Source organism: Streptomyces sp. col6, assembly GCF_008042035.1.
Lineage (GTDB): Bacteria > Actinomycetota > Actinomycetes > Streptomycetales > Streptomycetaceae > Streptomyces.
In genome coordinates, this window is the sequence record NZ_RDBL01000006.1 from 674,238 (window position 1) to 729,526 (window position 55,289).

Sequence of the window (55,289 nt, forward strand, 5' to 3'; positions counted from 1 at the left end):
CCCCAGCGACTCCCCGAACCCCACCGCCAGCGGCATCCGCAAGCCCAGCGGCGGCGGGGCCGCCAGGGCGTCCGTGACCGGGCGGGCGTACGCGTGGCCGAACAGGGCGCCCCGGACGAAGTCGGCGGCCAGGGCCGTGACTTCCGCGCGGTGCTGCCGAAACCCGTGCCCGTCCGAGTGGACCTCGAAGCGGCAGGTGTCGCGGTTGGCCTTCTTGGCGCGTTCGGCCAGGCGGAAGGACAACTCCGGGTCGCAGCGTGTGTCGTTGGTGCCGTGGGCCAGCAGGACCGGGCGGCCGACCAGGTGTTTGACCGGTTCGGGGTCCGCCGACGGGTCGGCCGGGAGCCAGGGTGCCAGGGCCAGGACCGCGCCGACCGACGGGTGGCCGCCGGCGCGCAGGGCCGCGCGGGCGCCCATGCCGTGGCCGGCCAGGCAGACGGGGACGTCGCCGTAGCGGCGTACCGCCTCGTCCACCGCCCACTCCGCGTCCGCCGCGAGGTGGGCGTCGTCCTCGTTCCAGCCGCGGCAGCGGTAGCGCACGACGTGGGCGGCCAGGCCGTCGGTGCGGGCCGCGTGCGTCAGGGCGCGGGCCAGCGGGAGCAGGCGGGCGTGGGAGAGGGAGGAGGGGCGGCGCTGGGAATGGGGTTCGCCGTCCGGGAGCAGCAGGACCACGCCGCCGACCGTTGTTGTTCCGGCCGCCGCTCCGACGGTCCGTCCCAGCCGTGCCGCCGGCTGGGGGAGTGCGCGCTGTGCCATGACGTAACAGTGTCAGACGTGTGCGTGTACGCCACCCCTGTTCGCGGTGTCTGTTACGTGCTGCCGCCGAGCGCGGTACGGGAGAAGAATGGGCCGTTCCGTTATGTAACGACAAGCGCGCTCTACGCGCGTAGGCGTTAGAGTGCGTGGATGATGAGCCCCACCCTCAATGTGCCCGGCCCGGACCAGATCCGGCGTGCTCCCAAGGTCCTTCTGCACGACCACCTCGACGGCGGGCTGCGGCCCGGCACGATCGTCGAACTCGCCGCCGCGAGCGGTTACGACGCCCTTCCCGAGACCGAGCCGGACAAACTCGGTATCTGGTTCCGGGAGGCCGCCGACTCCGGTTCGCTGGAGCGGTATCTGGAGACGTTCGCCCACACGTGTGCGGTCATGCAGACCCGTGACGCGCTCGTCCGGGTCGCGGCCGAGTGCGCGGAGGACCTGGCCGCCGACGGTGTCGTGTACGCCGAGGTGCGGTACGCCCCCGAGCAGCACCTGGAGGCCGGGCTGACCCTCGAAGAGGTCGTCGAGGCCGTCAACGAGGGGTTCCGGGAGGGCGAGCGGCGGGCCCGGCGGGACGGGAACCGTATCCGGGTCGGCGCCCTGCTCACCGCGATGCGGCACGCCGCGCGGTCGCTGGAGATCGCGGAGCTGGCCAACCGCTACCGCGACCAGGGCGTCGCCGGCTTCGACATCGCGGGCGCCGAGGCCGGGTTCCCTCCCACCCGGCACCTGGACGCCTTCGAGTACCTCAAGCGCGAGAACAACCACTTCACGATCCACGCGGGCGAGGCGTTCGGCCTGCCGTCGATCTGGCAGGCGATCCAGTGGTGCGGCGCCGACCGGCTCGGCCACGGGGTCCGCATCATCGACGACATCGAGGTCGCCGAGGACGGCTCCGTGCAGCTGGGGCGGCTCGCCTCCTACGTACGGGACAAGCGCATCCCGCTGGAGATGTGCCCGACGTCCAACCTGCAGACGGGTGCCGCGTCCTCGTACGCCGAGCACCCCATCGGGCTGCTGCGCAAGCTCCACTTCCGGGCGACCGTGAACACGGACAACCGGCTGATGAGCGGTACGAGCATGAGCCAGGAATTCGAGAAGCTGACCGAGACCTTCGGATACACGCTCGACGACATGCAGTGGTTCACCGTCAATGCGATGAAATCAGCATTCATTCCTTTCGATGAACGTCTGGCGATGATCAATGACGTCATCAAGCCCGGATATGCCGAGCTGAAGTCCGAATGGCTTTTCGAACAGACCGCTGCGACCAGCGTGTCTTCCTCGGTGGCCGGCTGACGGACAGGTGCGGGGAACGGCCGGGGAAAGGTTTTCCCGGCCGTTTTTCGTGGTTGCGGATGTTTGCGGTCGGGGGTGGCAGCTGACTACGTTGCTAAGCCGCTCACATCCCCTTCCCCAAGGATGAATGTCATATGAAGCAGTCTGCTGCCAGGACTCTCGGTGTCGCCGCTCTCGGTGCCGCTTTCGCCGCTGCCGCCGCCGGTACGGCCTCGGCCTCCGCGCTGCCGCTGGAGACCGCGACCAGCGTCCTGCCCGTCGCCGGCGCCCTGGCCGACGCCACCTCGACGCTGCCGGTCCAGGACACCGCCGACCAGCTCCTCGGCACCAGCCAGACGAAGGTCCTGGGCGACGCCACCACCCCCGTCAAGGGCCTCCTCGGCGGCATGCCGGCCGGCGGCGTGACCGCCAACGGCCTGACCGCCAACGGTCTGCCGCTCGGCCGCTGAGCCGACGCCGGAACGCGCCTGTGGGCGGACACCACGACCGGGTGTCCGCCCACAGGCATGTGTACGGGGTCGTCACCAGGCGGCCGCCGAGGACGACGGCCTCTCCTGGGGCAGCAGCAGCCACAGCGCCAGGTAGAGCAGGAACTGCGGCCCCGGCAGCAGGCACGAGACCAGGAAGATGACACGCATGGTCGTCGCCGATGTGCCGAAGCGCCGCGCCAGCGCTGCGCACACTCCGCCGATCATGCGTCCGTCACGGGGGCGGGCAAGTGCGGCCATGGTGGGCTCCTTCGCGAACCGGTCCGGGAAGCGTTCCGTTGTGCTCCCGATACCTCCATGGTCGCGCGACGAACAGGGGCAAAGCGTCGCTCTACGGGGCCATCCCGACCCTGGAAATCGTCGGGGTCGAACCCTGAGCCACCTCGTGGCCCCTGCGCGACACCACCCGGGCCCCGGATCCGCCGCGCCGCCGCAGCCGCGCCCGGCAGGCCGGCACGATCAGGACGTGGGCCAGCGCGACGCCCGCCGTGTTCAGGAACAGCGAGTCGACATCGACGACCTGGCCCGGCACCCCGGTCTGCCCCAGCTCGATGGCCAGCGAGATCAGCGAACCGGCCGCGACCGTCCGGGCCAGCGACAGCCACGGGGACACGTACAGCCGTCCGCCGGCCATCGGGAGCAGCACGCCCAGCGGCGCGAGCAGCAGCAGCCCGCCGCCGATCCGGCGCAGCGCGGCGGCCGGACCCAGGGACAGGTCGGCCTTGATACCGGCGAACGGTGAGAGGTTGGCGGCGTTCATCCACGGCACGTCCAGCGGGCGCAGAGTGAGCCACCCGACGAGCAGCAGATGCGCGAGGAGCAGCGACACCCCGACCGCGCGGAAGCGGATGACGGCCTGGCCGTCCGTACCTTGACGCACGATGCCCTAGACGCGGGCAGCGGCAGGATCGGTTCCGCAAGGAACGGGGAGACCTGGCTCACGGCGGCGGGGGACGCGCTCCGTTCCCGCCCGCGCGGGCCCGTACGCCTCGGCGATCCCCTACGGAACCCCGATCGAACTCGGTACCGCCTTCGGGCTGGCCTTCGTCTCCGTCGTGCAGAGGTAACCGCGTGCCGGGTAGTTCCCCGGGCCGCCCAGCGTCACCGTGTCGCCGGTGGTCAGCGACTCGCTCTCGGTGAGGGTGCAGACGATCTGGGCCAGGGCCTCGGCCGGCAGGTCCTCCGGCTGTTCGCTGAGGCGCAGCGCGTCCTTCGTGTCGCCCGCGCGGGGGCCGGAGACCCGGAGTTTCTTCGGGACGTCGGTGGAGAAGCCCGCCTCCCGCTCGCCGGCCGTGGGCTGCTTGCGCAACTCGTCCAGGAGCGCGGTGGCGATCCGCAGCCGGTCGGACTTGGCCTCCTGGACCTGCACCGCCCGGTCCACGGTCACCAGCTGCGAGGCGCAGACCAGATAGACCTGTACGGGGATGCCCTGCTCGGCCTGGGACGCGACGTCCTCGGCCGGCATCGCGCACGGCACCCGGGACGGTGCGGCACCGGCGTCCACCGGCACCGACGTCGTACGGATGCCGCAGCCCGTCGCCAGCACGGCACAGAGTGCGGCACCTGCCAGGGCGGCGGCGGTTCGGTGTCCCCGGCGTTCGCTGCGCCTCACGTCGGGTCGTCCTCCTGGTGGTCCGGTATCGATGCGTCGGGATCGTCGGCCGTGCGGCTCAGCGCCTCGGCGTCGCGCGGCAGGCGCAGGACGAAGATCGCGCCGTCGCCGTCGGGCGAGTTCCGGGCGGTGATGTCGCCGTTGTGGATGTGGGCGTTCTCCATGGCGATGGAGAGCCCGAGCCCGCTGCCGTCCGAACGCGGCCGGGAGGCGCTGGCCTTGTAGAACCGGTCGAAGACATGCGGCAGCACGTCCTCCGGGATGCCGGGCCCGTGGTCGCGGACCTCGATGACCAGCTCCTCGCCCTCGATGCGCACCGCGACCCGGACCGGCGAACCGCCGTGCTTGAGCGCGTTGCCGATCAGGTTCGCGAGGATCACGTCGAGCCGGCGCGGATCGAGGCGGACCATCATGCCGCGCTCGGCGTCCAGTTCGACCGCGTCCAGCCACGCGCGGGCGTCGATGCAGGCGGTGACCTGGTCGGCGACGTCCACGTCGTCGAGCACCAGACGGGCGGTGCCCGCGTCGAAGCGGGTCACCTCCATCAGGTTCTCCACCAGGTCGTTGAGGCGCCGGGTCTCGCTGACCACCAGGTGCACGGCGGGCGCGATCATCGGGTCGAGGCTGTCCGCCTCCTCCTCCAGGACCTCCGCGACGGCCGTGATCGCTGTGAGGGGCGTACGCAGCTCGTGCGACATGTCGGCGACGAACCGGCGGCTGGCCTCCTCGCGGGCGCTCATGTCCGCGACCTTCTTCTCCAGCGAGCTGGCCGTCCGGTTGAACGTCCGGGAGAGATCGGCCAGTTCGTCGGTGCCGGACACCACGAGCCGGGTGTCGAGCTTGCCCTCGCCGAGCTTGCGGGCCGCGTCCCCGAGCCGCTGCACCGGCCGCAGCACGGTGGTGGCCGCCGCCTGCGCGAGCAGCGCGGAGCCGACCAGGGCGAGCGCCGTGGCGATCCCCAGCGACCAGGCGAGGGAGCTGAGGTCCTGGCGTTCCTGGTCGAGCGACTTCAGCATGTAGCCGGTCGGCCCGCCGCCGATGATCTTCGTACCAGCGACGAGGTACGGCGTACCGCGGATCGACGTGCGCTGCCAGAACAGGTGGTACTCGTACTTGTTGCCCGCCTTGACCGGCTGCTTGCGGTCGACCTGTTCCTGGAGCGACAGGGGGACGTTGCTGCGCGTGAAGGTGTCCAGGTCGGAGTTGCCGACGATGGGCTTGCCCGGGTCGCGCTCGTCGATCAGGAGCACGCTGTAGCCGGGGCTGCTGCTCGCCATCTGCACGGCGGCCGTCTGCAGGTCCTCCTTGGTGGGGCGCAGCGGCAGCGAGGCCGCCCGGGTCTGCATCTCCTGGCGGAAGTCCCCGAGCGCCGCGTCCTGCGTACGCGTCAGCACGGCCTCGCGGTTGAGCCAGTACGCGATGCCGGAGGCCGAGACCGCCGCGGTCAGCGCGACCAGGGCGAACACGATGACGAGCCGCAGCCGCAGGCTGGTCCAGCGGAGCCCGGCGAGCAGGCCCCGCCGTACAGCCGTGCTCACTGCGGCGAGTCCAGCCGGTAACCCACGCCCCGCACGGTACGGATCAGGGTCGGCGACGACGGTACGTCCTCGACCTTGGCGCGCAGGCGCTGGACACAGGCGTCCACCAGCCGGGAGTCACCGAGGTAGTCGTGTTCCCAGACCAGGCGCAGCAGTTGCTGCCGCGACAGGGCCTGGCCGGGCCGGCGGCTCAGTTCGAGCAGGAGTCGCAGCTCGGTCGGCGTGAGCTGCAGATCCTCGCCGTTCTTCGTGACGGTCATGGCGGAGCGGTCGATGACCACGTTCCCGAACGTCGCGGAGTCGGTCGACTCCCGTTCGCCGCGGCGCAGCACCGCGCGGATACGGGCGTCGAGCACCCGCCCCTGCACGGGCTTGACCACGTAGTCGTCGGCACCGGACTCCAGGCCCACCACGACGTCGATGTCGTCGCTGCGGGCGGTCAGCAGGATGATCGGCAGCTGGTCGGTGCGACGGATGCGCCGGCACACCTCGAATCCGTCGATCCCGGGCAGCATCACATCCAGCACGACCAGGTCCGGGCGCTGCTCGCGCAGCAGGTTGAGGCCGTCCTCTCCCGTCGCCGCGGTGGCCACACGGTGGCCCTGGCGTGACAGCGAGAGTTCGAGGGCCGTGCGGATGGCGTCGTCGTCCTCGATCAGCAACAGGAAAGGCACTTGGTCATTCTGACCCATGGGGCGCCCCAGTTCGACAGTTGGTCCCCCCTGATGCGTGCCCCATACGTCCCTCATGCATCAGGAAGCACGGGTTCGTGCCACCGCCAGGCCCTGTGACAGGCCTGTGACAGTCGGCGGACAGCGCCATGAAACTGCCCCGGCAAGCTCATTGGCACAAGGAACGGACGGACTTCCACCCGATGGGGGGCGCGAGATGAACGCAACTCACAGCATCAACGCAAGCGCAGTTGTCACGCGTCTCCACGATGTCGGGCGGAGCACCGAGAAGTCCGGCGCCGCAGTGAACGGACGGGGGTGCGTTCGAGGCGCCGGGCGTCAGCACACGTCATTCATGACGGTGGTTGACGCGGGTAGCGGGGGAAGCGCGTACGGGGAGGGCACGGGGGAGCGGAAGGCACCGGAACGGTCCGAGGACGCCGAAGCGGCGTTCACGGCCTACGTCCGGGAGCGCCGCGCCTCCCTGTACGCCACCGCCTACCACCTGACCGGTGACCGGTTCGAGGCCGAGGACCTGCTGCAGAGCGCCCTCTTCTCGACGTACCGGGCCTGGGACCGCATCAGCGACAAGGCCGCTGTCGGCGGTTATCTGCGCCGCACGATGACCAATCTGCACATCAGCGCGTGGCGCAGGCGCAAGCTGAACGAATACCCGACCGAGGAGCTGCCGGAGACGGCGGGCGACACGGACGCGATGCGCGGTACGGAGCTGCGCGCCGTGCTCTGGCAGGCGCTGGCGCGCCTGCCGGAACTGCAGCGCACGATGCTCGTCCTGCGGTACTACGAGGGCCGTACGGACCCGGAGATCGCGTCCATCCTCGACATCAGTGTCGGCACGGTGAAGTCGAGCATCTGGCGGTCGCTCCGCCGGCTGCGCGAGGACGAGGTCCTCAGCTTCGGCCGTGACGAGGAGGAGTCCTTCGGCGAGCTGGTGGCCTGAAGGCGGGGGGGGGGGGAACGGGGTATCGGGGGATACGGGGAAGCTGTGGGGTCGGACGGGCCGGGGGGTCCTGTCCGGCCCTTCGGCGCGTTTCGGGGGCTCTGCCGCTCCTCAGTCGCCGGAGGGGCTCGAGTGTGCGCGGGATGGGCTTGAGTGTGCCGGCATCCGGCACCGCCCCGCCGCGGCCGCGGCCAGGCGGCCCAGGGCCTCCTGTTTGGCGCAGGCGTGCGCGCCCAGTGCCACATGGCGGGCCACGATGCGGCGCTCGGTGCGCATGAGGCGCCAGCCGCGCCGCAGCAGGAACGGGACCGACTTGCGGCCCTCGCGCAGATCGCGCAGGAGACGGCGGCGGAACGTCGTCGAGGGGCGGCCGCGCAGGCAGAGCGCGTCGGCGAGCAGGTCCAGCGACCGGCAGCGGTCGATGATGTCCGCCGCGAAGATGCCCTCGGCCACGAAGAGCGGGGTGCGCCCGATGTGCAGGTCCTCGTGCCCGGTGCGGGAGCTGGTGGAGATGTCGTACACCGGGACGTCGGTGCGGCCGGTGCGGCAGAGTTCCCCGATCGCGGCGACCGCGGCCTCGGCGTCCCAGGAGTCCGGGGAGTCCCAGTCGATGTCCGTACTGCCTTCGACGAGCGGCAGGGTGGGGTCGCCGGCCTCCTTGTAGAAGTCGTCGAGCCGCAGGACCGGGAGGCCGGTGCGGGCGGCGAGGGACGACTTGCCGGAGCCGGAGGGGCCCGTCAACAGGACGACACGGGTCGAAAGCGCTTGGGAACTCACGGGACACCAGTGTGAGGCATTGACCCGAACAAGGGACCCCCCGGAGGTCCTGTTGGTATCGCGCATCACACCTCAACTACTCTGTGCATTCGGTTGATTACGAGACCGATGGTCCGATCGTCCCGATCAGGTGGGAAATCCATGGCACGTCACGCACTTTCCAAGTCCCGGCGCCGCACCCTGCTGCGCGCAGGCCTGACCGTCACCGCGGTGGGTGCCGCGTTCGGTGCGGGGGGTGCGGCGGCCCAGGCGGCCCCGCTGCCCGTCGTCCAGGAGACCGGCACCGACGCCGTCCTCGGGGAGGCCACCGGGGCGACCGGCAGTGCGGTCACCGGGGCGCTCGGTCAGGCCCTGGGGAACGGCATCGCGCCGGTGACCCAGCTGCGGCTCGACCCGCTGGCCGGCACCGGCACGGACCCGCTGAACAACGCGGTGGGCACTCAGGTCGCCGACTTCAAGCCGCTCTCCACGGCGCTGGTCACCGACCCGCTGACCAGCGGTGGCGCCCTGAAGGACCTGCCCCTGGCGGGCCCGGTCGTCGACGGGTTCGTGGGCGGGCTGCGCGGCTGACGACGCGACGGTCCGTTCCCCGGAGACGCCTCCGGGGAACGGACCGTGCCTGTTACGTGTGTCGCGTGGTCAGTACGAGGAGCCCGACGCGCCCAGCGCGCCCGTCGGGTGCCAGACCGTCTTGGTCTCCAGGAACGCCGTCAGGCGGTGCGTACCGGGACCGGCCGTCCAGTCGTCGCTCTCACTGTCCACAGTCTGTGGACGAGAAACGCGCTTCAGGTTGTCGGCCGCCGCGATCTCCAGCTCCTTCGCCAGCTCCGCGTCCGCGCCCGTGAGGTCGATGCCGTTCACGTCCTGGTGGGCGGCGAGCGGCGCCGCGATCTCCGCGGTCTTCCCCGACAGGATGTTGACCACACCGCCCGGCAGGTCCGAGGTGGCCAGCACCTCGCCCAACGACAGCGCGGGCAGCGGGGACTTCGCGGAGGCCACGACGACCACCGTGTTGCCGGCCGCGATCACCGGGGCCACCACCGAGACCAGGCCCAGGAACGACGACTCCTGCGGGGCGAGGACGGTGACCACGCCGGTCGGCTCGGGCGTCGAGAGGTTGAAGAAGGGGCCCGCCACCGGGTTCGCGCCGCCCACGATCTGGGCGATCTTGTCCGTCCAGCCCGCGTACCAGACCCAGCGGTCCACCGCCGCGTCCACGACGGCCGCCGCCTTGGACTTCGACAGGCCCTCCGCCTCGGCCACTTCGCGGACGAACTGCTCGCGGCGGCCCTCCAGCATCTCCGCGACGCGGTAGAGGATCTGGCCGCGGTTGTACGCGGTCGCGCCCGACCAGCCGCCGAACGCCTTGCGGGCGGCCACGACCGCGTCGCGCGCGTCCTTGCGGGAGGACTGGGGCGCGTTCGCCAGCCACTTGCCCTTCGAGTCCGTCACCTCGTACACCCGGCCGCTCTCGGAGCGGGGGAACTTGCCCCCGACGTACAGCTTGTAGGTCTTGAAGACGCTCAGACGGTTATCGGACATCGAGGTACGCCTCCAGGCCGTGGCGGCCGCCTTCGCGGCCGAAGCCCGACTCCTTGTAGCCGCCGAAGGGCGAGGTCGGGTCGAACTTGTTGAACGTGTTGGCCCAGACGACGCCCGCGCGGAGCTTGTTCGCCACCGCGAGGATGCGGGAGCCCTTCTCCGTCCAGATGCCGGCCGACAGCCCGTACTGGCTGTTGTTGGCCTTGGCGACCGCCTCGTCCGGCGTACGGAACGACAGCACGGAGAGCACCGGGCCGAAGATCTCGTCGCGGGCGATCGTGTGCGCCTGGGTGACGTTCGTGAAGAGCGTCGGGGCGAACCAGTAACCGGCCGAGGGCAGCTCGCACGGGGCGCTCCAGCGCTCCGCGCCCTCCGCCTCACCGGTCTCCACGAGCGCGGTGATCCGGGCCAACTGCTCCGAGGAGTTGATCGCGCCGATGTCGGTGTTCTTGTCCAGCGGGTCGCCGAGGCGCAGCGAGGACAGCCGGCGCTTGAGCGCGTCCAGCAGTTCGTCCTGGACCGACTCCTGCACCAGCAGCCGGGAGCCCGCGCAGCAGACCTGGCCCTGGTTGAAGAAGATGCCGGTGACGATGCCCTCGACGGCCTGGTCGATCGGGGCGTCGTCGAAGACGATGTTGGCGCCCTTGCCGCCCAGTTCGAGCGTGACCTTCTTGTCGGTCCCGGCGACGCTGCGGGCGATGGCCTTGCCGACGGCGGTCGAACCGGTGAAGGCGACCTTGTTGACGTCCCCGTGCTCCACGAGCGCCTGGCCCGCGTCGCCGTACCCCGTCAGGATGTTGACGACACCCTTGGGCAGGCCCGCCTGGCGGCAGATGTCAGCGAAGAACAGCGCCGACAGGGGCGTCGTCTCGGCGGGCTTCAGGACCACCGTGTTGCCCGTGGCGAGCGCCGGGGCGATCTTCCACGCGAGCATCAGGAGCGGGAAGTTCCACGGGATGACCTGGCCGGCCACGCCCAGCGGGCGCGGGTTCGGGCCGTAGCCCGCGTGGTCCAGTTTGTCGGCCCAGCCCGCGTAGTAGAAGAAGTGCGCGGCGACCAGCGGGAGGTCCGCGTCGCGGGTCTCCTTGATCGGCTTGCCGTTGTCCAGCGTCTCCAGGACGGCCAGCTCGCGGCTGCGCTCCTGGATGATCCGGGCGATCCGGAAGAGGTACTTGGCGCGCTCGGAGCCGGGCAGCGCCGACCACTTCTCGAACGCGCGGCGGGCCGCCTTCACAGCCCGGTCCACGTCATCGGCGCCGGCCCGCGCGACCTCGGACAGCACCTCCTCGCTGCTCGGCGAGACCGTCTTGAAGACCTTGCCGTCGGCCGCGTCGGTGAACTCACCGTCGATGAACAGGCCGTACGACGGGGCGATGTCGACGACGGAACGGGACTCCGGCGCCGGTGCGTACTCGAATGCGGATGCCATGGGTATCAGTCCACCGTCACGTAATCGGGGCCGGAGTAACGGCCGGTGCTGAGCTTCTGGCGCTGCATCAGCAGGTCGTTCAGCAGGCTGGAGGCGCCGAAGCGGAACCAGTGGTTGTCCAGCCAGTCCTCGCCCGCCGTCTCGTTCACCAGCACCAGGAACTTGATCGCGTCCTTGGAGGTGCGGATGCCGCCGGCCGGCTTCACGCCGATCTGGACGCCGGTCTCCGCGCGGAAGTCGCGCACCGCCTCCAGCATCAGCAGGGTGTTCGCGGGCGTGGCGTTCGTCGCCACCTTGCCGGTCGAGGTCTTGATGAAGTCCGCGCCCGCCAGCATCCCGAGCCAGGAGGCCCGCCGGATGTTGTCGTACGTGGACAGCTCGCCGGTCTCGAAGATCACCTTGAGGCGGGCGGACCCGCACTCCGCCTTCACGGCGAGGATCTCCTCGTACACCTTCAGATAGCGGCCGGCGAGGAACGCGCCCCGGTCGATCACCATGTCGATCTCGTCGGCACCGGCCGCCACGGCGTCCCGGACGTCCGCGAGCTTCACGTCGAGCGCGGCGCGCCCGGCGGGGAAGGCGGTCGCGACGGAGGCCACCTTCACGCCGGAGCCGGCCAGGGCCTCGGCGGCGGTGGCCGCCATGTCGGGGTAGACGCAGACCGCGGCGGTGCGCGGGGTCGTGCGGTCGGTGGGGTCGGGGTTGACGGCCTTGGCGGCGAGCGCCCGGACCTTGCCGGGGGTGTCCGCGCCTTCCAGCGTCGTCAGGTCGATCATCGAGATGGCGAGGTCGATGGCGTACGCCTTGGCCGTCGTCTTGATCGACCTGGTTCCGAGGGCGGCTGCGCGCGCTTCGAGGCCGACCGCGTCGACGCCGGGCAGCCCGTGCAGGAAGCGGCGCAGCGCACTGTCGGACGCCGTCGCGTCGGCGAATGCGGGGAGGGTGGTGGGCATGGTCACCACCTGAGCATATCTACGCGCGTAGCGACCTGTACAGGGGCCCAGGTCACCGGGGGATCCCCCGGCCCGCACCCGCCGCGGGTGCAGCCGCCACCGCGGCCCCGTGCCGCGTCAGGCACAATCGGGCTCATGACGAGCCCCACGCCTGCCGACGAGCCCACCTACGCCGACCGGACCTTCCGGTCGCCCGCCGGGCTGGCCGGAGGCGCCCTGCTCCTCGTGCTCGTCTGCTGGATCGGCGTCGACGCCGCCTTCCGGGGCGAGGGCCGGGCGCCGTGGATGGCGCTCGCCGGGCTGCTGACCGTCGTGCCGCTGATCGTCGCCTTCACGCTGCGCCCGGTGGTGGCCGCCAACGACCGGCGCATCCGCATCCGCAACCCGTTCCGCACGATCACGCTGCCGTGGACCGACGTCGCCGACGTACGGGCCGGGTACTCCACCGAGCTCTTCACCCAGGAGGGCACGAAGTACCAGCTGTGGGCCGTGCCCGTCTCGCTGCGCCAGCGCAAGAAGGCCGCCCGCCAGCAGTCCCGGCAGGCGATGGACGACCCCTACCGCCGTACGTCCACGACCGCCGACGTACGCGACAGCAAGGTCCGCACGGCCGCCGCCGACCAGACCGTGGCCGACCTGCGCGAGCTGTCCGAGCGCGCCGGTGACAAGCCCCTGCCCGACGCACCCGGCACCCCCCGCGCGTCGGTGCGCTGGGCGTACGAGATCATCGCCCCCGCCACCGTCGGCGCGGTGCTGCTCATCGTGCTGGGCGCGATCGGCTGACCGCCGGCGCGTTGCCGAGTGGTGCTCGGCGGGACAGGCTCCAGGGCGGCGGCGCCGTCACAGCCAGCCCTGGCGCTGTGCCTGCAGCGCCAGCTGGAAGCGGTTCGCCGCGCCGAGACCGGCCATCAGGATCTGCAGCCGCCGGAACAGCGTGCGGCGGCTGATCCCCAGCTCACGCGCGATGACCTCGTCGCTCGTGCCGCCCGCCAGGAGCCACAGCAGCCGCCGGTCCGCGGGCGCGAGACCGCCCGGGAGCGTGGTGCGGCCGCTGAACGGCAGGGCGCTCTGCCAGTACTGCTCGAACAGGGCGATGAGCGCCGACAGCAGACCGCACGGCTGCACCACCAGCATCGTGTTGTGCACATCGGCCTCCCTGATCGACAGCGAGACCAGCGCGGACGCGTCGTCGATGATCACCAGCTTCACCGGCACCGCCGGCGCCACCCTGGCCTGCTCGCCCGCCCGGACGCACGGCTCGATGACGTCCTTCAGATGCCCGGGGTGCTCCAGGGACTCCCGCGAGTACACGACGCGCTGCGTCACTCCACGGGCCAGCGTGGCCAGCGCGTCCTCCGTCGCCCCGGGATGCGGGACGTACGGCGGTGACTCCAGCTGCCGGATCTGCTCCCGCGCGCTCGCCCAGGCCCGCCGGATCCTCGGGCCGACCGCGTCACCGGTGACGGACTCGACGAGATCGTCGTTGTACGCGGCGAGCCGCTGCCGCCGGAACGCGTCGAACGCGCCCCCGACGGCGAGCCGGGACTCCTCGACCTCGCTCGCCCGCTGCCTGGCCAGGATCTCCAGACCGGCGGCCGGCGGGACCGGGGCGACCACGTCCTCGTCCGCCCCGGCGCCGCCGACCAGACCGGCGTCGGCCAGCTCCCCGTATGCCGCCGCGAGCGCCGCGGTGTCCAGACCGGTCGCCCGGCCGATCGCGGACAGGGGCGCGGGCGCCCGGTCGAGCAGCGCCAGATAGACCCGGCCGGCCGCTTCCCCCACCCCCAGGAGCCGGAGCGCCTCGGCCAGCTTCTCGTTCGTCATGTACGGCATTGTCCGCCGGGGGAGGGCCGCAGCGGTGGCCCCGCCGTCCCCTGCGCCGGGCTGCACGGCGAGGCGCGCTTGGCCGATCGGTGCCACTGGCACAGCCGTGCACCCGCGCGCCCGCCCCGGCGATAGCTTCCGGTTGCCGTCGGAGAGCACCCGGCGGTCCAACACGTCCAGAGAGGGAGCATGACGTGGCGAAAGGCCGGAAGAACGGGCTCTACACGGAGATCTCCGCGGAACTCTCCGCACTGATGCGGACCGGGTGGGCGGACACCGAACGGCACGACCTGCTACCCGACGAACAGGCCCCCCATGCCGCCGCCCGGCGCGCGAAGCTCTCCGCGCTCTTCCCCGGCGAACGCCTCGTCATACCCTCCGGGAACCTCAAGACCCGGTCGAACGACGACGACTATCCGTTCCGGCCCTACTCCGGTTACGTCCACATGACCGGCGACCAGGCCCGCGACGGCGCGCTCGTGCTCGAACCCCGGGACGGCGGCGGCCACGACGCGTACTGCTTCCAGCTGCCCCGGGACAGCAGGGACGACGACGTGTTCTGGACCGGCGCCACGGCCGAGCTGTGGACCGGCCGGCGACGTTCGCTCGCCGAGTCCGCCCGCGTCCTCGGCCTGCCCTGCCGCGACGTCCGTACGGCCGCCGACGAGCTGGCCGCGGCGCCCGGTGTGCCGACCCGGATCGTCCGGGGCATCGACCCCGCCCTGGAGCGGGCCGTCACCACCGACGAGGACCGCGACGAGGAACTGGCGGAGGCGCTGAGCGGCCTGCGCCTCGTCAAGGACGCGTGGGAACTCGGTGAGCTGCGCAAGGCCGTGGACTCCACCGTGCGCGGGTTCACCGACGCGATCGCCGACCTGTCCACAGCCGTGGCGACGTCCGAGCGGTGGATCGAGGGCACGTTCTTCCGGCGCGCCCGCCTGGAGGGCAACGCCGTCGGCTACGGCTCCATCTGCGCAGCCGGCGAGCACGCCACGATCATGCACTGGACCGACAACGACGGGCCGGTGCGCCCCGGCGACCTGCTCCTGTTCGACGCGGGTGTGGAGACGCGCACCCTCTACACCGCCGACGTCACGCGCACCCTTCCCATCAGCGGCATGTTCACACCGCTCCAGCGCAAGGTCTACGACGCGGTGTACGAGGCGCAGGAGGCGGGAATGGCCGCGGTGAAGCCGGGCGCCCACTACCGCGATTTCCACGAGGCCGCCCAGCGCCACCTCGCCGTCCGGCTCGTCGAGTGGGGCTTCATCGAGGGCCCGGCCGAGCGGGCGTACGCACTCGGCCTCCAGCGCCGCTTCACCATGGCCGGCACCGGTCACATGCTCGGCCTGGACGTCCACGACTGCGCCCGCGCGCGCAACGAGGAGTACGTCGACGGGGTGCTGGAGCCGGGCATGGTGCTGACCGTCGAGCCGGGCCTGTACTTCCAGCCGGACGACCTGACGGTCCCCGAGGAGTGGCGCGGCATCGGCGTGCGCATCGAGGACGACCTCGTCGTGACGGAGTCCGGCCACGAGAACCTGTCGGCGGGGCTGCCGCGCTCGGCGGACGAGGTCGAGGCGTGGATGGCGCGGGTGTCGGGCTGACGGTGCGTACGGGGAGGTCCGGGCGCCCGGACCTCCCCGTACGGGGACTCAGATACCGGCCGCGGCGGCCAGGTCGCGCTTGATGCCGTTCAGCAGCTCGGTGGCCCGTGCGCGGGCCGCCGACAGTCCGGCGGCGGAGGCGACCGGCACCACGACCTCCAGGTAGCACTTCAGCTTCGGCTCGGTGCCGCTCGGGCGGACGATCACCCGGGCGCCGTCGAGGTGGTAGCGCAGGCCGTCGGTGGGCGGCAGCATGTCCGTGCCGCGCGACAGGTCCTCGGCCGTGGCGACGGCCAGCCCCGCCAGGGCCGCGGGCGGCTGTTCGCGCAGCCGGCGCATGGCGTCCGCGATGACCGACAGGTCCTCCACCCGCACCGACAGCTGGTCGGTGGCGTGCAGCCCGTGCTCCACGGCGAGGTCGTCCAGCAGGTCCAGGAGCGTACGGCGCCGCTCCTTCAGTACGGAGGCGAGCTCGGCGACGAGCAGCGCGGCCGTGATGCCGTCCTTGTCGCGGACGCCCTCCGGGTCGACGCAGTAGCCGAGCGCCTCCTCGTACCCGTAGCGCAGCCCCTCCACGCGGGCGATCCACTTGAAGCCGGTCAGGGTCTCCTCGTAGCCCAGGCCCGCCTTTCCGGCGATCCGGCCCAGGAGCGAGGACGAGACGATCGACTCGGCGAAGACGCCGGTGGCGCCCCGGCGCACCAGGTGGGCGGCGAGCAGCGCGCCGACCTCGTCGCCCCGCAGCATCCGCCAGCCGCCGTCCGCGGCCGGGTCCGGGACGGCGACGGCGCAGCGGTCGGCGTCCGGGTCGTTGGCGATGACGAGATCGGGGTTCACCCGGCGCGCGGTGCTGAACGCGAGGTCCATCGCGCCGGGCTCCTCCGGATTGGGGAAGGCCACGGTGGGGAAGGCGGGGTCCGGCTCGGCCTGCTCCGCGACGAGCACCGGGGCGGGGAAGCCGGCCCGGTCGAACGCGGCGGTGAGCACGGAGGCGCCGACGCCGTGCATCGCGGTGTACACGACGCGGGCGGTGCGCGGCGACTGGGCGTCGAGCACGGCGTCCGTACGCGCCAGGTACGCGTCCAGCACCTCGTCGCCGAGGGTCTCCCAGCCGCTGTCCGGGCGCGGGACGGTGTCCAGCGGGCCGACCGCCGCGATGGCCGCGGCGATCTCGCCGTCCGCCGGCGGAACGATCTGCGAGCCGTCGCCGAGGTAGACCTTGTAGCCGTTGTCGCGGGGCGGGTTGTGGCTGGCGGTCACCTCGACGCCGGCGACGGCCCCCAGGTGCCGTATGGCGTACGCGAGCACGGGCGTGGGCAGCGGGCGGGGGAGCACCGCGGCGCGCAGACCGGCCCCGGTCATCACGGCGGCGGTGTCCCGCGCGAAGTCGGCGGACTTGTAGCGGGCGTCGTAGCCGATGACGACGAGACCGCCGGTCTGCCCCTGGTCCTTCAGGTACGCGGCGAGGCCGGCGGCGGCGCGGATGACCACGGCGCGGTTCATGCGCATGGGGCCGGCGCCGAGTTCGCCCCGCAGGCCGGCGGTGCCGAACTGGAGCGTTCCCGCGAAGCGGGCGGTGAGCTCGTCGAGGTCCTCGGCGTCGATGAGCTTGGCGAGCTCGTCGCGGGTGTCGGGGTCGGGGTCCTCGGCGAGCCAGGCGCCGGCGCGGGCGAGGAGGTCCGGGGGTGTCGTCACGGGGGTGCCTTTCGTGTGCGGTGTGCGGTGCGGTGCGGGTGCGTTGCGCCTGCGGCGGGCCTTGTCCCCTACCCGCCCCTTCCCGAAACCGGGGCTCCGCCCCGGGCCCCGCGCCTCAAACGCCGGCGAGGCTGATCTTCAGCCCCTCCGGCGATTGAGGAGCGGGGGTACGGGGGCAGCGCCCCCGAAGCGTCAGATGCGGTCCAGCACCCGCGCCAGCAACGACCCCATCCGCGCAGCGGAGTCGCGCCCCGCCTGCAGAACCTCCTCATGGTTCAGCGGCTCACCGCTCAGCCCCGCCGCCAGGTTCGTCACCAGGGACAGGCCGAGCACCTCGGCCCCCGCCTCCCGGGCGGCGATCGCCTCCAGGACCGTGGACATGCCGACGAGGTCGCCGCCCATCACGCGGACCATGTTGATCTCGGCCGGCGTCTCGTAGTGCGGGCCGGGGAACTGCACGTACACGCCCTCTTCGAGCGTCTCGTCGATCTCCTTGCACAGGGCCCGGAGCCGGGGCGAGTACAGGTCCGTCAGGTCGACGAAGTTGGCGCCGACGATCGGGGACGCCGCCGTGAGGTTGATGTGGTCGCTGATCAGGACCGGCTGGCCGGGGCGCATGCCCTCGCGCAGGCCGCCGCAGCCGTTCGTCAGGACCACGGTCCGGACACCCGCGGCCACGGCGGTACGCACGCCGTGGGCGACGGCGGCGACGCCGCGGCCCTCGTAGAAGTGCGTGCGGCCCAGGAACACCAGGGCGCGCTTGCCGCCGATCAGGTGCGAGCGGACCGTGCCGCCGTGGCCCTCGACGGCGGGCGCCGGGAAGCCGGGCAGGGCGGTCACGGGGAACTCGGCCTCCGGAACGCCGAGCGCCGCCGCGGCGGGCGCCCAGCCGGAGCCCATCACGAGGGCGACGTCGTGAGTCTCGGCACCGGTCAGCTCGCGCAGGCGGGCGGCGGCGTCGGCGGCGGCGGCGTGCGGGTCGCCCTGGATGTGGTCCGGAATAAGTGATGCGTTCACGCGGATGAGCGTAACCGCTGATTCCCTACGCGCGTAGATGCTCCCGTACAGAGTCTGCCCGCGTCCGTTCGTGTGTTCCCACAGTCGAGCCCGGGGGCGAGGTGCGAACGGCCCCGAAAGGGGCAGGTCGGGGCGGTGCCGCGCGGCGGCCGGAGCCGCCCGCGCTCAGCAGGGACGCTTGCGGAGTTCCATCACATAATCGTGCGGCGCGCCCGCCGAATCCGCCGCGTCCGCGATCTCGCCGAGGTACCGGGCGGACGGCAGCCCGCCCTCGTACCCGTTCAGCACATAGATCCAGGCCGGCTCCTCACCGTCCAGGGTGTGCACCCGGATGCGCATGCGGCGGTAGATGTCCAGGCCGACGCCCTCCCAGCGGTCCATGGAGTCCTCGTCCATGGGGGCCAGGTCGTACAGGGCCACGAAAACCTGCGAACGGGGCGCCTCCACCACGGTGGCCAGCGCTCCCTCCCAGCCCATCTGCTCCCCGCCGAAGGTCAGCCGCCAGCCGTTCAGCCAGCCGGTGCCGCGCAGCGGTGAGTGCGGGGCGCGGCGCGTCATCAGCCGCGCGTCGAGGTTGCCGGCGTACGCGGCGTAGAGCGACATGGGTTCGAGGGTACGGGAGGTGACGGCGGGAGCGGCGGTTCCTGTGCGGAAGGCCCCCGCGAGAGGGGGGCCGGGGGTGGGGCACAGGGGCGGATCCGCCGGCCACGATGCGTGCGCCGTGCGCCCCGGCGCACGTATGGAGGGCCCCGGGGAGAAGCACCTTGGCGCGTGCGGGACAATGAAGTACGTACTGCATTCCCCCGGGGCGATCCCCCGGACCCCGGCCGGGACAGCAGACGGCCGTGGGACGAGAAACGCGAGGCGGACTTTTCGTGACCCGGATCGTGATCATCGGCGGCGGACCCGGCGGGTACGAGGCGGCACTGGTGGGCGCCCAGCTCGGCGCGGAGGTGACCGTCGTCGACTGTGACGGCCTCGGCGGCGCGTCCGTCCTCACCGACTGCGTGCCCTCGAAGACCCTGATCGCGACGGCCGAGGTGATGACCACCTTCGACTCCTCGTACGAGGAGCTGGGCATCATCGTCGCGGACGACACCCCGCACATAGAGCAGGCCGCGCGGGTGGTCGGCGTCGATCTGGGGAAGGTCAACCGCCGTGTGAAGCGCCTGGCGCTCGCCCAGTCCCACGACATCACCGCATCCGTCACGCGCGCCGGCGCACGCGTCATGCGCGGGCGCGGCCGTCTGGAGGGCCTGCAGGCCGCCGACGGCTCCCGCCAGGTCGTCGTCACGGCCGCCGACGGTACGGAGGAGACGCTCACCGCGGACGCCGTGCTCATCGCGACCGGCGGTCACCCCCGGGAGATCCCCGACGCGCAGCCCGACGGCGAGCGCATCCTGAACTGGACCCAGGTCTACGACCTCGACGAGCTGCCGAAGGAGCTCATCGTCGTCGGTTCCGGTGTGACGGGCGCCGAGTTCGCCGGTGCCTACCAGGCCCTCGGCTCGCACGTCACCCTCGTCTCGTCCCGCGACCGGGTGCTGCCCGGCGAGGACCCCGACGCCGCCGCCGTCCTGGAGGACGTCTTCCGGCGGCGCGGCATGAACGTCATGGCCCGCTCCCGCGCGCAGTCCGCCAAGCGCGTCGGCGACCGGGTCGAGGTGACCCTCGCCGATGGCCGGGTCATCTCCGGCACGCACTGCCTGATGGCCGTCGGCGCCATCCCGAACACGGCGGGCATGGGCCTGGAGGAGGCCGGCGTCCGGCTCAAGGACTCCGGGCACATCTGGACCGACAAGGTCTCCCGCACCAGCGCCCCCGGCGTCTACGCGGCCGGTGACGTCACGGGCATCTTCGCCCTCGCCTCCGTCGCCGCCATGCAGGGCCGGATCGCGATGTACCACTTCCTGGGCGACGCGGTGGCCCCGCTGAACCTGAAGACGGTCTCCTCGAACGTCTTCACCGACCCGGAGATCGCCACCGTCGGCTACAGCCAGGCCGACGTCGATGCGGGCAAGATCGAGGCCCTGGTCGTCAAGCTGCCGCTGCTGCGCAACCCGCGCGCCAAGATGCAGGGCATCCGGGACGGCTTCGTCAAGATCTTCTGCCGCCCCGGCACCGGCATCGTGGTCGGAGGCTGCGTCGTCGCCCCCCGGGCGAGCGAGCTGATCCATCCCATCTCGATCGCGGTCGACAACAATCTGACGGTCGAGCAGATCGCAAACGCCTTCACTGTGTACCCGTCCCTGTCGGGATCGATCGCCGAAGTGGCCCGCCAGTTGCACAGCCGTAAGCGCACGGGCGAGGCGTAACCGTACGGAGGTGCCGGGCCCGGGAGCCGTCCCGGGCCCGGCATTCCCCGGCAACTCCCGCCGGGCCGGGCGCCTTCGTGAACGCCATGCGATCAGGACGCGACAACAACATGGCCGCGTATACCACTTGGCGACCGCCTGTATGTACAACTTCTGCTATTCGGCGCAAACTGCTGAAAACTCTCGCGCGGTCACGTTACTGTCAGTTTCGTGTTCGCTGCAGAACGTCGTCAGTTGATCCTCGAAATGGTGCGCGCCAACGGGGCGGTATCGCTCCGTGAGCTCGCCCGCGTCGTCCAGACCTCCGAAGTGACCGTACGGCGGGACGTGCGGGCACTGGAGGCAGAAGGACTCCTCGACCGCCGGCACGGCGGTGCGGTCTTGCCGGGCGGTTTTACGCGGGAGTCCGGCTTTCCGCAGAAATCCCATCTCGCGACCGCGGAGAAAACGGCCATCGCCGACCTGGCGGCCGGCCTCGTCGAAGAGGGCGAGGCCATCGTCGTCGGCGCCGGTACGACCACGCAGGAGCTGGCCCGCCGGCTCGCGCGCGTCCCCGGCCTGACCGTCGTCACCAACTCGCTGCTCGTCGCCCAGGCGCTGGCCCATGCCAACCGGGTGGAAGTGGTGATGACCGGCGGCACCCTGCGCGGGTCCAACTACGCCCTCGTGGGCAGCGGGGCCGAGCAGTCCCTCCAGGGGCTGCGGGTCTCGCGCGCCTTCCTGTCCGGGAGCGGGCTCACCGCCGAGCGCGGGCTCTCCACGTCCAACATGCTCTCCGCGAGCGTGGACCGGGCGCTGGTGCAGGCCGCCGCGGAGGTGGTGGTCCTCGCGGACCACACGAAGCTCGGCTCCGACACGATGTTCCAGACGGTGCCGACCGATCTCATCACCCATCTGGTGACGGACGAGCCCGCCGCGCACGACGACCGGGCGGCGGCGGAGCTGCAGGCGCTGGCGGACCAGGGCGTGCGGATCGCTGTCGCGGGCGGGGGAGCGGGGGCGGCCTCGTCGGCTGCCGCGTCTGCCGCGTCTGCCGCGTCTGCCGCGGCGGACTCGGGTGCGGGTACGCGGTCCGGGCGGCGCGAGATGCCGTTGCCGGGGCAGCGGCGTACGCAGGGGCAGCCGTTGCGGGCGCTCGGGGAGGGGGCCGGTGAGCGGGACCGGGAGCGGGACCGGGACCGGGCGCGTGTGGCGGATCTGCGGCGGCGGTAGCGCGGGGGCTCTGCCCCCGGACCCCCGCTCCTCAATCGCCGGAGGGGCTTGAATTGGCGCCGGTGGGCGTTGATTCGGCGTCGGTGGGGCTTGAAACAGCCAGGCCCTTCAGCGTCAGCGTCAGCAGGCGGTCCGCCAGTTGGGGGTCGTCCGGGGACTGTTCCGCGGCCAGGGCGATGGCGTTCGTGAGCTGCATCAGGTCGTCGATCGAGACGTCCGGGCGGACCGAGCCGGCCGACTGGGCGCGGGTCAGGAGCACCGAACCCGCCTCGCGCAGCGGCGTGTTGCACCGTGCGAGGGCCGAACTCTCGTCGTGGCACGTCGACATGAGTGCCTGGGCCAGGCCCCGGTACTCACCCGCATGAGTGACGATCGCACCCAGCCACTCCACCAGGGCGGCGCACGGCCGTTCCGCCTCCGCCAGTTCGCGGGAGCGGGTGATCAGGGAGGTCACCGCCTCCTGGAAGACCGCGCTCATCAGCGCGTGCCGGGTCGGGAAGTGGCGGTACAGCGTGCCGATGCCCACCCCCGCACGCCGTGCGACGTCCTCCAGGGACGCGTCGGTGCCGTGTTCCGCGAAGGCCGTACGGGCCTCCGTCAGCAGCCGGCCGTAGTTGCGGCGCGCGTCGGCACGCATGGGCCGGGCCGGCGTTCCTGCCGTGCTCATCGCCATGGTGCGGTCCCTCCTGTCTCCCCGGTCTCCAGGATGCCATCGCGCGGGCGGCGGCCGGTCCCCGAATGCACCGGTGCCCCGGCCACGTCCGAGGACATGACCGGGGCACCGGCGGGGAAGAGCGTCAGTCCTTGATCTCACAGATGACGGCACCGGAGGAGATCGAGCTGCCCACCTCGGCGGCCAGACCCTTGACCGTGCCGGAGCGGTGCGCGTTCAGCGGCTGCTCCATCTTCATGGCCTCCAGGACGACGATCAGGTCGCCCTCCTTGACCTCCTGGCCCTCCTCCACGGCGATCTTCACGATCGTGCCCTGCATCGGGGAGGCGAGGGTGTCGCCGGAGACGGCCGAGCCGGACTTCTTCGCCGCGCGGCGCTTGGGCTTGGCGCCCGCCGCGAGGCCGGTACGGGCCAGGCTCATGCCGAGCGAGGAGGGCAGCGAGACCTCCAGACGCTTGCCGCCGACCTCGACGACCACCGTCTCGCGACCGGCCTCGTCGTCCGCGTCCGCCTCGGCGGGAGCGGCGAACGGCTTGATCTCGTTGACGAACTCCGTCTCGATCCAGCGGGTGTGGACGCGGAACGGGTCGGCGGTGAACGCCGGGTCCACCACGACCGCACGGTGGAACGGGATGGCGGTGGCCATGCCCTCGACGTGGAACTCGGCCAGGGCGCGGGACGCGCGCTGGAGCGCCTGCTCACGCGTCGCACCGGTCACGATGAGCTTCGCCAGCAGCGAGTCCCAGGCGGGGCCGATGACCGAGCCGGACTCCACGCCCGCGTCCAGGCGGACGCCCGGACCGCTCGGCGCGTCGAACCGGGTGACGGTGCCGGGGGCCGGCAGGAAGCCGCGACCCGGGTCCTCGCCGTTGATCCGGAACTCGAACGAGTGACCGCGCGAGGCGGGGTCGTCGTAACCCAGCTCCTCGCCGTCGGCGATGCGGAACATCTCGCGGACGAGGTCGATGCCGGAGACCTCCTCGGTCACCGGGTGCTCCACCTGGAGGCGCGTGTTGACCTCCAGGAAGGAGATCGTGCCGTCCAGGCCGACCAGGAACTCGACCGTGCCGGCGCCGACGTAGCCGGCCTCCTTCAGGATCGCCTTGGAGGCCGCGTACAGCTCGGCGTTCTGCGCGTCGGACAGGAAGGGCGCCGGGGCCTCCTCCACGAGCTTCTGGTGGCGGCGCTGGAGCGAGCAGTCACGGGTCGAGACGACGACCACGTTGCCGTGGGTGTCGGCCAGGCACTGGGTCTCCACGTGGCGCGGCTTGTCGAGGTAGCGCTCGACGAAGCACTCCCCGCGCCCGAACGCGGCGACGGCCTCACGGACCGCGGAGTCGTACAGCTCCGGGATCTCCTCCAGCGTGCGGGCGACCTTCAGGCCGCGGCCGCCGCCGCCGAAGGCGGCCTTGATCGCGATCGGCAGGCCGTGCTCCTCGGCGAAGGCGACGACCTCCTCGGAGCCCGAGACGGGGTCCGGGGTGCCCGCGACCAGCGGGGCACCGGCGCGCTGCGCGATGTGGCGGGCGGCGACCTTGTCACCGAGGTCCCGGATCGCGTGCGGCGGCGGGCCGATCCAGGTCAGACCGGCGTCCAGTACGGCCTGGGCGAACTCGGCGTTCTCCGAGAGGAAGCCGTAACCCGGGTGGATCGCGTCCGCCCCGGAGTCCTTGGCAGCCTGGAGCACCTTGGCGATGTCCAGGTAGCTGGCCGCCGGGGTGTCACCGCCCAGAGCGAATGCCTCGTCGGCCGCACGGACGTGCAGAGCGTCACGGTCCGGGTCGGCGTAGACGGCCACGCTCCCGATCCCCGCGTCCCGGCAGGCCCGAGCAACACGGACAGCAATTTCGCCACGGTTGGCGATGAGCACCTTGCGCACGATGGCTCCCTCCTTGAAACAAGCTGAGTTTAGGGACAACCGACACGGTCCTACGACCCGTCCCCAATGGTGAGCTTGCCCACACGGAGTGTGATTCGAGGCGTGCTCGAGTCGCGGAATCCCTTGTGCCACCACGGTACGCCGGGTTCTGAGACCGCACAGTAGCGACCAGGTGTGGCCCAGGTCTCTATCGGCACGATCAGCGACTTACGGTGATTCTTTGTGGAGTTCCCACTAAGGGGTGGGCAATTCTTTGCCCGGCGCACGAAAGCCGGGGCGGGTAGGGGTGCGCCGGGGTTCCCGCGGGCTCTTGTCGTGGCCATTACCCATTAGTAAGGTCCGCGCTATCGCACGTACTGCTGGTAACAGGGGGTGAACGTCGTGGTGCGCAGACTGGTGGCCTTCATAGCCGCGCTCGTGCTGGCCGTGGAAGCCGTGGGCATCGTGATCATCAACGTGGTCATGGGCACGGTCGTGAAGAACCAGGACATGTCCCTGGCGGGTACGGACCCCGCGGTGATGTCCAAGGGCACCTGGGCGCTCGGCGGCGTCTCCGGGGTGTTCCTGCTCCTGTGCGCCGTGCTCCTCGTGCTGGCGGGCGTCCGCGACCGGGCTCCGGGCCGTGTGGCGCGGATCGTGCTGATCTGCTGCGCGGTCGTCCACGGGGTGCTCGGCGCGCTGACGGTCGGACTCGTCGGCTGGACGGCGTTCGCGTGGATGATGGTCGTGCTCGGCCTGATCGTGCTGGCCCTGGTGGCGTACGGCCCGCAGCCCGAGCCGAAGGCGGAGCCCGAGCAGTCGGCCGCGCCCGCGCCAGCCTGAGCGGCCCGCCGCCCCCGGCTCAGGCCCAGAGGTCGGTGACCGGGATCCCCAGTTCGCCCAGGAGGCGCCGCAGCAGCGGCAGCGACAGGCCGATGACGTTGCCCGGGTCGCCGTCGATGGAGTCCACGAAGGGCGCCGAGCGCCCGTCGAGGGTGAACGCGCCCGCCACGTGCAGCGGTTCGCCCGAGGCCACGTAGGCGGCGATCTCGGCGTCCGAGGGCTCCCCGAAGCGGACTGTCGTGGACGCCGTCCGCGAGACCGTGCGGCCCGTCGTGGTGTCCGTCAGGCAGTGCCCGGTCTGCAGAATCCCGGCCCGGCCGCGCATCGACTTCCAGCGGGCGGTGGCCTCCTCGGCGTCGGCGGGCTTGCCGAGCGCCTCGCCGTCGAGCTCCAGCACCGAGTCGCAGCCGATGACCAGGGCGCCGGCGGCCTCGGGGAGCGCGGCGACGACGGCCGCCTTGGCCTCGGCGAGGACGAGGGCGAGTTCGGCGGGGGTGGGGGCGGTGAGGGCGTCCTCGTCGACGCCGCTGACGATGACTTCCGGCTGGAAGCCGGACTGGCGGAGGAGGCCGAGGCGGGCCGGGGAGGCGGAGGCGAGTACGAGGCGCTGGGCGGTCATGACCGCCATGGTACGGAGGCGGGGCCCGCGCGGGTTCGTTGCGGGGGCGCTGCCCCCGGGCCCCCGCTCCTCAACCGCCGGAGGGGCTTGAAATGCCTCAGCGCGTGCCCAGTACGAGCATCGCCACGACCATGGCCAGGGCCAGGATCAGGCCTGCGCGGCGCATCATGTTCTCCGCGTCGCGGAGTTCCTTGGGGGGCTTGTTCTCGGGGTCGGACCAGAGCATGACTTGATCCTGCTGGGAGGGCCTTGGGCGGCGCCTGAGTACGCGTACTCAACCGCCGCCCCCACCGCGTCACCAGGGGCTATGCGGGCCAGTACGTACGGGCCCAGGCGCGCGGGCCCGGCAGGTGGCGGCCGCGTCGGGCCAGGCGGCTCGGGTGGGACCAGCCGGCGGGCGGTTCCGGGGTGCCGGACGACACGGCGGAGACCGCCGCCGCACGGGCCCGGACCACCGCGAGCGCGGCGGCCAGTTCCTCCGGGGTCGGGTTGCCCCGTACGACCTTGATCATGGTCAGGACCCTTTCTAGAGGGGGATGTTGCCGTGCTTCTTGGGCGGCAGGGACTCGCGCTTGGTGCGGAGCTGGCGCAGGCCCTTGACCACGTGCGCCCGGGTGTCGGACGGCATGATCACCGCGTCCACGTACCCGCGCTCGGCCGCCACGTACGGGTTCAGCAGCGCGTCCTCGTAGTCCGCCATCAGCTCGGCGCGGGTCGCGTCCTGATCCTCGGCGGCGGCGATCGTGCGCCGGTGCAGGATGTTGACCGCGCCCTGCGCGCCCATGACGGCGATCTGGGCGGTCGGCCAGGCGAGGTTGATGTCGGCGCCCAGGTGCTTGGAGCCCATGACGTCGTACGCGCCGCCGAACGCCTTGCGGGTGATCACCGTGATCAGCGGGACGGTCGCCTCCGCGTACGCGTAGATCAGCTTGGCGCCACGCCGGATGATGCCGCCGTACTCCTGGTCGACGCCCGGCAGGAAGCCCGGCACGTCCACGAAGGTCAGCACCGGCACGTTGAACGCGTCGCAGGTGCGGACGAAACGCGCCGCCTTCTCACTCGCGTCGATGTCCAGACAGCCGGCGAACTGCATCGGCTGGTTGGCGACGATGCCGACGGGGTAGCCCTCGACGCGGCCGAAACCGGTGATGATGTTCGGCGCGAACAGGGCCTGGGTCTCCAGGAATTCACCGTCGTCCAGCACGTGCTCGATCGCGGTGTGCATGTCGTACGGCTGGTTCGCCGAGTCCGGGATGAGCGTGTCCAGCTCGCGGTCCTCGTCGCTGACCGCCAGGTCCGCCTCCTCCGGGAAGGCCGGGGCCTCCGAGAGGTTGTTCGACGGGAGGTAGGACAGCAGCGACTTGACGTACTCGATCGCGTCCTTCTCGTCGCCCGCCATGTGGTGCGCGACGCCGGACGTCGTGTTGTGCGTACGGGCGCCGCCCAGCTCCTCGAAGCCGACGTCCTCACCGGTCACCGTCTTGATGACGTCGGGACCCGTGATGAACATGTGCGAGGTCTGGTCGACCATCACCGTGAAGTCGGTGATCGCGGGGGAGTACACCGCGCCGCCCGCGCACGGGCCGACGATCAGCGAGATCTGCGGGATCACACCCGAGGCGTGCACATTGCGCCGGAAGATCTCCGCGAAGAGACCCAGCGCCGCCACGCCCTCCTGGATGCGGGCGCCGCCGCCGTCGTTGATGCCGATGACCGGGCAGCCGGTCTTCAGCGCGAAGTCCATCACCTTGACGATCTTCTCACCGTAGACCTCGCCGAGCGAGCCGCCGAAGATGGTGAAGTCCTGCGAGTACACGCAGACGGGACGGCCGTCGACCGTGCCGTAGCCGGTGACGACCCCGTCCCCGTACGGCCGGTTCTTCTCGATGCCGAAGTTCGTCGACCGGTGCCGGGCGAACTCGTCGAGCTCCACGAAGGAACCCTCGTCGAGCAGCAGACCGACGCGCTCGCGCGCCGTCAGCTTGCCCTTCGCGTGCTGCTTCTCCACCGCGCGCGCCGACCCCGCGTGGGTCGCCTCGTCGATACGGCGCTGCAGGTCCGCGAGCTTGCCCGCGGTCGTGTGGATGTCGATCTCTTCCGGCTCGGACATCGGGTGGCGGCTCCCTGCCTGGTCACGGGGACGACTTGGCTGCTGATCAGCGGATGAACAGCTACTGAGCCGTAGCGTATCGGCGCGGATACGGTTCGGCAGTGCGTCCTTTGACACACCTAGGGTGGGTTGCATGACACCTTCGGATGCGCCACAGAGCCGATGGTCGGACCTGGACCGGCCGCCCCTCAACGTCCCCGCGCTGCGCCGCGGACTGCTGCGGCCCGGCGCGCTGTGGACCGCCCTCGACGTGGTCGAGTCCACCGGCTCCACCAACACCGACCTCGCCGCGCGCGCGGGCTCCCTCAGCGAGGGCACCGTCCTCGTCGCCGAGGAGCAGACCGCGGGCCGCGGGCGGCTGGAACGCACCTGGACGGCCCCGGCCCGCTCCGGCCTGTTCTTCTCCGTCTACCTGACGCCCGGGAACGTGCCCGCCGAGCGCTGGGGCTGGCTGCCGCTGCTCACCGGCGTCGCCGCGGCCACCGGGCTCGCGCGCGCGGCGGGCGTCGACATGGCCCTGAAGTGGCCCAACGACCTCCTTGTCACAGTCGAGGGCCAGGAGCGCAAGACCGGCGGCATCCTCGCCGAGCGGGCCGGCGACGGCGTCGTCATCGGCATCGGCCTCAACGTCTCGCTGCGCGCCGACGAGCTCCCCGCCCCCACCGCCGCGTCCCTCGCCCTGGCCGGCGCGGTCTCCGTCGACCGCGAGACGTTGCTGCGGGGCGTCCTGCGCTCCCTGGAGCACTGGTACGGGCTCTGGCGCGACGCGGACGGCGACGCGGCGGCGAGCGGGCTCCAGGAGGCGTACGCGGCCGGCTGCGCGACCCTCGGCAAGGCGGTACGGGCCCAGCTGCCCGGCGACCGCGTGCTCACCGGGGAGGCCGTGGCGATCGACGGGGACGGCCGGCTGGTCCTGTCCACCGGCGACGGACTGCGCGAACCGGTCTCGGCGGGCGACATCGTGCACCTGCGCGGCGCGGAGGGCGGCCTGACCTGAACCCGGGGAGCCCGGGGCTCGTGCCCTGAGGACGTGAGGTAGGGCACACCTGCCGTATCGTTGAGGTGATCCACCGACGGACAGATCGGCAGGGCAGTGCGCAGGGAACGGGCAGGAGGCGGCTGGTGACCGTCGACGACACGACCTCCGGCGATGGCGCGCAGCATTCGTCGGACCCCTCGGTGCACGCCACACCGCACCACGAAGTCGACCACACGGCCGAGCCGACCGACGATCCCCTCGCGATCCGGCTGGAACAGCTGATCCTGGGCGCCGACCGGCGGTACACCCCCTTCCAGGCGGCCCGCACCGCCGGCGTCTCGATGGACCTGGCCTCCCGTTTCTGGCGGGCCATGGGCTTCGCGGACATCGGCCAGGCCAAGGCGCTCACCGAGGCCGACGTGCTGGCCCTGCGGCGGCTCTCCGGTCTGGTCGAGGCCGGGCTGCTCAGCGAGCCGATGGCGATCCAGGTGGCCCGGTCGACCGGGCAGACCACCGCCCGGCTGGCCGAGTGGCAGATCGATTCCTTCCTGGAGGGCCTGACCGAGCCCCCCGAGCCGGGCATGACCCGCACCGAGGTCACGTATCCCCTGGTCGAACTGCTCCTGCCCGAGCTGGAGGAGTTCCTCGTGTACGTGTGGCGGCGCCAGCTCGCCGCCGCCACGGGCCGGGTCGTGCAGGCGGCCGACGACGAGGAGATGGTCGACCGGCGCCTCGCCGTCGGCTTCGCGGACCTCGTCGGCTTCACCCGGCTGACCCGGCGCCTGGAGGAGGAGGAACTCGGCGAGCTGGTCGAGTCCTTCGAGACCACCTGCGCCGACCTGGTCGCCGCGCACGGCGGACGGCTCATCAAGACCCTCGGCGACGAGGTCCTGTTCGCCGCCGACGACGCGGGCACCGCCGCGGAGATCGCGCTGCGCCTCGTCGAGGCGATGACCGTGGACGAGACCATGCCCGCGCTGCGGGTCGGCATCGCGTTCGGCACGGTCACCACCCGGATGGGCGATGTCTTCGGCACGACGGTGAACCTCGCCAGCCGGCTGACCTCGATAGCGCCGAAGGACGCGGTGCTGGTCGACGGCGCGTTCGCCGAGGAGCTGACGCGTACGGGCGAGGCGCCGGTCTCGGAGGCGCGGGCGGCCGAGGAGGCCGCGGCGGCGGCCGAGCGGGCCGAGAAGGAGGGCCCGGACGCCGAGGTCGTCCCCGTGCCCAAGTACCGCTACGGGCTCCAGCCGATGTGGCAGCGCCCGGTCCGCGGCCTCGGCGTGGTCGAGCCCTGGCTGCTGGCCCGCCGAGGCACGTCCTGAGCCTTTCCGCACGCCCTAGGATCCCTTCGGTAACGCTCGTTAACCGACAGGGGTGCAGCATGACCGTCACGTCCGAGCAGCGGTTCGGGGAGTTCGTCGTCGTCCGGGCCCACGAGGGCCTGGAGCATGTCGCCGAGCTGGTCCTCGACCGGCCGAAGGCCATGAACGCCGTGTCCACGGACATGGCCCGCTCCATCGCCGCCGCCTGCGACGCGCTCGCCGCCGACCGGGACGTACGGGTCACCGTCCTCACCTCCAGCCACGAGCGGGCCTTCTGCGTGGGCGCGGACCTCAAGGAGCGCAACTCCTTCACCGACGGCGAGCTGGTGCGCCAGCGGCCCATCGCGCGCGGCGCCTACACCGGTGTCCTGGAGCTGCCCATGCCGACGATCGCCGCGGTGCACGGCTTCGCGCTGGGCGGGGGCTTCGAGCTGGCCCTGTCCTGCGATCTGATCGTCGCCGATCCGACCGCCGTGGTGGGCCTGCCCGAGGTCTCCGTCGGCGTCATCCCGGGCGGCGGCGGCACCCAGCTGCTGCCCCGCCGGATCGGGGCCGCGCGCGCCGCCGAACTGATCTTCAGCGCCCGCCGGGTGCCGGGCCCCGAGGCGCGGGAACTGGGCCTGGTCGACGAGCTGGTGGCGGAGGGCGAGGACCGGGCCGAGGCGCTGGCCCTGGCCGGCCGCATCGCCGCGAACTCGCCGGTGGGACTGCGGGCGGCCAAGCGGGCGCTGCGGCTCGGGCACGGGCTCGACCTGCGGGCGGGCCTGGAGGTGGAGGACGCCGCGTGGCGGTCGGTGGCCTTCTCCGGGGACCGGGCGGAAGGCGTGGCCGCGTTCAACGAGAAGCGGAAGCCGAACTGGCCGGGGGAGTGACCCGGGGTAATCGTTTGCGGCCGAATGATCACGCTGCGGAGTTTTCCGGTGACTCGCATGTCGTCTATCGACCTAAAATGGGGCAATGGGTGACGACGCGCGGCTGCGGGCCGTGGTTTCGCTGGCGCAGACGATGGCCGCGGCGCACACCCCCCGGGAGTGCTGGCGAGCGGCCGCCCGGGGGGCCTGTGAGGCGCTGGGCGGCAGCTTCGCCGCACTGTCGGTCTGGGAGCGCGCCCCGGGCCGGCTGAGGGTCCTGGTCAACGCGGGCGAGCGGGCCGAGGGCGAGGAGGAGTTCCCCGAGGAGGAGGTCTACCCCGTCCACCAGTTCCCGGAGATCACCGAGTTCCTGCACGAGCGGTGGGCCGGGGGTGGTGAGCCGGACGCCTGGGTGGAGACCGCCGAGGGCCCGGTGGACGGCGGGCCCTCGGGGGAGTCGGACGCGGGGACGGGCGGTGCGCACGGGTACGGGCCGGGCTACTGCCACCAGCGCGTGGCGGCCCTGCGGCGGCGCGGGCGAGGCTGCTGTGTCGTCGCGCCGATCGTGCTGCACGGGCGGGCCTGGGGTGAGCTGTATGTGGCGCGGCCGGCTGGGGTGCCGGTGTTCGGGCGCGCGGACGCCGACTTCGCGACCGTGCTGGCCGCCGTGGTGGCCGCGGGGCTGGCCCAGACCGAGCGCCTGGAAGAGGTCCGCAAGCTCGCCTTCACCGATCCGCTGACCGGCCTCGCCAACCGGCGGGCCGTCGATGTGCGGCTGGACGAGGCGGTGGAGCAGCACCGGGCGGACGGTGCGGTGGTCAGCCTGGTCGTCTGCGACCTGAACGGGCTGAAGTGGGTCAACGACACCCACGGCCACGCGGTGGGCGACCGGCTGCTGGAACGTTTCGGCTCGGTGCTCTCGCGGTGCGCGGCCATACTCCCCGGCGCGTTGGCGGCCCGGCTCGGCGGGGACGAGTTCTGCCTGCTGGCGGTGGGCCCCGAGGCGGACGAGGTGGTCGCCGTGGCCACCGAACTGTGCGAGCGGGCGGCCGGGCTCGAACTCGGCAACGGGGTCGCCTGCGGGATCGCGTCCAGCGGCGACCCCATCGGGCCCGAGGTCTCGGCCCGGCGGCTGTTCCGGCTGGCGGACGCGGCCCAGTACCGGGCGAAGGCCGCCCGCTCCGGGCGCCCGGTGGTGGCGGGACGCGACGGCGAGGTCATCCGGCTGGCCGACTCCCCGCCCAAGTCCCCGCACGACCGCCGGCGGCTGCGCGGCAACCGCCCCGAACTGTGACCGCGCGTCCGGGCCTCGCGTAAGGGGTCAACCCGCATTCCACTGGTGACATAAAGGGTTTCAATCCGTACGCTGCTGAATATGGATATGCATACAGTCGTGGTGGGGACGTCCGGTACCACTGCTCAGGACGTCATCGCCGTGGCCCGCGGCAACGCCCGTGTCGAGCTCTCCGCCGCCGCGGTGGCCGCTCTGGCCGCCGCGCGCGAGATCGTGGACGCGCTCGCAGCGAAGCCCGAGCCGGTCTACGGCGTCTCGACCGGCTTCGGCGCCCTGGCCAGCCGCCACATCAGCCCGGAGCTGCGCGCACAGCTCCAGCGCAACATCGTCCGCTCGCACGCCGCCGGCATGGGCCCACGCGTCGAGCGCGAGGTCGTCCGGGCGCTGATGTTCCTCCGCCTGAAGACGGTCGCCTCCGGCCACACCGGCGTACGCCCCGAGGTCGCGCAGACCATGGCGGACGTGCTGAACGCCGGGATCACGCCCGTCGTCCACGAGTACGGCTCACTCGGCTGCTCCGGCGACCTGGCGCCCCTGTCGCACTGCGCGCTGGCCCTGATGGGCGAGGGCGACGCGGAGGGCCCCGACGGCACCGTCCGCCCCGCGGGCGAACTGCTCGCCGCGCACGGCATCACCCCGGTCGAGCTGCGCGAGAAGGAGGGCCTGGCCCTCCTCAACGGCACCGACGGCATGCTGGGCATGCTGGTCATGGCCCTGGCGGACCTCCGGACCCTCTACACCTCGGCCGACATCACGGCCGCCCTCTCCCTGGAGGCCCTGCTCGGCACGGACAAGGTCCTCGCTCCCGAGCTGCACGCCATCCGCCCGCACCCCGGCCAGGGGGCCAGCGCGGACAACATGCTGCGGGTGCTCGCCGGATCGGGTCTCACCGGTCACCATCAGGACGACGCGCCGCGCGTCCAGGACGCCTACTCGGTGCGGTGCGCGCCGCAGGTCAACGGGGCCGGGCGGGACACCCTGGCGTACGCCGCGACCGTCGCGGACCGCGAGCTGGCCGCCGCCGTGGACAACCCGGTGGTCCTTCCCGACGGGCGGGTGGAGTCCAACGGCAACTTCCACGGGGCGCCCGTCGCCTATGTGCTGGACTTCCTGGCCATCGCCGCCGCGGACCTCGGTTCGATCACTGAGCGCCGCACCGACCGGCTGCTCGACAAGAACCGCTCGCACGGGCTGCCGCCGTTCCTCGCGAACGACGCGGGCGTCGACTCGGGCCTGATGATCGCCCAGTACACCCAGGCCGCCCTGGTCAGCGAGATGAAGCGGCTCGCCGTCCCGGCCTCCGCCGACTCCATCCCGTCCTCCGCGATGCAGGAGGACCACGTCTCCATGGGCTGGTCGGCCGCGCGCAAGCTGCGTACCGCCGTCGGCAACCTCGCCCGGATCGTCGCCGTCGAGCTGTACGCGGCGACCCGTGCCGTCGAGCTGCGCGCCCAGCAGGGGCTGACCCCGGCCCCCGCCACGCGCGCCGTCATCGAGGCGCTGCGGGCGGCGGGCGTCGAGGGCCCGGGGCCGGACCGCTTCCTCTCGCCGGACCTGGCCGCCGCCGACGCCTTCGTGCGGGCGGGCGGACTGGTCTCGGCGGTGGAGCCGGTCACCGGGCCGCTGGCCTGACGGGCGCCGCCCCAGGATTCGTACGCCCCGATACGGGGAAGCGGCCACCGGGACCGTCCGGTGGCCGCTTCCCCGTATCCACGCGTCAGACGGCGGCCCGCGGGCCCGTACGGCGGGGCGAGTACGTCACGAAGCCCGCCCCGATGCCCAGGAAGGCCGCGCCGCCGACCACGTACGGGGTGGAGTCACCGCCGGATCCGCCGGTGTGCGATGCGGCCCGGTCCGCGCCGTCGCCGGCCGTCGTGGCGCCGCTGCCGGCCGTACCGGGCGCGGTGCCCGTATCGCCCGTGGCGTTGGCCGAGGGGACGAACCACAGGGCGCACAGCAGCGTCCCCGCGGCGATGGCGGTCAGGAGCGGGCGACGGGTGATGGCCACGGAAACGGTCCCCTTTGCGACGGCCGGGACTCCGGCTCGTGCCGATGCTAATGAACGCAGCGGGTCGCGGGGAAGGCGTGACGGCCGGGACTTACGCTCCGCCCCATGAGCACTTCCGAGACAGCTGGATCATCGCGTTTCGTCCGCCTGAAGGTGGACATGGTGGTGGAGATCACCGACCCCGACGCCCTCAGCGGCACCGCCCTGGAAAGCCTCGCGGCCGAGTACGGCGAACCCGGCGGCGAAGGAGCCGAGGAACGCGTGCATGCCGAGGCGGCGGTACGGGAAGACGCAGCGGAGGCCCTCGCCTCGCTGATCGACCCGTTCGACCTGGTGGGCGAGGTGCCCGGGGTCGAGCTGGCCCAGGCCTCCTGGAGCAGCGAGAGCATCGACTACGACCCCGACGAGCCGGGCGACTGGGACCTCGACGAGGGCGGGGACGAGGACGCCGAAGAGGGGTACGAGGAGGGGTCCGGACAGGACGTGACCGGCGGGCGCGCTTCGGGCGTCCCGCACAATGGGAGGGAGGCCGACGGCGACGACGGCACGGAGCGGCGGGTCTGACCTGTGGGAACACGGCCCCGGCCCGCTCGTGGCGGACCGGGGCCGGCCTGTGCCGCGGACGCGGGAACCACCGCCCCCGGCACGGCGTCGATGAGTGGTGTTCCCCACACATTCGACGGACGTGGAACGGGAATCCCGTACAAGGGGTTCTTGGAACATTGACGGGGTTTCGCCGTTGGGCGGCCTTGCTCGGGGTTTTTGGGGATTTCGGCAACGATGGAGAAGCGTGTGATGACGGACAGCAAGCGGCGCAAGGGCCTGATGGCCGCGTCCGCACTGCTCGGCGGCGTACTGGTGCTTTCCGCCTGTGACGACGGCGGCGACAAGGGCGGTCCCAGCCCCGAGAGCTCCAAGTCCCAGGCGGCCGACGTCGACAAGGCGGCGGCCCAGGAGTCGTCCGAGGCACAGATAGCGATCTCGCCCAAGAACGGCGCGACCAACGCGAGCATCAACAACGCCGCCAAGGTCACCGTCACCAAGGGCAAGCTGACCGCCGTCACCATGACCACCGCGGCCGGGGAGAGCGTCAAGGGCACCCTCTCCGCCGACGGCACGAGCTGGCAGCCGGACGCCCAGCTGGAGCGCTCGACCACGTACAAGATCAACGCGACGGCGAAGGACTCCAAGGGCCGCGAGGCCCACGAGAACTCCTCCTTCACCACCGTCTCGCCGGACAAGAGCTTCATCGGGAACTTCACCCCCGAGGACGGCTCCACCGTCGGCGTCGGCATGCCCGTCTCGATCAACTTCAACAAGCCGATCACCGACACCAAGGCCGTGCAGGCCGGCATCAAGGTGACGTCCAGCAGCGGCCAGCAGGTCGTCGGCCACTGGTTCAACTCGCAGCGCCTCGACCTGCGCCCCGAGGACTACTGGCAGGCCGGCTCCACGGTCACCCTGAAGCTCGCCCTGGACGGCGTCGAGGGCTCCGACGGCGTCTACGGCGTGCAGCAGAAGACGGTCACCTTCAAGATCGGCCGCAACCAGGTCTCCACGGTGGACGCCAAGACGCACATGATGACCGTCACCCGGGACGGCAAGACGATCAAGACCATCCCGATCTCGGCCGGTTCGCCCGACAACCCGACGTACAACGGCCAGATGGTGATCTCCGAGAAGTACAAGGAGACCCGGATGGACGGTTCGACGGTCGGCTTCACGGACGACGACGGCAAGGGCGAGTACGACATCAAGGACGTGCCGCACGCCATGCGGCTGTCCACGTCGGGCACCTTCATCCACGGCAACTACTGGGGCAAGGGCATCTTCGGCAGCGTCAACACCAGCCACGGCTGCGTCGGGCTCGCCGACGTCAAGGGTGCGGGCGACGCCAACCAGCCCGCCGCCTGGTTCTACAACAACTCCATGATCGGTGACGTCGTCACCGTGAAGAACTCCCCGGACAAGACCATCCAGCCCTCCAACGGCCTCAACGGCTGGAACATGAGCTGGGCCGAGTGGACGGCGGGCTCCACCGCCTGACCGGTTTCCCCGGCCGGACTCCCCACCCCGTACGCCGAAGGCGGCGGCACCGCGACCCCCACCGGGTCCGGCGCCGCCGCCTTCGGCGTACCCACGGTTCTCATCCTGCTCTCAGGGTGCCCTTAACCCACCATCACAAGCCGTTCCTAACCTCGCGCCATGTTCTTCACCTACCTCCGGCGCGAGCTGCGCCGCCGCAGAAAGGCGGCGCTCGTCGTCGCCTCGGGGCTCGCCCTCGGTATTGCGCTGGTCATCATCGTCAGCTCGGTCTCCTCGGGCATGAGCAAGGCCCAGGACAAGGTCCTGGAATCGCTGTACGGCCTCGGCACGGACATGACCGTCACCAAGGCGGCAGCGGCGCCCAAGTCCGGTTCCACCGAACGCCCCAGGTTCGAGTTCGACGCCAAGGACAGCGACGACGACGCGACCCAGAGCACCGACCGGGTCATGGTCCAGGGCTTCCAGACCCTGGCCTCCTCCACCGTCGACAAGGTCGGCGGCCAGGACGGCGTCGCCGGTGCGGTCGGCGGGCTGAGCCTGAACGTCATGAAGGTGGACGGGCAGTTCAAGCGCGGCGAGTTCAAGCAGGAGGGCGGCACGAGCCAGGGCGGCGGCCGCGGACCCGGCGGCGGCAGCGGGATGCCGCAGGGCGAGGTCAGGGGCGGCGGCGCCTCCTTCGACGTCAACTCCTACACGGTGTACGGCACCGACGTCACCCACCAGGACCTCGGCCCGCTCACCTCGTCGAAGATCACCTCGGGCCGTACGTTCAGGACGACCGAGACCAACGCCAAGGTGGCCGTCGTCGACTCCGCCTACGCCAAGGAGAAGACCCTCTCCACCGGCAAGACGGTGACCGTCCACGGCACCAAGTTCACCATCATCGGCGTCTCGACGGCCGACAGCGGAGACGCCGCCGCCAACCTCTACATCCCGCTCCAGCAGGCGCAGACCCTCTCCGACTCGAAGAACAAGGTCACCACGGTCTATGTGAAGGCCGCGGACTCGCAGAAGATCGACAGCGTCAAGTCGGCCATCCAGAAGAACATCTCGGGCACCACGGTCACCACCTCCGCCGACCTCGCGGACACCGTCTCCGGGTCCCTGTCCACCGCGTCCGACCTCGCCGCCGGCGTCGGCAAGTGGCTCTCCATCGCCGTCCTGGTCGCCGCGTTCCTGGTCGCCGGGCTCCTCACCTCCTCCGCCGTCAGCCGCCGGGTGCGCGAGTTCGGCACGCTCAAGGCGCTCGGCTGGAAGAGCGGCCGGGTCACCCGCCAGGTCATCGGCGAGGCCCTGGTCAACGGCCTGATCGGCGGCGTCCTCGGCATCGCGGTCGGCCTCGCCGGCGCCTACGCGGTCACCACGGTCAGCCCCACCCTCACCGCTGAGCTCGGCTCCTCCGGCGGCGGCGGGATGCGCGGCGGCATGATGGGCGGCGGCGGAGGCTTCGGCCGGCAGAGCGCGTCCAAGACCCTCGACATCGCGCTGTCCGCGCCCGTCTCCCTCTCCATCATCCTGATCGCCGTCGTCCTGGCCGTGGCGGGCGGGCTGATCGCGGGCGCCTTCGGCGGCTGGCGCGCGTCCCGGCTGCGCCCGGCGGACGCGCTGCGCCGCGTCGAGTAGGGCCGGTCCGGCCACCACTTGCCGGAGAGGCCCGGCCCGTACCCCCTCAGGAGATCACCCATGTACACCCTTCAAGGCGTCACCAAGCAGTACCGGCGCGGCAAGTCCACCGTGCACGCCCTCGCCGGCGTCGACCTCACCATCGAGGACGGCGGCCGCCTGGTCATCCAGGGCCCCACCGGCGGCGGCAAGTCCACCCTGCTCCAGATGCTCGGCGGCCTGGACCGCCCCACGGCCGGCAGCGTCGAGCTCGACGGGGTGGACCTCGCCAGGCTGAGCGAGGCCAAGCTCACCAAGGTGCGCGCCCAGAACATCGGCTTCGTCTTCCAGAGCTTCAACCTCATCCCCACGCTCACCGCCCAGGAGAACGTCGAGACGGCCCTCGTCCCCCTCGGCGTCAAGGCGTCCGAGCGGCGCAGAAGAGCCGCCGAGGCGCTGGACTCCGTCGGACTCGGCGAACGGCTCGGCCATGTGCCCAGCGAGATGTCCGGTGGCCAGCAGCAGCGCGTCGCCATCGCGCGTGCCCTGGTCAAGCAGCCGAAGGTGCTGCTCGCCGACGAGCCCACCGGCAACCTCGACGAATCCATGCGCGACGAGATCATGGAGGTGCTGGAGACGCTCTGGAAGGAGCACGGGCTGACCTTCATCATGGTCACCCACGACAGCGCGATCGCCCGCCGCGCCCCGCGGCTGGCCACCATCCGCAAGGGCAAGGTCACCATCACGGAGAACGCCGCGGCCTGACCCGTCCCGCACCCGTCCCCAGCCGCCGTCGGCGGGCCTCCGCGCCCCCGGCGGCGGTTCCGCGCGCCCCGCTCAGGCCGTCCGGCTCCTGCCTCGGACCGTCCGGCTCCCGCCTCAGGCCGTCCGGCCGCCCGCGCTCGCGACGGCCCTGCGGTACGCCACAAGGTCGCCCCGTCGCACCTGGCGCAGCCCGAGCGGGTCCGCGTACGAGACGCCCTCCTCGCAGGTGCGCACCAGGGGGCAGCCGGTCTCGTCCCGCTGCCCGGTGCCGGCGCGCAGCCCGTACCAGGGGCGCAGGGGGAGCCAGGCCAGCCCGTAGAGCCAGCGCCGCACCAGCCGGCCGGGGCCGGGGCGCCGGACGTCCGGCAGGCTCACCACCCGGATGCCCATGATCAGCTTGCCCGCGCCCGCCCCGAGGAACGCGGTGAGCACCACCTGGTTGACGAACGAGAGCACCAGCACCGGGCCGGCCAGCAGCGCCGCGGCCTCGGGCAGGGGCGCGGTGTCCACGTACGGTCTGACCAGCAGCCCGGCCGTGAGCACGCACAGATAGCAGTCCAGGCCCACGGCGAGGCAGCGGCGCGTCTCACCGGCGCGCGGCGGCGTGCGCGGGCCGGGGCGTAAGGACCCGGTCGCGTGCCCGCTGTGCCCGGACCGGGCGGGCAGGACGGTCCCGGCGGGCCTACGAGGACCGAGACCCCGGTGGTCTCCTCGTATGTATGTCATGCCCGAATCATGTCTGATGAGCCGTCACCGCGTCCCGGGGTCGGCGCGGAGTGTTCCGCACGACACCGCGGGCCGTCGGCGCCTCCCGGTGGGGGCGGCCGCCACCCCGATGGCGTAACGGCTGGATTTCCGAACGCTCACCGTCGACCCCGGGCGACTGTGAGATTCACCACTTCGGCGGCTCCGCCGACGCGGTCCCGACCCGGCCATTCGGACCCGGAACGGGCCTCGCACAAGGCCGTTGGCCAGGTCCGGGGCGTCAGGAGGCCCGATCACCCCGCGGATGCCACGGGCCGGGGAGCGGGCCCACTGGGAGAATCGGTACGCCACAACGGTCCTGTACGCCGCGGTCGCGCGCGCGGTACGCGCGATGTTCCGGCGACGCCCTCAATGGGGAGGGGGACCTGGCGCCCCTCGGGACGGGGGCGCCCCCGCGTATGAGCCGACCCATGGAAGGTCTTGATCAGATGCCGGTCACCCCTGACTCCGCCACTTCGCACTCCGCCGAGAACCGCGTCATCGAGCCGTTGTACGCCGAGGTCCTCCGCCGCAACCAGGGCGAGAAGGAATTCCACCAGGCGGTCCGGGAGGTCCTGGAGACCCTCGGCCCCGTGCTGGCCAAGCGGCCGGAGTTCGTGGACGCCCGGGTCATCGAGCGCATATGCGAGCCGGAGCGCCAGCTCATCTTCCGGGTGCCGTGGTCGGACGACTCGGGCGACATCCACGTCAACCGCGGCTTCCGCGTCGAGTTCTCCAGCCTGCTCGGCCCGTACAAGGGCGGGCTGCGCTTCCACCCCTCGGTCAACCTCGGCATCGTGAAGTTCCTCGGCTTCGAGCAGATCTTCAAGAACGCCCTCACCGGCATGCCCATCGGCGGCGGCAAGGGCGGCGCGGACTTCGACCCGAAGGGCCGCTCGGACGCCGAGATCATGCGGTTCTGCCAGTCCTTCATGACCGAGCTCCACCGCCACGTGGGCGAGTACACCGACGTGCCCGCCGGTGACATCGGGGTCGGCGGCCGCGAGATCGGTTACCTCTTCGGCCAGTACAAGCGGATCACCAACCGCCACGAGTCCGGCGTCCTCACCGGCAAGGGCCTCGGCTGGGGCGGCGCCCTCGTCCGCACCGAGGCCACCGGCTACGGCTGCGTCATGTTCACCGCCGAGATGCTGCGCAGCCGGGGCGAGTCCCTGGACGGCCAGCGCATCGCCGTCTCCGGCTCCGGAAACGTCGCGATCTACGCCATCGAGAAGGCCCAGCAGCTCGGCGCGACCGTCGTCACCGCCTCCGACTCCGGCGGCTACGTCGTCGACGACAAGGGCATCGACCTCGACCTCCTCAAGGAGATCAAGGAGCGGGGCCGCGGCCGGATCTCGGAGTACGCCGAGCGGCGCGGCGCCCATGTGAAGTACGTCGAGGGCACCGGCGTCTGGAACGTCCCCGTCGACGTGGCCCTGCCGTGCGCCACCCAGAACGAGCTGCACGAGGCCGACGCGCTCGCCCTCGTCCGCAACGGCGTCAAGGCGGTCGCCGAGGGCGCCAACATGCCCACCACCCCCGAGGCCGTCCGCGTCTTCCAGGACGCGGGCGTGGCCTTCGCCCCCGGCAAGGCGGCCAACGCGGGCGGCGTGGCCACCAGCGCCCTGGAGATGCAGCAGAACGCCTCGCGCGACTCCTGGACCTTCGCCCACACCGAGCAGCGCCTCGCGGAGATCATGCGCCACATCCACGACTCCTGCTACACCACCGCGGAGAAGTACGGCAGCCCCGGCAACTACGTGGTCGGCGCCAACATCGCCGGCTTCGAACTGGTCGCGGACGCGATGCTGGCGCAGGGCCTGATCTGACCGGGGCCCACGACGCACGGAAGCGGCCGGGAGACACGTCTCCCGGCCGCTTCCGTCTCTCTCAGCTCTCCGCCGGGGCCACGCCCACCGGGCAGGAGACGCCCGTGCCGCCGATGCCGCAGTAGCCGCCCGGGTTCTTGTCCAGGTACTGCTGGTGCGCCGGCTCGGCGGGCCAGAACGTGCGTCCCTCGGCCGGAAGGATCTCCGTGGTGATCTCCCCGTGGCCGGAGGCCGTCAGCACCTTCTGGTACGCCTCGCGGGAGGCCGCGGCGGCCTCCGCCTGCTCCGGGGTGTGGGTGTGGACGGCGGAGCGGTACTGCGTCCCCACGTCGTTGCCCTGGCGGAAGCCCTGGGTCGGGTCGTGCGACTCCCAGAACAGCTTCAGCAGCTCGGCGTACGTGACCACGGACGGGTCGTACACGACACGGACCGCCTCCGTGTGACCGGTGAGGCCGGAGCAGACCTCCTCGTACGCGGGGTTCTCCGTGTAGCCGCCCTGGTAGCCCACGAGCGTCGTCCAGACGCCGTCCGTCTGCCAGAACTTGCGCTCGGCGCCCCAGAAACAGCCCAGGGCGAAGTCCGCGACCTCCAGGCCCTCCGGGTAGGGGCCCAGCAGCGGGTTGCCCAGGACGGTGTGGCGGGACGGGACGGTGAACTCGGGGACCGGACGGCCGCGCAGGGCCTCCTCCGGGGTGGGGAGCTGCGGGGTGCGGCGGTGCAGGAACATACGGGGGCTCCTCCTGGATCGGCGTGCTGTCCGTACAACGCGCCGGATCCCCCGCGGATTCCTGCCGGTCCGGTCAGCTCCGGGGCGCGTCCTCGCCCCGTTCGGCGGCGTCGACGTAGGCGTCGGCGCGCCTGCGGGCCTTGAACCAGAAGTAGAGGCCGAGGCCGATCAGGACGAGGGGTATCAGGCGTGCCACGCTGAAGTCCTTGCTGTAGGGACGAGGGGTCCACCGTCGCACACCCCGCGCCGGTCGGGACAGGCCCCGCCGCCTCCCTCTCAGTGCGGCAGGGTCGCCGGGCTGCCGCCGTTCGCCTCGTAGCCCGCGACCGCCAGCGCCCGGTACACCGCGTACTCGGCGGCCGGGTCCTCGCTCGCCGTCCACGGCAGCGCGCCCACGTACCCGTCGATGTGGACCAGCTGGTGCACCGCCTCCGACCAGCGCTCCATGCGGACCAGGAACAGCACCAGCAGATGGCGTGCGTGGGGCAGCATCGGGTCGTCGGCGCGCGCCGCGTGCACCGCGAACATCGCGCCCTCGACCGCCCTGGTCACGACCTGGCTCTCGTAGAAGCCCCGGACCAGATTGACCTCGGGCAGGTGCTCGTACACCGCGAACAGCGGGAGCGCGGCCAGCAGCGAGCCCTGCGGTGCGCGGGCCGCGGCGGCCGTCGCGAAGCGGTCGGCCTCCTCGCGCGAGCCGTGCCACCGCTCGCTCCAGAAGTGCAGCGCCGCGATGTGCGCGCCCATGTGCGCGGGCGCCCGGTCGATGATCTTCGCCCACAGCTGGTCGAACTCCTCGCCGGAGTACCCCAGTCCACGCGCGACCGCCAGCTCCACGATGTACGGGACCGGGTCGCCCGGGGCCAGCAGGGCCGCCTCGCCGATCACCGTACGGGCCTCCTCCAGGATGATCCGGAAGTCGTCCGTACCCGCCGTCGAGGAACGCCATGCCTGCTGCACCAGGAACTCCGCGTGCACCGCCGCCGCGCCCGCGTCCTTCGGCGCCTCCGCGCGCCACTTGCGCAGCCACGCCCCGCCGACGCCCGGCTTCCCCAGCAGCTCCAGCGAGGCCGCCCCGGCGAACGCCTGAACCCGCTGCCAGCGCAGCTCGCCCTCCTTCGGCGTCCCGGCCAGCAGCTGGGACGCGGCCCGCCACTCCTGCGTGTGCTGCACGACCTCCAGCACGTCCAGCAGGTCCTGGTCCGCTCCCGGCGTCCGCACGTCCAGCTCCTCCTGGCGCACGAAGCCGTAGTCCTGCGGGTCGGCGGCATCGGGGGAGCCGGGCGCGGCCAGCCGGATACCGCCCCCGCGCCGCCGCAGCACATACGGGCCGATCGCGGCGGTCAGCAGGCACAACGCGAGCAGGAACCACAGAATCTCCATGCCCCCATTGTCACCGGACGGCAAGGTGGCCCGTCAGCCCCCTCGCGACGAACTACGCTCGGCACCATGAGCGACCAGCACAGCTTCGAAACCCGCGCGATCCACGCGGGGAACACCGCCGACCCCCTCACCGGCGCCGTGGTTCCGCCCATCTACCAGGTCTCCACGTACAAGCAGGACGGCGTGGGCGGGCTGCGCGGCGGCTACGAGTACAGCCGCAGCGCCAACCCGACCCGTACCGCCCTGGAGGAGAACCTCGCGGCGCTGGAGGGCGGCCGGCGCGGACTCGCCTTCGCCTCCGGCCTCGCCGCCGAGGACTGCCTGCTCCGTACGCTGCTGACCCCCGGCGACCACGTGGTCATCCCGAACGACGCCTACGGCGGCACGTTCCGGCTGTTCGCGAAGGTCGCCTCGCGCTGGGGCGTGGAGTTCTCCGTCGCCGACACCTCGGACGTGGCGGCGGTCCGCGCGGCGATCACCCCGCGCACCAAGGCGGTCTGGGTGGAGACCCCGTCCAACCCGCTGCTCGGCATCACCGACATCGCCGCCGTCGCCCAGGTCGCCCGCACCGCCGGTGCGCGCCTCGTCGTCGACAACACCTTCGCCAGCCCCTACCTCCAGCAGCCGCTGGCGCTCGGCGCCGACGTCGTCGTGCACTCCACCACCAAGTACATGGGCGGCCACTCGGACGTCGTCGGCGGCGCGCTGATCGTCAACGACCCCGACCTGGCCGACGAGTTGGTGTATCACCAGAACGCCATGGGCGGTGTGGCCGGCCCGTTCGACGCCTGGCTGGTGCTGCGCGGCATCAAGACGCTGGCCGTCCGCATGGACCGCCACAGCGAGAACGCCACCAAGGTCGCCGACCTGCTGACCCGGCACCCCAAGGTCACCCAGGTCCTCTACCCCGGCCTGCCCGAGCACCGGGGCCACGAGGTCGCCGCCAAGCAGATGAAGGCCTTCGGCGGCATGGTGTCCTTCCGCGTCGAGGGCGGCGAGGAGGCGGCGGTCGAGGTCTGCAACCGGGCGAAGCTGTTCACCCTGGGCGAGTCCCTGGGCGGCGTCGAATCGCTCCTTGAGCACCCGGGCCGGATGACGCACGCCTCGGCCGCGGGCTCCCCGCTGGAGGTCCCGGCCGACCTGGTCCGCCTCTCCGTCGGCATCGAGAACGCGGACGACCTGCTCGCGGACCTCACGCAGGCGCTGGGCTGAGACGGGCGAAGACGCAAAGGGGCGGGGCCGGATTCGCCGGTCCCGCCCGCGTACGGCAGCCGTTCAGGCGGAGGCCGGCTCGTCCTCCAGTTCGGCCCTGACCTGCTCACGCAGCTCGGGGCTGTCGGTGTGCTGGTGGACGGAGACGGCGTGCTCGCTCGCGGCCCGCACCACTTCCTCCTCCTCGCCGGCGATCGTCAGCGAGCAGTTCGACTCACTCGGATACTTGCGGCAGTCAGCGATCTTCCTGGTCATCAGAGCCTCCCGACCACTCCATTCCAGGGTAGACCGGGACGCCGTACCCTTCGCGTCTACCAGCCGTCCAGCGGCGGTGTGGTCCCCGCCGGCGGCGCCTCCCAGGGCCGGACCAGCAGCGCCCACACCATGAACACCGCCACCGCCGCGACCACCGCCAGCATCCCCAGCCGGCGCAGCGCCCGCCGGCGCCGCAGCAGCCGGCCGCCCCGCTCCGCCGCCCGCTCCGCCAGATCGGCGGGCACCTGCGGATGCGGGCCCTCCAGCATCCGCCGCACCTGGTCCTCGCGGCGCCCCGTGCCGCTCACGGCGCCGCCCCCAGCAGCCGGGCGGGGCCCCGGCGCGCGGTCGGGCTCCGGGTGCCGCGCATCGTGGCCACCGACCGGTTGCAGACCGCGCGCACCCGGTCCCGGGGAAGCCCGAGCAGGGCCGCGGTCTGCTCCTCCGGGACACCCTCGTACAACCGCAGCACCAGGACCAGGCGTTCCTGCGGGGTCAGCCGGTCCAGCAGCCCGCCGCGCGGACGGTGGTGGCGCCACGCCTCGCGGGCGAACCGGCCCGCCAGATCCTGCCGGGTGCGGTCGTACGGGTCCTCGCCCCGCAGCCGGTCCCAGCCGGCGAACGTCCGGGCCAGCGAGGCGTGGAGCAGCCGCAGCGCGCGCGGGTTGGCGCCCGGCTCGTCCAGCGGTTCGGCGGTGAGCAGCGTGGCGGTGTGCAGCAGGCGGCCCGCCGCGCCCGCGACGAAGGACTCGAAGTCCTGGGCGCGGCACCGCTGTCGGCCCGCGTGGCGCTCTCGCACACCTCAATCCGAGCGCGCCGCGCCCGCGAGGTCAACCCCTCGGGACCGGGCAGGTGTTCAGCCCGCCGGGGCCGTCTGGTGCATGGCCTGCCGGGCCGCCAGCGCCGCGTTGAACCGGGTGAGCAGCGCGCAGAACGTGTCCCGCTCCTCCTCGCTCCACCCGTCCGTCACCTGCGACATCAACTCCCGCCGCGAGCTGCGTACCTCGTCCAGCCGGGCCTGCCCGCGCGGGGAGAGCTGGAGCACGACCGCGCGCCCGTCCTCCGGGTGCGAGGTCCGTTTCACCAGACCGGTGTCCACCAGCGGCGCGACCTGCCGGGTCACCGTGGAGGAGTCGATCCCCATCCCGGCGGCCAGCGCCTTGACGCCCATCGGCCCTTCCCGGTCGAGCCGGTTCAGCAGCAGATACGCCGCCCGGTCCATCGAGTTGCGCACCTGGCCCACCCCGCCGAGGCGGGTCTGCTCGGCCCGGCGGGCGAAGACGGCCACCTGATGCTGGAGGCTGTCGAGAAGGTGGTCGGGACCCGGGTTTTCCGGGGCGGCGCCCCCGGATGGAGACGAGGCAGTCGTCATGTCCTGAGGGGGCATGGCCGGGGGCTCTCTTCGTGCGGTGTCGGATGGGTGGGGGACAGAGTACGCGGCCCCGGGGCAACGCGTACCAGTGCTGCACAAACCTGCGGACATCGGCGCAGGACGGCCCCGCAAGCGGCGGCCGGAGCCCCTGCGAGCTGCAAGACTTACGGTATGAACTTCCCGTCGCCCGGCAGCTTTCCTCCCGTGATCCTCGACGACGTACGGGGGGCGCAGAAGATGCTCTCCGGGGTCTCCAGGGTCACCCCGCTGGAGGGCAGCCGTCACCTCTCCGGCCTGGTGGGCGCTCCGGTCCTGTTCAAGTGCGAGAACCTGCAGCGGACCGGCTCGTTCAAACTGCGGGGCGCCTACGTACGCATCTCGGGACTCACCCCGGTCGAACGCGCCGCCGGCGTCGTGGCCGCGAGTGCCGGAAACCATGCGCAGGGTGTCGCCCTCGCGTCTGCGCTCCTCGGCGTACGCGCCACGGTCTTCATGCCGGTCGGGGCGCCGCTGCCGAAGGTCGCCGCGACCCGGGAGTACGGCGCGCGCGTGCGGCTGCACGGCACCGTCGTCGACGAGACCCTGGCCGCCGCGCAGGAGTACGCGCGTGAGACCGGCGCGGTCTTCATCCACCCCTTCGACCACGCCGACATCATCGCCGGACAGGGCACGGTCGGCCTGGAGATCCTGGAGCAGTGCCCCGAGGTCCGCACGATCGTCGTCGGGGTCGGCGGCGGCGGGCTCGCGGCCGGTGTCGCGGTCGCGGTCAAGGCGGTCCGGCCCGACGTGCGGATCATCGGTGTGCAGGCGGCCGGCGCCGCCTGCTACCCGCCGTCCCTGGCGGCCGACCGCCCCGTCTCCCTCGGCACGCTCCAGACCATGGCGGACGGCATCAAGGTCGGACGCCCCGGCGACGTGCCGTTCGCCCTGGTCAGGGACCTGGTCGACGAGGTGCGTACGGTCTCCGAGGACGAGCTGTCCAGTGCCCTGCTGCTCTGCCTGGAGCGGGCCAAGATGGTCGTCGAACCCGCCGGGGCGAGCCCGGTCGCCGCGCTGCTCAGCGACCCCAAGTCCTTCCACGGGCCCGTGGTCGCCCTGCTCTCCGGCGGCAATGTGGACCCGCTGCTGATGCAGCGCATCCTCACCCACGGCATGGCGGCGGCCGGCCGCTACCTCAGCCTCAGGCTGCGCCTCACGGACCGGCCCGGCGCGCTGGCCACGATGCTGGGAGTGCTGTCGGTGGCCGACGCCAACGTCCTCGACATCAGCCATGCCCGTACCGACCCCAGGCTCGGCCTCACCGAGGCGGAGGTCGAACTGCAGCTGGAGACCAAGGGCCCCGAGCACTGCGACGACGTGAGGACGGCGCTGCGCGACGCGGGATATCTGGTGATGGGCTGACACGTATGCCCCGGCTTGTGTGTTCATCGGGCACGGAGCCTCCGGTCTCCCTAGGATCTGGGGTCTGAGAGGTAGCCACCCGAATGCACTGGGGGAATCCCATATGCCAGGCGCCATCTACGCCGAAGGGCTCGTGAAGACCTTCGGGGACGTCACTGCACTCGGCGGTGTCGACCTCGACGTGCCGGAAGGCACCGTCCTCGGCCTCCTCGGACCCAACGGGGCCGGCAAGACGACCGCGGTCCGCGTCCTGACGACGCTGCTCAGGCCCGACAGCGGCAGGGCCTTCGTCGCCGGGATCGACGTACTGAAGAATCCCAACGAGGTGCGGCGCTCGATCGGGCTCTCCGGTCAGTTCGCCGCCGTCGACGAATACCTCACCGGCCGCGAGAACCTGCGCATGGTCGGCCAGCTCTACCAGATGAGCGGGCGCGCGGCGAAGGTACGGGCGGGCGAACTGCTGGAGCGGTTCAACCTGGCCGACGCGGCGGACCGGCCCGCCAAGACGTACTCCGGGGGCATGCGCCGCCGCCTCGACCTGGCGGCCGCGCTCGTCGTCTCCCCGCCGGTCATGTTCATGGACGAGCCGACGACCGGCCTCGACCCGCGCAACCGGCAGCAGCTCTGGGAGGTCATCGAGGAGCTGGTCGCCGGCGGTACGACGCTGCTGCTGACCACGCAGTACCTGGAGGAGGCCGATCACCTCGCCCACGACATCTGCGTGATCGACCACGGCCGGGTCATCGCCCGCGGCACCTCCGACCAGCTCAAGGCCCGCACCGGCGGCGAGCGCGTCGAGGTCGTGGTGCACGACCCCGAGCAGATCGAACCGGCCCGCACCGTCCTCACCCGCCTCGGCAAGGGCGAGACCGCCGTGCTGCCGCACATGCGCAAGCTGACCGTCCCGGTCGACGGCGGCGCCAAGCTGCTCGCCGAGGTCATCCGCGACCTCGACGCCCAGGGCGTGGAGATCGACGACATCGGACTGCGCCGCCCCACCCTCGACGACGTGTTCATCTCCCTGACCGGGCACGCCGCCGAGCAGGAGAAGAACGAAGCCGAGACCCCCGAACCGGAGACGGAGAAATGAGCGCCCTCACCGAAACCGCCCGCACGGGCGCCCCACGGCCGGGCGGCGGCATCGGCCAGTCGGTCCGTGACTCGCTGGTCATCGGCCGGCGCAACCTCATCCGCATGACCCGGATCCCCGAGATGATCCTCTTCGGGATCATCCAGCCGGTCATGTTCGTGGTGCTGTTCACGTACGTCTTCGGCGGCTCGATCGCCATCCCGGGCGCGGGCGTCAGCGCGAGCGCCTACAAGGAATTCCTGATGGCCGGCATCTTCGCGCAGACCGTCACCTTCGCCACCGCGGGGGCCGGCGCCGGAATCGCCGACGACATGCACAAGGGCCTCATCGACCGGTTCCGGTCGCTGCCCATGGCGCGGGGCGCCGTGCTGACCGGGCGGACCCTGGCCGACCTGGTGCAGACCGCCGTCACGCTGGCGGTCCTCGCGGGCGTCGCCCTGCTGGTCGGCTGGCGCACCCACGAGAACATCGGCAAGGTGCTCGGGGGCTTCGGTCTGCTCCTGCTGCTCGGCTACGCGTTCACCTGGATCGGCGCGCTGATCGGCCTGACCGTCCGCACCCCGGAGGCCGCCACCTCGGGCGGCCTGATCTGGCTCTTCCCGCTGACGTTCATCTCGAACGCCTTCGTGCCGGTCAACGGCATGCCGACGTTCCTGCAGTACGTCGCCGAGTGGAACCCCTTCAGTGCCACGGTGGCGGCGGCCCGCGAGCTGTTCGGCAACACGATCCCCGGCGTCCCGAAGTCCGTGACGGGCGCCTGGCCGATGGAGCACCCCGTCTGGGCCTCGCTGATCTGGTCCGTGCTGATCATCCTGGTCTTCCGGACCCTGGCCGTACGCAAGTACCGCTCGGTCTCCGCCTGAGGGACCCCGGACACGCGAGAGCCCCGGCCGCACCGCGGCCGGGGCTCCCTGCGTCGGACCTGCGGGTCAGCCGGAGTACGGCTTCGCCGAAAGGATCTTGACCGTGGCGGTCTTGCCGTTCGGCAGCTCGTAGTCGGCGTTCTCGCCCATCTTCTTGCCGTTCACGCCCACGCCGAGCGGCGACTGCGGCGAGTACGTCTCGATGTCCGCGCTCGCGTACTCGCGGGAGGCCAGCAGGAAGGTCATCGTGTCGTCCTCGTCGCCGTCGAAGGCGATCGTCACGACCATGCCGGGCTCGACCACGCCGTCGTCGGCCGGCGCCTCGCCGACCTTCGCGTGTTCGAGGAGCTGGGTCAGCTGGCGCACCCGGAGCTCCATCTTGCCCTGCTCCTCCTTGGCCGCGTGGTACCCGCCGTTCTCACGCAGGTCCCCCTCCTCACGGGCCGCCGCGATCTTGACGGCGATCTCCGTGCGCGCGGGACCAGACAGGTACTCCAGCTCGGCCTTGAGCTGGTTGTACGCCTCCTGCGTGAGCCAGGTGACGTTTTCGCTGGTCTGGGTCACAGGGTGCTCCTCGTCGGTACTGGTGAATACAAAGCAACGCCCTACCCGGAAGCATGCGCTCCTTCGGGTGGGCGAAACCACGAGCCTAACAATTCGCCGGGAAAAGGGGGAGAAGGTTAAAGTCCCGACCGAGGAAAGCGCAGGTCGGAGCCCGTCAACTGGGGTTACGACGGGCGCGCTGCGGTCAACTCGACGCCCCGCCGTCGTCCGTGCAGCCCAGCAGCTCGACGGCGGTCGCCCGGGACGTCGTGCGCAGGGTCAGGATCTCGTCGATCCGGCCGGTGTCCCCGTCGAAGCGGAAGTCCTTGCGGGCGACGTCCGTACCGTCCTCCCGCTGCGCGCGCAGCGTGCAGTAGCCCTTGGCGTCCGTGTCCTTGCGGACTTCCAGATGCACCTGGACCTGCTCGTCCGAGACCACCTTGAACTTGATCACCTCGGCGCTCAGGCCCTGCCCGGCCACATAGCCGTACCCGATCCAGCCGATCACGCCCAGCAGGACGACGCCGAGCACCGCGCCGATGATCTTGAGCTTGCGGTCCGCCCGCTGGTCCGCGCGGCGGCCGTAGCGGTTCTCGGGAAGCGCCTCGCGCACCGCCGTCATGATCGTTCCTCCCGTGCCGGGGATCGAGGAATTTTCCACCCCCCGGTTCGGTCACTATAGAAGTTGCACAATGCGACCAGTGACTGAGGATCGAGTCTTGACTGAGCAGCTTCGACTGATGGCCGTACACGCTCACCCCGACGACGAGTCGAGCAAGGGCGCGGCCACCATGGCCAAGTATGTGTCCGAGGGGGTGGACGTGCTGGTCGTGACCTGCACGGGGGGCGAGCGCGGCTCCATCCTCAACCCGAAACTCCAGGGTGACGCGTACATCGAGGAGAACATCCACGAGGTGCGCCGGAAGGAGATGGACGAGGCCCGGGAGATCCTGGGCGTCAAGCAGGAGTGGCTCGGCTTCGTCGACTCCGGCCTGCCCGAGGGCGACCCGCTGCCGCCGCTGCCCGAGGGCTGCTTCGCGCTGGAGGACGAGACCGTCGCGGCGGGCCGCCTCGTCGCGAAGATCCGCGCGTTCCGGCCGCAGGTCATCACCACGTACGACGAGAACGGGGGCTACCCGCACCCCGACCACATCATGACCCACACCATCTCGATGATCGCCTTCGAGGGCGCGGCGGACACCGAGAAGTTCCCCGAGGCGGAGTTCGGCCCCGCCTGGGCGCCGCAGAAGCTCTACTACAACCAGGGCTTCAACCGGCCGCGCACCGTCGCCCTGCACGAGGCGCTGCTCGCCCGCGGCCTGGAGTCGCCGTACGGGGACTGGCTGGAGCGCTGGAAGGAGTTCGAGCGCGCCGAGCGCACGCTGACCACGCACGTTCCGTGCGCGGACTTCTTCGAGATCCGCGACAAGGCGCTGATCGCGCACGCCACGCAGATCGATCCGGACGGCGGCTGGTTCCGCGTTCCGATGGACGTCCAGCGGGAGGTCTGGCCGACCGAGGAGTACGAGCTGGCGAAGTCTCTCGTCGATACCTCCCTCCCCGAGAGCGACCTCTTCGCGGGCATCCGCGACAATGCCTGATATGTACGCGACTCAGGCACTGACGAACCTCGTCCCGCTCGCCGCCGAGGAACTCGACAAGAACAAGGTGACCCCCGGGGTCCTCGGCTTCATCGTCTTCGCGGCGCTCGCCGTGGGCGTGTGGGCGCTGATGAAGTCGATGAACCGGCACATGGGGCGGGTGAACTTCGAGGAGCGGCCGGCCGAGGGGCCGGCGGAGCCGGCGTCGGAGGAGTCGGCGGAACCGGTCTCCGCCAAGCGGAAGTAGTACGGCGGGGCGGGGCGCTCGGGTGCGCCCCGCCCTTGATGCCCTCAATCGCCGGGCGGGCTGGATGGTGGCCGGTCCGGGATTGCTCGTGCGGCCCGGTGCAGTGCGGGTCCGGTCAGATCGTCACGCCCATGATCTCCCGGGTCCGGCGGGACGGGATCAGGCCCAGGGTCCAGGCCTGCCAGCCCGTTTCCAGGTCCGTGCCCCGGTCCAGGATCACGCGGTACGTGTCCGCGCACTCGGTCACCTTGGGGTCCCGGGACGGGTGGGAGGCGGCGCGGAGGTCGGCCAGTTCCTGCTGCGCGACCACCGTGCCCACCTCGATCCCGCCGGGCGAGGCGTACGGCAGCAGCGTGCAGCGCAGGAAGCGCGCCCAGTCCGCGCCGCGCGCGTCGCCGTACGACTCGAACAGCCCGGCTGCCTCGCCGCACAGCTCCAGGGCTTGGGGCGCCCGCTGGTTGCCCGCGTCGATCAGCGCGAGGTCCAGGCAGGTCCACGCCTCGCCGTGAGCCACCCCGATGCGCCGGAAGTCCGCCCGCGCGTCGACGAGCAACTGGCGGGCGAACCCCGAATTGCGCAGGTTGCCCGTCTGCGCGGCGCGCTGGTCGCGGGTGACGCGCCCCGAGTGGTGCCGGGCGCACGCGAGACCGTAGACGTCGCGCATCCGCGAGAACATCGTGCGGGCCCGCTCCAGCTGACGTACGGCCTCCACGGTGTCGCCCGACTCCTCCAGCGCCTGGCCCAGGTAGTACCGGGTCCAGGCCTCGCCGCGCGCGTCCTCGTTGTCGCGGTGGCGGGCCAGGGCGGCGGTCAGCTGCTCGACGGCCGCGCCCGGTTCCCCGTCCAGCAGCCGGGCGCGCGCCAGCTGGGTCGTCGCCCACGCCACGCCCCGCTCGTCCCGGGTCCGTCCGTACAGGTCGAGGGCGGCGCGCAGGGCCGTGTCGGCCTGCGCCACCTCACCCAGGCGCAGCCGCACCTGGCCCAGCTGGAACCGCGTCCACGCCTCGCCGTGCAGCGACTCGCCCTCGCGGTGCAGGTCGAGGGCGGTGTCCAGCAGGGCCACCGCCTCGGCCGGATTGCCCCGGTCGCGCTCGACGGCGGCCAGCGCGTGCATCGACCAGGCCCGGTCCTCGTCCTGCCCGGCGGCGGACTGGAGGTCCATCGCCTCGCGCAGCCGGGCCGCGGCCTCGGTGAGGTTGCCCTGGTGGTGCAGGGTGATCCCGAGTGAGCACAGCGCCAGCGCCGTACCGGCGTCGTTCTGCGCCTCGCGGTAGAGCCCCACGACGGAGGAAAGCGTCGTCCGCGCCTTGTCCAGCTCACCGAGCTGACGGGCCGCGATCCCCGTACGCCACCGCACCGAGCGTTCGAGGAGCCCCTGGTCGACCGCCTGGCTCAGCTCGCTTATCTCGCCCAGCCGGTAGAGGTCGCCGCGCAGCAGGCAGTAGTCGCACAGCGCGCCGAGCAGGGCGAGCACCGCGGCCTGGTCGACGCCCTCGGCGTGCCGCAGCGCGGAGGTGATGAAGCTCGACTCGTCGTCCAGCCAGCGCAGGGCCGCGTCCAGCGAGCTGAAGCCGTGCGAGCCGAACTGTCCGGCCCGGGTGGACATCTTGCCGTCGACCATCCGGATCACCGCGCCGGCCAGCTCCGCGTAGTTCGCGATGAGCCGTTCCTGCGCCGCCGCGCGCTCGGCCGGCTCCTCCTCGTCGAGCAGCCGGGCCAGGGCGAAGGCGCGTACGAGGTCGTGCAGCCGGTAGCGGGAGCCGCGTACGTGGTCGATCAGCCCGGCCCCGGACAGGGCCGTCAGCAGCCGGCCGGCCTCCTGCTCGTCGGCGGAGAGCAGGGCCGCCGCGGCCGCCGCGCCCAGGCTCGCCCGGCCGGCCAGCGCCAGGCGCCGCAGCAGCCGCCTGGCCTGCTCGGACTGGTCGGTGTAGCGCAGCCACAGGGCGCGCTCGACGGGCGGCACCGGACCGTACGCGGCGAGATCGGCGGCCAGCACGTCCGCCGTACGCGCTCCGAGCGAGGAGCCGGCGATCCGCAGCGCCAGCGGCAGCCCGCCGCACAGCTCGGTGATCGCCTCGCTCGACGGATAGTCGTACGGACCGGGCTCGGCCTCCTGCGACACCGCGCGCAGCAGCTCCTCCGCGCCGCCCGGTTCGAGCGCCCCGACCTCCAGCCGGTGCACCCAGGCGGGCAGCGAAGCGGGCAGGTCGAGGGGTTCGCGGGCGGTGACCAGGACCAGGCTGTCGGAGCGCTCCGGGATCAGCGTGGCGACCTGCTCCGCGTCGCGGGCGTCGTCGAGGACGATGGTCACGGCGGTGCCGGTCAGATGCTGGTGGTACAACTCGCTGAGCCGGCGCACCTGCTGCTCGGCGGACGCGCTGTCCCGGAACAGCAGCTGCTCGCGGGGCGCGCCGAGACGGTTCAGCAGATGCAGGAGCGCGTCCCGGGTCGGCAGCGGGGCCTCGCCCTCCGCCCCTCCCCGCAGGTCTACCACGCAGGCGCCCTTGAACTGGTCCTTCAGCTCGTGCGCCGCCCGCACCGCGAGCGTGGTGCGCCCGGCGCCCGGGGGCCCGTGCAGCACGACGACGGTCGGCTTCGTCTCCGTCGAGGCACGGGCCGCGTGCACCCACTGGCCGATGCGCGCGAGTTCGCCCCGCCGCCCCGCGAACAGCCCGTCGGCCGCCGGGAGATGCCCGAACGACTGCTCCAGGAGCGAGCGCATCCGGGCGGCCGCGCTGCGGTCCCCGCCGCGCAGCGGGGTGCGCGCCTTGGCGGCGGCCTTCTTCGCCGGGGCGCGGGTGGTCGCGGCGAGCATCCGCTGCTGATCGAGGAACGGCCGTATGCCCCGCACGTCGAGGGCCGCGAGCCACTGGAGCCGCAGCTGCTCCGGCCCACCGGGCGCGTCCGGCGCCTCCGGCCGCCGCGACGCGGTCGCCCTGGCCACGGTGGCGGTGGCCCCCGCGACGGCCACGACGGCCCCCGCCCCGAGCGCGAGCCCGGACGCCGTACCGAACGCCACGTCGGCGCCGAACGCCGCGGCGGCGGCGACCCCGGTCACCAGCAACGGCGTCGACAGACTCTCCCGCCCGAACCGCTGCCCGGCCGCCGAGGCGTCGAGCGCCCGGACGTACGCCGCGTACTCCTCGGCCGCCCCGTCCGCGATGCTGTCGAGCGAGGCCCGCGCCCGGGGCAGCAGGACGGCCGCGTCCGTCCGTCCCCCGCTGCGCCGCGCCTCTTCCTCCACGGCCCGTACCAACAGCCGTTCCGCATCCGCCCGGTGGCTGTCCCGCATCCGCATCAGTCGTCCCCCTCAGGCTCCGGTCGGTCCACGGCGCCGGCCCCCGTGC

57 protein-coding genes are annotated in these 55,289 nt (G+C 72.1%); 25 read left to right on the top strand and 32 right to left on the bottom strand.

Features of this window, described 5'->3' with window-relative positions; genetic code table 11:
• A partial coding sequence (locus tag EAO73_RS07165; RefSeq protein ID WP_191133959.1) for a prolyl oligopeptidase family serine peptidase occupies positions 1-756 on the bottom strand: 756 nt, incomplete at its 3' end.
• Between the two features lie 150 nt (positions 757-906).
• Here EAO73_RS07165 and EAO73_RS07170 point away from each other — a divergent pair.
• Positions 907-2,061, top strand: a complete 1,155-nt coding sequence (locus EAO73_RS07170) for an adenosine deaminase (protein WP_147970576.1) — start codon at positions 907-909, stop codon at positions 2,059-2,061.
• 134 nt (positions 2,062-2,195) lie between these two features.
• On the top strand, positions 2,196-2,510 hold the full coding sequence (locus EAO73_RS07175) for a hypothetical protein (RefSeq protein ID WP_147970577.1): 315 nt from the start codon (positions 2,196-2,198) through the stop codon (positions 2,508-2,510).
• 72 nt (positions 2,511-2,582) lie between these two features.
• Here the strand turns inward: EAO73_RS07175 and EAO73_RS07180 are convergent, their stop codons facing one another.
• The 5 genes from EAO73_RS07180 to afsQ1 all read right to left on the bottom strand — a co-directional run bounded on the left by EAO73_RS07180 (position 2,583) and on the right by afsQ1 (position 6,373).
• Positions 2,583-2,789 (bottom strand): PspC domain-containing protein, encoded by a 207-nt coding sequence (locus EAO73_RS07180; protein ID WP_147970578.1) that lies wholly within the window; start codon positions 2,787-2,789, stop codon positions 2,583-2,585.
• Between the two features lie 91 nt (positions 2,790-2,880).
• Positions 2,881-3,429, bottom strand: coding sequence for a VanZ family protein (locus EAO73_RS07185; RefSeq protein ID WP_147970579.1), 549 nt, complete (start codon positions 3,427-3,429; stop codon positions 2,881-2,883).
• 120 nt (positions 3,430-3,549) lie between these two features.
• Positions 3,550-4,161, bottom strand: coding sequence for a GerMN domain-containing protein (locus tag EAO73_RS07190; protein WP_147970580.1), 612 nt, complete (start codon positions 4,159-4,161; stop codon positions 3,550-3,552).
• Positions 4,158-5,699, bottom strand: coding sequence for a sensor histidine kinase (locus tag EAO73_RS07195; RefSeq protein ID WP_147970581.1), 1,542 nt, complete (start codon positions 5,697-5,699; stop codon positions 4,158-4,160). The genes EAO73_RS07190 and EAO73_RS07195 overlap by 4 nt, the downstream gene beginning before the upstream one ends.
• Complete coding sequence (afsQ1, locus tag EAO73_RS07200) at positions 5,696-6,373, bottom strand: two-component system response regulator AfsQ1 (protein WP_026171255.1); 678 nt, start codon at positions 6,371-6,373, stop codon at positions 5,696-5,698. The genes EAO73_RS07195 and afsQ1 overlap by 4 nt, the downstream gene beginning before the upstream one ends.
• Before the next feature lie 214 nt (positions 6,374-6,587).
• On the opposite strand from afsQ1, the gene EAO73_RS07205 reads away from it, so the two are divergent.
• Positions 6,588-7,331 (top strand): SigE family RNA polymerase sigma factor, encoded by a 744-nt coding sequence (locus EAO73_RS07205; RefSeq protein ID WP_147970582.1) that lies wholly within the window; start codon positions 6,588-6,590, stop codon positions 7,329-7,331.
• A 111-nt stretch (positions 7,332-7,442) separates the two neighbouring features.
• On the opposite strand, the gene EAO73_RS07210 is transcribed toward EAO73_RS07205, so the two are convergent.
• On the bottom strand, positions 7,443-8,072 hold the full coding sequence (locus tag EAO73_RS07210) for a uridine kinase (RefSeq protein WP_147971432.1): 630 nt from the start codon (positions 8,070-8,072) through the stop codon (positions 7,443-7,445).
• 177 nt (positions 8,073-8,249) lie between these two features.
• Here EAO73_RS07210 and EAO73_RS07215 point away from each other — a divergent pair, with 177 nt between their 5' ends.
• Positions 8,250-8,678 carry a hypothetical protein gene (locus EAO73_RS07215; RefSeq protein WP_147970583.1) on the top strand — a complete coding sequence of 143 codons (429 nt, stop codon included), beginning with the start codon at positions 8,250-8,252 and terminating at the stop codon, positions 8,676-8,678.
• A 69-nt stretch (positions 8,679-8,747) separates the two neighbouring features.
• Here EAO73_RS07215 and EAO73_RS07220 read toward each other — a convergent pair whose 3' ends face one another.
• Genes EAO73_RS07220 through deoC form a run of 3 tightly spaced genes read right to left on the bottom strand, consistent with a single transcriptional unit; the run spans position 8,748 to position 12,032 of the window.
• On the bottom strand, positions 8,748-9,650 hold the full coding sequence (locus EAO73_RS07220) for an aldehyde dehydrogenase family protein (protein WP_147970584.1): 903 nt from the start codon (positions 9,648-9,650) through the stop codon (positions 8,748-8,750).
• Complete coding sequence (locus EAO73_RS07225) at positions 9,640-11,079, bottom strand: aldehyde dehydrogenase family protein (protein WP_147970585.1); 1,440 nt, start codon at positions 11,077-11,079, stop codon at positions 9,640-9,642. Before EAO73_RS07225 ends, EAO73_RS07220 begins: the two co-directional genes overlap by 11 nt.
• 5 nt (positions 11,080-11,084) lie before the next feature.
• A complete protein-coding gene (gene deoC, locus EAO73_RS07230) occupies positions 11,085-12,032 on the bottom strand; it encodes a deoxyribose-phosphate aldolase (RefSeq protein ID WP_147970586.1) in 948 nt (315 codons plus the stop codon).
• 135 nt (positions 12,033-12,167) lie between these two features.
• Between deoC and EAO73_RS07235 the strand changes: the two genes are divergently transcribed.
• On the top strand, positions 12,168-12,815 hold the full coding sequence (locus EAO73_RS07235) for a PH domain-containing protein (RefSeq protein ID WP_147970587.1): 648 nt from the start codon (positions 12,168-12,170) through the stop codon (positions 12,813-12,815).
• 57 nt (positions 12,816-12,872) lie between these two features.
• Here the strand turns inward: EAO73_RS07235 and EAO73_RS07240 are convergent, their stop codons facing one another.
• On the bottom strand, positions 12,873-13,856 hold the full coding sequence (locus EAO73_RS07240; RefSeq protein WP_191133960.1) for a LuxR family transcriptional regulator: 984 nt from the start codon (positions 13,854-13,856) through the stop codon (positions 12,873-12,875).
• Positions 13,857-14,050: 194 nt separating this feature from the next.
• Here EAO73_RS07240 and EAO73_RS07245 point away from each other — a divergent pair, with 194 nt between their 5' ends.
• Positions 14,051-15,463: an aminopeptidase P family protein gene (locus EAO73_RS07245; RefSeq protein ID WP_147970589.1), complete on the top strand. Its 1,413-nt coding sequence runs from the start codon at positions 14,051-14,053 to the stop codon at positions 15,461-15,463.
• A 48-nt stretch (positions 15,464-15,511) separates the two neighbouring features.
• Here the strand turns inward: EAO73_RS07245 and EAO73_RS07250 are convergent, their stop codons facing one another.
• The 3 genes from EAO73_RS07250 to EAO73_RS07260 form a co-directional block, all read right to left on the bottom strand.
• The gene (locus tag EAO73_RS07250; protein WP_147970590.1) at positions 15,512-17,158 is read right to left on the bottom strand and encodes a phospho-sugar mutase; all 1,647 of its coding nucleotides are present in this window, start codon (positions 17,156-17,158) and stop codon (positions 15,512-15,514) included.
• A gap of 192 nt (positions 17,159-17,350) precedes the next feature.
• A complete protein-coding gene (locus EAO73_RS07255; protein ID WP_147970591.1) occupies positions 17,351-18,175 on the bottom strand; it encodes a purine-nucleoside phosphorylase in 825 nt (274 codons plus the stop codon).
• A gap of 165 nt (positions 18,176-18,340) precedes the next feature.
• Complete coding sequence (locus tag EAO73_RS07260) at positions 18,341-18,778, bottom strand: gamma-glutamylcyclotransferase (RefSeq protein WP_018519118.1); 438 nt, start codon at positions 18,776-18,778, stop codon at positions 18,341-18,343.
• Positions 18,779-19,050: 272 nt separating this feature from the next.
• On the opposite strand from EAO73_RS07260, the gene EAO73_RS07265 reads away from it, so the two are divergent.
• Positions 19,051-20,490 (top strand): NAD(P)H-quinone dehydrogenase, encoded by a 1,440-nt coding sequence (locus EAO73_RS07265; RefSeq protein ID WP_147970592.1) that lies wholly within the window; start codon positions 19,051-19,053, stop codon positions 20,488-20,490.
• A 246-nt stretch (positions 20,491-20,736) separates the two neighbouring features.
• Positions 20,737-21,702 (top strand): DeoR/GlpR family DNA-binding transcription regulator, encoded by a 966-nt coding sequence (locus tag EAO73_RS07270; protein WP_412074581.1) that lies wholly within the window; start codon positions 20,737-20,739, stop codon positions 21,700-21,702.
• A 31-nt stretch (positions 21,703-21,733) separates the two neighbouring features.
• Here the strand turns inward: EAO73_RS07270 and EAO73_RS07275 are convergent, their stop codons facing one another.
• A complete protein-coding gene (locus EAO73_RS07275) occupies positions 21,734-22,375 on the bottom strand; it encodes a TetR/AcrR family transcriptional regulator (protein WP_147970594.1) in 642 nt (213 codons plus the stop codon).
• A gap of 124 nt (positions 22,376-22,499) precedes the next feature.
• Positions 22,500-24,254 (bottom strand): acetyl/propionyl/methylcrotonyl-CoA carboxylase subunit alpha, encoded by a 1,755-nt coding sequence (locus EAO73_RS07280; protein WP_147970595.1) that lies wholly within the window; start codon positions 24,252-24,254, stop codon positions 22,500-22,502.
• A gap of 372 nt (positions 24,255-24,626) precedes the next feature.
• On the opposite strand from EAO73_RS07280, the gene EAO73_RS07285 reads away from it, so the two are divergent.
• On the top strand, positions 24,627-25,076 hold the full coding sequence (locus EAO73_RS07285; RefSeq protein WP_147970596.1) for a hypothetical protein: 450 nt from the start codon (positions 24,627-24,629) through the stop codon (positions 25,074-25,076).
• Positions 25,077-25,095: 19 nt separating this feature from the next.
• Here EAO73_RS07285 and EAO73_RS07290 read toward each other — a convergent pair whose 3' ends face one another.
• The 4 genes from EAO73_RS07290 to EAO73_RS07300 form a co-directional block, all read right to left on the bottom strand.
• Positions 25,096-25,704 carry a Maf family protein gene (locus EAO73_RS07290; RefSeq protein WP_147970597.1) on the bottom strand — a complete coding sequence of 203 codons (609 nt, stop codon included), beginning with the start codon at positions 25,702-25,704 and terminating at the stop codon, positions 25,096-25,098.
• Positions 25,705-25,792: 88 nt separating this feature from the next.
• Positions 25,793-25,921, bottom strand: coding sequence for a morphogenic membrane protein MmpB (gene mmpB / locus EAO73_RS37080; protein ID WP_263576293.1), 129 nt, complete (start codon positions 25,919-25,921; stop codon positions 25,793-25,795).
• Between the two features lie 79 nt (positions 25,922-26,000).
• On the bottom strand, positions 26,001-26,207 hold the full coding sequence (locus tag EAO73_RS07295) for an acyl-CoA carboxylase epsilon subunit (protein WP_147970598.1): 207 nt from the start codon (positions 26,205-26,207) through the stop codon (positions 26,001-26,003).
• 14 nt (positions 26,208-26,221) lie between these two features.
• Positions 26,222-27,805, bottom strand: coding sequence for an acyl-CoA carboxylase subunit beta (locus tag EAO73_RS07300; protein ID WP_147970599.1), 1,584 nt, complete (start codon positions 27,803-27,805; stop codon positions 26,222-26,224).
• Positions 27,806-27,938: 133 nt separating this feature from the next.
• On the opposite strand from EAO73_RS07300, the gene EAO73_RS07305 reads away from it, so the two are divergent.
• The 5 genes from EAO73_RS07305 to hutH all read left to right on the top strand — a co-directional run bounded on the left by EAO73_RS07305 (position 27,939) and on the right by hutH (position 33,886).
• Positions 27,939-28,802 carry a biotin--[acetyl-CoA-carboxylase] ligase gene (locus EAO73_RS07305; protein ID WP_147970600.1) on the top strand — a complete coding sequence of 288 codons (864 nt, stop codon included), beginning with the start codon at positions 27,939-27,941 and terminating at the stop codon, positions 28,800-28,802.
• A 125-nt stretch (positions 28,803-28,927) separates the two neighbouring features.
• Positions 28,928-30,109, top strand: coding sequence for an adenylate/guanylate cyclase domain-containing protein (locus tag EAO73_RS07310; RefSeq protein WP_132900217.1), 1,182 nt, complete (start codon positions 28,928-28,930; stop codon positions 30,107-30,109).
• A gap of 59 nt (positions 30,110-30,168) precedes the next feature.
• Positions 30,169-30,981, top strand: a complete 813-nt coding sequence (locus tag EAO73_RS07315; protein ID WP_147970601.1) for an enoyl-CoA hydratase/isomerase family protein — start codon at positions 30,169-30,171, stop codon at positions 30,979-30,981.
• An 85-nt stretch (positions 30,982-31,066) separates the two neighbouring features.
• On the top strand, positions 31,067-32,254 hold the full coding sequence (locus EAO73_RS07320) for a GGDEF domain-containing protein (protein WP_147970602.1): 1,188 nt from the start codon (positions 31,067-31,069) through the stop codon (positions 32,252-32,254).
• Between the two features lie 87 nt (positions 32,255-32,341).
• A complete protein-coding gene (gene hutH, locus EAO73_RS07325; protein ID WP_147971433.1) occupies positions 32,342-33,886 on the top strand; it encodes a histidine ammonia-lyase in 1,545 nt (514 codons plus the stop codon).
• An 85-nt stretch (positions 33,887-33,971) separates the two neighbouring features.
• Here hutH and EAO73_RS07330 read toward each other — a convergent pair whose 3' ends face one another.
• On the bottom strand, positions 33,972-34,262 hold the full coding sequence (locus EAO73_RS07330) for a hypothetical protein (RefSeq protein ID WP_147970603.1): 291 nt from the start codon (positions 34,260-34,262) through the stop codon (positions 33,972-33,974).
• A gap of 105 nt (positions 34,263-34,367) precedes the next feature.
• Between EAO73_RS07330 and EAO73_RS07335 the strand changes: the two genes are divergently transcribed.
• The 4 genes from EAO73_RS07335 (at position 34,368) to EAO73_RS07350 (ending at position 38,675) form a co-directional block, all read left to right on the top strand.
• The gene (locus tag EAO73_RS07335; RefSeq protein ID WP_412074566.1) at positions 34,368-34,826 is read left to right on the top strand and encodes a hypothetical protein; all 459 of its coding nucleotides are present in this window, start codon (positions 34,368-34,370) and stop codon (positions 34,824-34,826) included.
• Between the two features lie 216 nt (positions 34,827-35,042).
• Positions 35,043-36,308, top strand: a complete 1,266-nt coding sequence (locus EAO73_RS07340; RefSeq protein ID WP_147970604.1) for a L,D-transpeptidase — start codon at positions 35,043-35,045, stop codon at positions 36,306-36,308.
• Between the two features lie 159 nt (positions 36,309-36,467).
• On the top strand, positions 36,468-37,931 hold the full coding sequence (locus EAO73_RS07345; RefSeq protein ID WP_147970605.1) for an ABC transporter permease: 1,464 nt from the start codon (positions 36,468-36,470) through the stop codon (positions 37,929-37,931).
• Positions 37,932-37,991: 60 nt separating this feature from the next.
• Complete coding sequence (locus tag EAO73_RS07350; RefSeq protein WP_147970606.1) at positions 37,992-38,675, top strand: ABC transporter ATP-binding protein; 684 nt, start codon at positions 37,992-37,994, stop codon at positions 38,673-38,675.
• 114 nt (positions 38,676-38,789) lie between these two features.
• Here the strand turns inward: EAO73_RS07350 and EAO73_RS07355 are convergent, their stop codons facing one another.
• A complete protein-coding gene (locus tag EAO73_RS07355) occupies positions 38,790-39,242 on the bottom strand; it encodes an RDD family protein (RefSeq protein ID WP_147971435.1) in 453 nt (150 codons plus the stop codon).
• 626 nt (positions 39,243-39,868) lie between these two features.
• On the opposite strand from EAO73_RS07355, the gene gdhA reads away from it, so the two are divergent.
• Positions 39,869-41,248: an NADP-specific glutamate dehydrogenase gene (gene gdhA / locus EAO73_RS07360; RefSeq protein ID WP_147971436.1), complete on the top strand. Its 1,380-nt coding sequence runs from the start codon at positions 39,869-39,871 to the stop codon at positions 41,246-41,248.
• A 61-nt stretch (positions 41,249-41,309) separates the two neighbouring features.
• On the opposite strand, the gene msrA is transcribed toward gdhA, so the two are convergent.
• The 3 genes from msrA to EAO73_RS07370 all read right to left on the bottom strand — a co-directional run bounded on the left by msrA (position 41,310) and on the right by EAO73_RS07370 (position 43,358).
• Complete coding sequence (msrA, locus tag EAO73_RS07365) at positions 41,310-41,975, bottom strand: peptide-methionine (S)-S-oxide reductase MsrA (protein WP_147970607.1); 666 nt, start codon at positions 41,973-41,975, stop codon at positions 41,310-41,312.
• A gap of 73 nt (positions 41,976-42,048) precedes the next feature.
• Positions 42,049-42,171, bottom strand: a complete 123-nt coding sequence (locus EAO73_RS37085) for a hypothetical protein (RefSeq protein WP_263576295.1) — start codon at positions 42,169-42,171, stop codon at positions 42,049-42,051.
• Between the two features lie 80 nt (positions 42,172-42,251).
• Entirely contained in the window at positions 42,252-43,358 is a 1,107-nt protein-coding gene (locus tag EAO73_RS07370; RefSeq protein WP_147970608.1) for a hypothetical protein, read from the bottom strand.
• Between the two features lie 66 nt (positions 43,359-43,424).
• Between EAO73_RS07370 and EAO73_RS07375 the strand changes: the two genes are divergently transcribed.
• On the top strand, positions 43,425-44,570 hold the full coding sequence (locus EAO73_RS07375) for a cystathionine gamma-synthase (RefSeq protein WP_147970609.1): 1,146 nt from the start codon (positions 43,425-43,427) through the stop codon (positions 44,568-44,570).
• Positions 44,571-44,633: 63 nt separating this feature from the next.
• Here the strand turns inward: EAO73_RS07375 and EAO73_RS07380 are convergent, their stop codons facing one another.
• The 4 genes from EAO73_RS07380 to EAO73_RS07395 are packed head-to-tail and all read right to left on the bottom strand — an operon-like array spanning position 44,634 to position 46,212.
• Positions 44,634-44,825: a DUF1059 domain-containing protein gene (locus tag EAO73_RS07380; RefSeq protein ID WP_147970610.1), complete on the bottom strand. Its 192-nt coding sequence runs from the start codon at positions 44,823-44,825 to the stop codon at positions 44,634-44,636.
• Between the two features lie 56 nt (positions 44,826-44,881).
• Positions 44,882-45,133: a hypothetical protein gene (locus EAO73_RS07385; RefSeq protein ID WP_147970611.1), complete on the bottom strand. Its 252-nt coding sequence runs from the start codon at positions 45,131-45,133 to the stop codon at positions 44,882-44,884.
• Positions 45,130-45,624 (bottom strand): sigma factor-like helix-turn-helix DNA-binding protein, encoded by a 495-nt coding sequence (locus tag EAO73_RS07390; protein WP_147970612.1) that lies wholly within the window; start codon positions 45,622-45,624, stop codon positions 45,130-45,132. The genes EAO73_RS07385 and EAO73_RS07390 overlap by 4 nt, the downstream gene beginning before the upstream one ends.
• 57 nt (positions 45,625-45,681) lie before the next feature.
• Positions 45,682-46,212: a MarR family winged helix-turn-helix transcriptional regulator gene (locus EAO73_RS07395; protein WP_147970613.1), complete on the bottom strand. Its 531-nt coding sequence runs from the start codon at positions 46,210-46,212 to the stop codon at positions 45,682-45,684.
• Positions 46,213-46,368: 156 nt separating this feature from the next.
• On the opposite strand from EAO73_RS07395, the gene ilvA reads away from it, so the two are divergent.
• From ilvA to EAO73_RS07410, 3 genes are all read left to right on the top strand, one after another.
• The gene (gene ilvA / locus EAO73_RS07400; protein ID WP_147970614.1) at positions 46,369-47,598 is read left to right on the top strand and encodes a threonine ammonia-lyase; all 1,230 of its coding nucleotides are present in this window, start codon (positions 46,369-46,371) and stop codon (positions 47,596-47,598) included.
• Positions 47,599-47,701: 103 nt separating this feature from the next.
• On the top strand, positions 47,702-48,688 hold the full coding sequence (locus EAO73_RS07405) for an ATP-binding cassette domain-containing protein (protein WP_147970615.1): 987 nt from the start codon (positions 47,702-47,704) through the stop codon (positions 48,686-48,688).
• The gene (locus EAO73_RS07410; protein WP_147970616.1) at positions 48,685-49,551 is read left to right on the top strand and encodes an ABC transporter permease; all 867 of its coding nucleotides are present in this window, start codon (positions 48,685-48,687) and stop codon (positions 49,549-49,551) included. Before EAO73_RS07405 ends, EAO73_RS07410 begins: the two co-directional genes overlap by 4 nt.
• Before the next feature lie 66 nt (positions 49,552-49,617).
• Here the strand turns inward: EAO73_RS07410 and greA are convergent, their stop codons facing one another.
• Together greA and EAO73_RS07420 are read right to left on the bottom strand one after the other, a co-directional pair.
• Complete coding sequence (gene greA / locus EAO73_RS07415) at positions 49,618-50,115, bottom strand: transcription elongation factor GreA (protein ID WP_147970617.1); 498 nt, start codon at positions 50,113-50,115, stop codon at positions 49,618-49,620.
• A 184-nt stretch (positions 50,116-50,299) separates the two neighbouring features.
• Positions 50,300-50,716, bottom strand: coding sequence for a DUF4307 domain-containing protein (locus EAO73_RS07420; protein ID WP_147970618.1), 417 nt, complete (start codon positions 50,714-50,716; stop codon positions 50,300-50,302).
• Between the two features lie 97 nt (positions 50,717-50,813).
• Here EAO73_RS07420 and mca point away from each other — a divergent pair, with 97 nt between their 5' ends.
• Together mca and EAO73_RS07430 are read left to right on the top strand one after the other, a co-directional pair.
• Entirely contained in the window at positions 50,814-51,695 is an 882-nt protein-coding gene (mca, locus tag EAO73_RS07425) for a mycothiol conjugate amidase Mca (RefSeq protein ID WP_147970619.1), read from the top strand.
• 1 nt (position 51,696) lies between these two features.
• Positions 51,697-51,942 carry a hypothetical protein gene (locus tag EAO73_RS07430; protein ID WP_147970620.1) on the top strand — a complete coding sequence of 82 codons (246 nt, stop codon included), beginning with the start codon at positions 51,697-51,699 and terminating at the stop codon, positions 51,940-51,942.
• 115 nt (positions 51,943-52,057) lie between these two features.
• Here EAO73_RS07430 and EAO73_RS07435 read toward each other — a convergent pair whose 3' ends face one another.
• Positions 52,058-55,240, bottom strand: a complete 3,183-nt coding sequence (locus EAO73_RS07435; RefSeq protein ID WP_147970621.1) for a tetratricopeptide repeat protein — start codon at positions 55,238-55,240, stop codon at positions 52,058-52,060.
• Between the last annotated feature and the right edge of the window lie 49 nt (positions 55,241-55,289).

What these genes read in the sequence shown, in the direction of transcription:
- EAO73_RS07240 (WP_191133960.1), bottom strand. Translation starts at nt 13,856, where the DNA reads ATGACGAACGAGAAGCTGGCCGAGGCGCTCCGGCTCCTGGGGGTGGGG.
- hutH (WP_147971433.1), top strand. Translation starts at nt 32,342, where the DNA reads ATGCATACAGTCGTGGTGGGGACGTCCGGTACCACTGCTCAGGACGTC.
- deoC (WP_147970586.1), bottom strand. Translation starts at nt 12,032, where the DNA reads ATGCCCACCACCCTCCCCGCATTCGCCGACGCGACGGCGTCCGACAGT.
- EAO73_RS07335 (WP_412074566.1), top strand. Translation starts at nt 34,368, where the DNA reads ATGAGCACTTCCGAGACAGCTGGATCATCGCGTTTCGTCCGCCTGAAG.
- EAO73_RS07290 (WP_147970597.1), bottom strand. Translation starts at nt 25,704, where the DNA reads ATGGCGGTCATGACCGCCCAGCGCCTCGTACTCGCCTCCGCCTCCCCG.
- EAO73_RS07345 (WP_147970605.1), top strand. Translation starts at nt 36,468, where the DNA reads ATGTTCTTCACCTACCTCCGGCGCGAGCTGCGCCGCCGCAGAAAGGCG.
- EAO73_RS07305 (WP_147970600.1), top strand. Translation starts at nt 27,939, where the DNA reads ATGACACCTTCGGATGCGCCACAGAGCCGATGGTCGGACCTGGACCGG.
- EAO73_RS07170 (WP_147970576.1), top strand. Translation starts at nt 907, where the DNA reads ATGATGAGCCCCACCCTCAATGTGCCCGGCCCGGACCAGATCCGGCGT.
- gdhA (WP_147971436.1), top strand. Translation starts at nt 39,869, where the DNA reads ATGCCGGTCACCCCTGACTCCGCCACTTCGCACTCCGCCGAGAACCGC.
- EAO73_RS07295 (WP_147970598.1), bottom strand. Translation starts at nt 26,207, where the DNA reads ATGATCAAGGTCGTACGGGGCAACCCGACCCCGGAGGAACTGGCCGCC.
- EAO73_RS07380 (WP_147970610.1), bottom strand. Translation starts at nt 44,825, where the DNA reads ATGACCAGGAAGATCGCTGACTGCCGCAAGTATCCGAGTGAGTCGAAC.
- EAO73_RS07270 (WP_412074581.1), top strand. Translation starts at nt 20,737, where the DNA reads ATGGTGCGCGCCAACGGGGCGGTATCGCTCCGTGAGCTCGCCCGCGTC.
- EAO73_RS07205 (WP_147970582.1), top strand. Translation starts at nt 6,588, where the DNA reads ATGAACGCAACTCACAGCATCAACGCAAGCGCAGTTGTCACGCGTCTC.
- EAO73_RS07405 (WP_147970615.1), top strand. Translation starts at nt 47,702, where the DNA reads ATGCCAGGCGCCATCTACGCCGAAGGGCTCGTGAAGACCTTCGGGGAC.
- EAO73_RS07410 (WP_147970616.1), top strand. Translation starts at nt 48,685, where the DNA reads ATGAGCGCCCTCACCGAAACCGCCCGCACGGGCGCCCCACGGCCGGGC.
- mmpB (WP_263576293.1), bottom strand. Translation starts at nt 25,921, where the DNA reads ATGCTCTGGTCCGACCCCGAGAACAAGCCCCCCAAGGAACTCCGCGAC.
- EAO73_RS07180 (WP_147970578.1), bottom strand. Translation starts at nt 2,789, where the DNA reads ATGGCCGCACTTGCCCGCCCCCGTGACGGACGCATGATCGGCGGAGTG.
- EAO73_RS07350 (WP_147970606.1), top strand. Translation starts at nt 37,992, where the DNA reads ATGTACACCCTTCAAGGCGTCACCAAGCAGTACCGGCGCGGCAAGTCC.
- EAO73_RS07340 (WP_147970604.1), top strand. Translation starts at nt 35,043, where the DNA reads ATGGAGAAGCGTGTGATGACGGACAGCAAGCGGCGCAAGGGCCTGATG.
- EAO73_RS07395 (WP_147970613.1), bottom strand. Translation starts at nt 46,212, where the DNA reads ATGCCCCCTCAGGACATGACGACTGCCTCGTCTCCATCCGGGGGCGCC.
- EAO73_RS07275 (WP_147970594.1), bottom strand. Translation starts at nt 22,375, where the DNA reads ATGGCGATGAGCACGGCAGGAACGCCGGCCCGGCCCATGCGTGCCGAC.
- EAO73_RS07320 (WP_147970602.1), top strand. Translation starts at nt 31,067, where the DNA reads ATGGGTGACGACGCGCGGCTGCGGGCCGTGGTTTCGCTGGCGCAGACG.
- EAO73_RS07235 (WP_147970587.1), top strand. Translation starts at nt 12,168, where the DNA reads ATGACGAGCCCCACGCCTGCCGACGAGCCCACCTACGCCGACCGGACC.
- EAO73_RS07175 (WP_147970577.1), top strand. Translation starts at nt 2,196, where the DNA reads ATGAAGCAGTCTGCTGCCAGGACTCTCGGTGTCGCCGCTCTCGGTGCC.
- EAO73_RS07375 (WP_147970609.1), top strand. Translation starts at nt 43,425, where the DNA reads ATGAGCGACCAGCACAGCTTCGAAACCCGCGCGATCCACGCGGGGAAC.
- EAO73_RS07260 (WP_018519118.1), bottom strand. Translation starts at nt 18,778, where the DNA reads ATGTCGCTCTACGCCGCGTACGCCGGCAACCTCGACGCGCGGCTGATG.
- ilvA (WP_147970614.1), top strand. Translation starts at nt 46,369, where the DNA reads ATGAACTTCCCGTCGCCCGGCAGCTTTCCTCCCGTGATCCTCGACGAC.
- EAO73_RS07435 (WP_147970621.1), bottom strand. Translation starts at nt 55,240, where the DNA reads ATGCGGATGCGGGACAGCCACCGGGCGGATGCGGAACGGCTGTTGGTA.
- msrA (WP_147970607.1), bottom strand. Translation starts at nt 41,975, where the DNA reads ATGTTCCTGCACCGCCGCACCCCGCAGCTCCCCACCCCGGAGGAGGCC.
- EAO73_RS07315 (WP_147970601.1), top strand. Translation starts at nt 30,169, where the DNA reads ATGACCGTCACGTCCGAGCAGCGGTTCGGGGAGTTCGTCGTCGTCCGG.
- EAO73_RS07215 (WP_147970583.1), top strand. Translation starts at nt 8,250, where the DNA reads ATGGCACGTCACGCACTTTCCAAGTCCCGGCGCCGCACCCTGCTGCGC.
- EAO73_RS07225 (WP_147970585.1), bottom strand. Translation starts at nt 11,079, where the DNA reads ATGGCATCCGCATTCGAGTACGCACCGGCGCCGGAGTCCCGTTCCGTC.
- EAO73_RS07430 (WP_147970620.1), top strand. Translation starts at nt 51,697, where the DNA reads ATGTACGCGACTCAGGCACTGACGAACCTCGTCCCGCTCGCCGCCGAG.
- EAO73_RS07420 (WP_147970618.1), bottom strand. Translation starts at nt 50,716, where the DNA reads ATGACGGCGGTGCGCGAGGCGCTTCCCGAGAACCGCTACGGCCGCCGC.
- EAO73_RS07370 (WP_147970608.1), bottom strand. Translation starts at nt 43,358, where the DNA reads ATGGAGATTCTGTGGTTCCTGCTCGCGTTGTGCCTGCTGACCGCCGCG.
- EAO73_RS07300 (WP_147970599.1), bottom strand. Translation starts at nt 27,805, where the DNA reads ATGTCCGAGCCGGAAGAGATCGACATCCACACGACCGCGGGCAAGCTC.
- EAO73_RS07220 (WP_147970584.1), bottom strand. Translation starts at nt 9,650, where the DNA reads ATGTCCGATAACCGTCTGAGCGTCTTCAAGACCTACAAGCTGTACGTC.